This window comes from Providencia sp. PROV209, from assembly GCF_028479485.1.
In the GTDB taxonomy this organism is placed as follows: domain Bacteria; phylum Pseudomonadota; class Gammaproteobacteria; order Enterobacterales; family Enterobacteriaceae; genus Providencia; species Providencia alcalifaciens.
The window spans coordinates 1-57,671 of record NZ_JAMPNR010000026.1 but is presented as its reverse complement, the minus strand read 5'-3'; the positions used below and the strand labels follow the sequence as shown (position 1 = coordinate 57,671).

46 protein-coding genes (1 of these 46 running past the window's edge) are annotated in these 57,671 nt (G+C 40.5%); 26 read left to right on the top strand and 20 right to left on the bottom strand.

All coding sequences use genetic code 11. The features are described from left to right. The 3 genes from aceB to aceK all read left to right on the top strand — a co-directional run. Positions 1-295, top strand: the 3' portion of a protein-coding gene (gene aceB / locus PR795_RS17355; RefSeq protein ID WP_179897539.1) for a malate synthase A. 1,304 nt of this gene lie to the left of the window's left edge; 295 of the gene's 1,599 nt are visible here — the last part of the coding sequence; its start codon lies beyond the left edge, outside the window; the stop codon is at positions 293-295. Between the two features lie 68 nt (positions 296-363). Beyond that, complete coding sequence (gene aceA / locus PR795_RS17350) at positions 364-1,671, top strand: isocitrate lyase (protein WP_006658596.1); 1,308 nt, start codon at positions 364-366, stop codon at positions 1,669-1,671. 105 nt (positions 1,672-1,776) lie between these two features. Further along, complete coding sequence (gene aceK, locus PR795_RS17345; RefSeq protein WP_006658595.1) at positions 1,777-3,519, top strand: bifunctional isocitrate dehydrogenase kinase/phosphatase; 1,743 nt, start codon at positions 1,777-1,779, stop codon at positions 3,517-3,519. A gap of 44 nt (positions 3,520-3,563) precedes the next feature. Here aceK and PR795_RS17340 read toward each other — a convergent pair whose 3' ends face one another. Both PR795_RS17340 and edd read right to left on the bottom strand, forming a co-directional pair. Then, positions 3,564-4,202: a bifunctional 4-hydroxy-2-oxoglutarate aldolase/2-dehydro-3-deoxy-phosphogluconate aldolase gene (locus PR795_RS17340; protein ID WP_006663390.1), complete on the bottom strand. Its 639-nt coding sequence runs from the start codon at positions 4,200-4,202 to the stop codon at positions 3,564-3,566. 25 nt (positions 4,203-4,227) lie between these two features. Next, positions 4,228-6,078 carry a phosphogluconate dehydratase gene (gene edd / locus PR795_RS17335; protein WP_006658593.1) on the bottom strand — a complete coding sequence of 617 codons (1,851 nt, stop codon included), beginning with the start codon at positions 6,076-6,078 and terminating at the stop codon, positions 4,228-4,230. A gap of 372 nt (positions 6,079-6,450) precedes the next feature. On the opposite strand from edd, the gene PR795_RS17330 reads away from it, so the two are divergent. From PR795_RS17330 to PR795_RS17320, 3 genes are all read left to right on the top strand, one after another. Next, positions 6,451-7,107 carry an N-acetylmuramoyl-L-alanine amidase-like domain-containing protein gene (locus tag PR795_RS17330; protein WP_228075622.1) on the top strand — a complete coding sequence of 219 codons (657 nt, stop codon included), beginning with the start codon at positions 6,451-6,453 and terminating at the stop codon, positions 7,105-7,107. Positions 7,108-7,524: 417 nt separating this feature from the next. Beyond that, positions 7,525-7,803, top strand: a complete 279-nt coding sequence (locus PR795_RS17325) for a helix-turn-helix domain-containing protein (protein WP_006663388.1) — start codon at positions 7,525-7,527, stop codon at positions 7,801-7,803. Positions 7,804-8,128: 325 nt separating this feature from the next. Next, positions 8,129-9,016: an N-acetylmuramoyl-L-alanine amidase gene (locus PR795_RS17320; protein WP_036962912.1), complete on the top strand. Its 888-nt coding sequence runs from the start codon at positions 8,129-8,131 to the stop codon at positions 9,014-9,016. A 36-nt stretch (positions 9,017-9,052) separates the two neighbouring features. Here the strand turns inward: PR795_RS17320 and iclR are convergent, their stop codons facing one another. After that, positions 9,053-9,883, bottom strand: a complete 831-nt coding sequence (gene iclR, locus PR795_RS17315; protein ID WP_006658589.1) for a glyoxylate bypass operon transcriptional repressor IclR — start codon at positions 9,881-9,883, stop codon at positions 9,053-9,055. A gap of 256 nt (positions 9,884-10,139) precedes the next feature. Here iclR and metH point away from each other — a divergent pair, with 256 nt between their 5' ends. The 4 genes from metH (at position 10,140) to PR795_RS17295 (ending at position 16,819) form a co-directional block, all read left to right on the top strand. Next, a complete protein-coding gene (metH, locus tag PR795_RS17310) occupies positions 10,140-13,823 on the top strand; it encodes a methionine synthase (protein WP_272516972.1) in 3,684 nt (1,227 codons plus the stop codon). A 54-nt stretch (positions 13,824-13,877) separates the two neighbouring features. Continuing rightward, positions 13,878-14,465 (top strand): hypothetical protein, encoded by a 588-nt coding sequence (locus tag PR795_RS17305; protein WP_006663385.1) that lies wholly within the window; start codon positions 13,878-13,880, stop codon positions 14,463-14,465. Between the two features lie 194 nt (positions 14,466-14,659). Further along, positions 14,660-16,219 (top strand): tetratricopeptide repeat protein, encoded by a 1,560-nt coding sequence (locus PR795_RS17300; protein ID WP_036962916.1) that lies wholly within the window; start codon positions 14,660-14,662, stop codon positions 16,217-16,219. Between the two features lie 354 nt (positions 16,220-16,573). Further along, the gene (locus tag PR795_RS17295) at positions 16,574-16,819 is read left to right on the top strand and encodes a hypothetical protein (protein ID WP_006658584.1); all 246 of its coding nucleotides are present in this window, start codon (positions 16,574-16,576) and stop codon (positions 16,817-16,819) included. A gap of 84 nt (positions 16,820-16,903) precedes the next feature. Here PR795_RS17295 and lysC read toward each other — a convergent pair whose 3' ends face one another. Continuing rightward, positions 16,904-18,271, bottom strand: a complete 1,368-nt coding sequence (lysC, locus tag PR795_RS17290; protein WP_036968598.1) for a lysine-sensitive aspartokinase 3 — start codon at positions 18,269-18,271, stop codon at positions 16,904-16,906. A gap of 360 nt (positions 18,272-18,631) precedes the next feature. Here lysC and pgi point away from each other — a divergent pair, with 360 nt between their 5' ends. The 3 genes from pgi to ubiA all read left to right on the top strand — a co-directional run bounded on the left by pgi (position 18,632) and on the right by ubiA (position 22,001). Further along, a complete protein-coding gene (pgi, locus tag PR795_RS17285; RefSeq protein WP_006663384.1) occupies positions 18,632-20,278 on the top strand; it encodes a glucose-6-phosphate isomerase in 1,647 nt (548 codons plus the stop codon). A gap of 290 nt (positions 20,279-20,568) precedes the next feature. Then, positions 20,569-21,072, top strand: a complete 504-nt coding sequence (ubiC, locus tag PR795_RS17280) for a chorismate lyase (RefSeq protein ID WP_006658581.1) — start codon at positions 20,569-20,571, stop codon at positions 21,070-21,072. 74 nt (positions 21,073-21,146) lie between these two features. After that, complete coding sequence (gene ubiA / locus PR795_RS17275; protein ID WP_181480524.1) at positions 21,147-22,001, top strand: 4-hydroxybenzoate octaprenyltransferase; 855 nt, start codon at positions 21,147-21,149, stop codon at positions 21,999-22,001. A gap of 76 nt (positions 22,002-22,077) precedes the next feature. Here the strand turns inward: ubiA and plsB are convergent, their stop codons facing one another. Continuing rightward, on the bottom strand, positions 22,078-24,582 hold the full coding sequence (gene plsB / locus PR795_RS17270) for a glycerol-3-phosphate 1-O-acyltransferase PlsB (protein WP_006663382.1): 2,505 nt from the start codon (positions 24,580-24,582) through the stop codon (positions 22,078-22,080). A gap of 124 nt (positions 24,583-24,706) precedes the next feature. On the opposite strand from plsB, the gene PR795_RS17265 reads away from it, so the two are divergent. Together PR795_RS17265 and lexA are read left to right on the top strand one after the other, a co-directional pair. Further along, positions 24,707-25,081 (top strand): diacylglycerol kinase, encoded by a 375-nt coding sequence (locus PR795_RS17265; RefSeq protein ID WP_006658578.1) that lies wholly within the window; start codon positions 24,707-24,709, stop codon positions 25,079-25,081. A 138-nt stretch (positions 25,082-25,219) separates the two neighbouring features. Then, a complete protein-coding gene (gene lexA / locus PR795_RS17260; RefSeq protein WP_006658577.1) occupies positions 25,220-25,837 on the top strand; it encodes a transcriptional repressor LexA in 618 nt (205 codons plus the stop codon). Between the two features lie 232 nt (positions 25,838-26,069). On the opposite strand, the gene zur is transcribed toward lexA, so the two are convergent. After that, positions 26,070-26,588, bottom strand: coding sequence for a zinc uptake transcriptional repressor Zur (gene zur / locus PR795_RS17255; protein ID WP_006663380.1), 519 nt, complete (start codon positions 26,586-26,588; stop codon positions 26,070-26,072). Between the two features lie 956 nt (positions 26,589-27,544). On the opposite strand from zur, the gene PR795_RS17250 reads away from it, so the two are divergent. From PR795_RS17250 to PR795_RS17220, 7 genes are all read left to right on the top strand, one after another. Next, the gene (locus PR795_RS17250) at positions 27,545-28,123 is read left to right on the top strand and encodes a fimbrial protein (RefSeq protein ID WP_006658575.1); all 579 of its coding nucleotides are present in this window, start codon (positions 27,545-27,547) and stop codon (positions 28,121-28,123) included. 93 nt (positions 28,124-28,216) lie between these two features. Further along, positions 28,217-30,706 carry a fimbria/pilus outer membrane usher protein gene (locus tag PR795_RS17245; RefSeq protein ID WP_272516971.1) on the top strand — a complete coding sequence of 830 codons (2,490 nt, stop codon included), beginning with the start codon at positions 28,217-28,219 and terminating at the stop codon, positions 30,704-30,706. 34 nt (positions 30,707-30,740) lie between these two features. Next, positions 30,741-31,478, top strand: coding sequence for a fimbria/pilus periplasmic chaperone (locus PR795_RS17240; protein WP_006663378.1), 738 nt, complete (start codon positions 30,741-30,743; stop codon positions 31,476-31,478). An 11-nt stretch (positions 31,479-31,489) separates the two neighbouring features. Beyond that, on the top strand, positions 31,490-31,981 hold the full coding sequence (locus PR795_RS17235) for a fimbrial protein (protein ID WP_006658572.1): 492 nt from the start codon (positions 31,490-31,492) through the stop codon (positions 31,979-31,981). Between the two features lie 11 nt (positions 31,982-31,992). Further along, a complete protein-coding gene (locus PR795_RS17230) occupies positions 31,993-32,487 on the top strand; it encodes a fimbrial protein (RefSeq protein WP_006658571.1) in 495 nt (164 codons plus the stop codon). Next, a complete protein-coding gene (locus PR795_RS17225; RefSeq protein WP_006658570.1) occupies positions 32,487-33,038 on the top strand; it encodes a fimbrial protein in 552 nt (183 codons plus the stop codon). The genes PR795_RS17230 and PR795_RS17225 overlap by 1 nt, the downstream gene beginning before the upstream one ends. Before the next feature lie 65 nt (positions 33,039-33,103). Then, complete coding sequence (locus PR795_RS17220) at positions 33,104-33,958, top strand: MrpH family fimbial adhesin (RefSeq protein ID WP_006663377.1); 855 nt, start codon at positions 33,104-33,106, stop codon at positions 33,956-33,958. Positions 33,959-34,122: 164 nt separating this feature from the next. Here the strand turns inward: PR795_RS17220 and PR795_RS17215 are convergent, their stop codons facing one another. The 8 genes from PR795_RS17215 to PR795_RS17180 all read right to left on the bottom strand — a co-directional run bounded on the left by PR795_RS17215 (position 34,123) and on the right by PR795_RS17180 (position 42,656). Continuing rightward, a complete protein-coding gene (locus PR795_RS17215; protein WP_006663376.1) occupies positions 34,123-34,599 on the bottom strand; it encodes a FidL-like protein in 477 nt (158 codons plus the stop codon). Then, positions 34,600-35,559 (bottom strand): winged helix-turn-helix domain-containing protein, encoded by a 960-nt coding sequence (locus tag PR795_RS17210; protein WP_224050753.1) that lies wholly within the window; start codon positions 35,557-35,559, stop codon positions 34,600-34,602. A 453-nt stretch (positions 35,560-36,012) separates the two neighbouring features. Beyond that, entirely contained in the window at positions 36,013-38,049 is a 2,037-nt protein-coding gene (locus PR795_RS17205) for a TonB-dependent receptor plug domain-containing protein (RefSeq protein ID WP_181480528.1), read from the bottom strand. A 138-nt stretch (positions 38,050-38,187) separates the two neighbouring features. Next, complete coding sequence (modD, locus tag PR795_RS17200; protein ID WP_154600858.1) at positions 38,188-39,033, bottom strand: ModD protein; 846 nt, start codon at positions 39,031-39,033, stop codon at positions 38,188-38,190. Then, positions 39,030-39,848 carry a class I SAM-dependent methyltransferase gene (locus PR795_RS17195; protein ID WP_036968451.1) on the bottom strand — a complete coding sequence of 273 codons (819 nt, stop codon included), beginning with the start codon at positions 39,846-39,848 and terminating at the stop codon, positions 39,030-39,032. The genes modD and PR795_RS17195 overlap by 4 nt, the downstream gene beginning before the upstream one ends. Before the next feature lie 11 nt (positions 39,849-39,859). After that, the gene (locus tag PR795_RS17190) at positions 39,860-40,627 is read right to left on the bottom strand and encodes an ABC transporter ATP-binding protein (RefSeq protein WP_036974441.1); all 768 of its coding nucleotides are present in this window, start codon (positions 40,625-40,627) and stop codon (positions 39,860-39,862) included. Continuing rightward, positions 40,624-41,628: a FecCD family ABC transporter permease gene (locus PR795_RS17185; protein ID WP_006663370.1), complete on the bottom strand. Its 1,005-nt coding sequence runs from the start codon at positions 41,626-41,628 to the stop codon at positions 40,624-40,626. Before PR795_RS17185 ends, PR795_RS17190 begins: the two co-directional genes overlap by 4 nt. Further along, positions 41,625-42,656, bottom strand: a complete 1,032-nt coding sequence (locus PR795_RS17180) for an ABC transporter substrate-binding protein (protein WP_181480531.1) — start codon at positions 42,654-42,656, stop codon at positions 41,625-41,627. Before PR795_RS17180 ends, PR795_RS17185 begins: the two co-directional genes overlap by 4 nt. A 193-nt stretch (positions 42,657-42,849) precedes the next feature. Here PR795_RS17180 and gntR point away from each other — a divergent pair, with 193 nt between their 5' ends. The 3 genes from gntR to gntU all read left to right on the top strand — a co-directional run bounded on the left by gntR (position 42,850) and on the right by gntU (position 45,958). Continuing rightward, positions 42,850-43,845, top strand: a complete 996-nt coding sequence (gene gntR, locus PR795_RS17175; RefSeq protein WP_181480532.1) for a gluconate operon transcriptional repressor GntR — start codon at positions 42,850-42,852, stop codon at positions 43,843-43,845. A gap of 215 nt (positions 43,846-44,060) precedes the next feature. Then, on the top strand, positions 44,061-44,603 hold the full coding sequence (gntK, locus tag PR795_RS17170; protein WP_006658558.1) for a gluconokinase: 543 nt from the start codon (positions 44,061-44,063) through the stop codon (positions 44,601-44,603). After that, a complete protein-coding gene (gntU, locus tag PR795_RS17165; protein WP_006663367.1) occupies positions 44,600-45,958 on the top strand; it encodes a gluconate transporter in 1,359 nt (452 codons plus the stop codon). The genes gntK and gntU overlap by 4 nt, the downstream gene beginning before the upstream one ends. A gap of 61 nt (positions 45,959-46,019) precedes the next feature. Here the strand turns inward: gntU and PR795_RS17160 are convergent, their stop codons facing one another. From PR795_RS17160 to PR795_RS17135, 6 genes are all read right to left on the bottom strand, one after another. Then, complete coding sequence (locus PR795_RS17160) at positions 46,020-48,026, bottom strand: ATP-binding cassette domain-containing protein (protein ID WP_272516970.1); 2,007 nt, start codon at positions 48,024-48,026, stop codon at positions 46,020-46,022. Continuing rightward, positions 48,013-48,459 carry a hypothetical protein gene (locus tag PR795_RS17155; RefSeq protein WP_036974445.1) on the bottom strand — a complete coding sequence of 149 codons (447 nt, stop codon included), beginning with the start codon at positions 48,457-48,459 and terminating at the stop codon, positions 48,013-48,015. Before PR795_RS17155 ends, PR795_RS17160 begins: the two co-directional genes overlap by 14 nt. Before the next feature lie 4 nt (positions 48,460-48,463). Beyond that, entirely contained in the window at positions 48,464-49,714 is a 1,251-nt protein-coding gene (locus PR795_RS17150) for an HlyD family efflux transporter periplasmic adaptor subunit (RefSeq protein WP_154600856.1), read from the bottom strand. Continuing rightward, entirely contained in the window at positions 49,698-50,930 is a 1,233-nt protein-coding gene (locus PR795_RS17145; RefSeq protein WP_272516969.1) for a TolC family protein, read from the bottom strand. The genes PR795_RS17150 and PR795_RS17145 overlap by 17 nt, the downstream gene beginning before the upstream one ends. Before the next feature lie 4 nt (positions 50,931-50,934). Beyond that, complete coding sequence (locus PR795_RS17140; protein ID WP_272516968.1) at positions 50,935-51,720, bottom strand: hypothetical protein; 786 nt, start codon at positions 51,718-51,720, stop codon at positions 50,935-50,937. 72 nt (positions 51,721-51,792) lie between these two features. Beyond that, positions 51,793-52,248, bottom strand: coding sequence for a hypothetical protein (locus PR795_RS17135; RefSeq protein WP_181480533.1), 456 nt, complete (start codon positions 52,246-52,248; stop codon positions 51,793-51,795). Positions 52,249-52,457: 209 nt separating this feature from the next. Between PR795_RS17135 and PR795_RS17130 the strand changes: the two genes are divergently transcribed. Further along, a partial coding sequence (locus tag PR795_RS17130) for an Ig-like domain-containing protein (RefSeq protein ID WP_272516967.1) occupies positions 52,458-57,671 on the top strand: 5,214 nt, incomplete at its 3' end.

Here is a 57,671-nt window from a genome sequence, read left to right as displayed (position 1 = left end):
TGGTTGCGTACCTATCTATGGACTAATGGAAGATGCCGCTACAGCTGAAATTTCGCGTACTTCAATTTGGCAATGGATTCGTCATGGCAAATCGTTATCAAACGGCATGAAGGTGACGAAAGCTCTGTTCGAAGAGATGCTGGATGAAGAGCTACAAGTGATTCAAAAAGAGCTTGGCGATCATCGCTTTCAAAGCGGGCGTTTCCGTGAAGCAAGTGAGCTGATGCGACGGATCACGACCCAAGATGATCTAATCGAGTTTTTAACCATCCCTGGTTACCAACTACTTGATTAATAAGATTTAAAAATAAACACAATATTTCATTACCCTACAAAGACTGACAACAATAAAGGAAGTAAATCATGACAACATCGCGCTTAGAACAGATTGCTCAATTAGAAAATGAATGGAAAAAACCGCGCTGGAAAGGCATCACTCGTCCTTATGCTGCTGAGGAAGTGATTAAGCTACGCGGCTCGGTTAATCCAGAACATACATTGGCTCGTAAAGGTGCAGAGCGCTTTTGGGCGCAACTGAACGGTGGCGCGAAAAAAGGTTATGTGAATGCATTGGGCGCATTAACAGGTGGTCAAGCCTTGCAACAAGCGAAAGCCGGCATTGAAGCAGTTTATTTATCGGGTTGGCAGGTCGCTGCGGATGCAAACTCCGCTTCTAGTATGTATCCAGACCAGTCGTTATACCCTGTGGATTCAGTCCCTAATGTGGTTCAGCGAATCAACAACACATTTCGCCGAGCTGACCAAATTCAATGGGCGAATGGCATCGGTCCTGATAACCAAGAATATATCGATTTCTTTTTACCTATCGTGGCGGATGCGGAAGCGGGTTTCGGTGGAGTCTTGAATGCCTTTGAATTAATGAAACATATGATTGAAGCGGGAGCAGCCGCAGTGCACTTTGAGGATCAATTGGCGGCAGTGAAAAAATGCGGCCATATGGGTGGAAAAGTTTTGGTTCCGACTCAAGAAGCTATTCAGAAGTTAGTTGCAGCTCGTTTGGCGGCGGATGTATCTGGCGTACCAACCATCTTAATCGCGAGAACAGATGCGGATGCAGCCGATTTATTAACTTCAGATTGCGATCCTTATGATGAGCCTTTTATTACTGGTGAGCGCACTGCTGAAGGCTTCTTCCGCACAACGGCAGGAATTGAGCAAGCAATCAGTCGTGGTCTCGCTTATGCCCCTTATGCAGATTTAGTGTGGTGTGAAACGTCTAAACCGGACTTGGAAGCCGCGCGTCAATTTGCGGATGCCATTCATGCCAAGTTTCCAGGTAAATTGCTGGCATATAACTGTTCACCATCATTTAATTGGAAGAAAAATTTAGACGACAGCACGATTGCACGTTTTCAACAAGAACTCTCAGATATGGGGTATCGCTTCCAGTTTATTACTCTAGCTGGGATCCACAGCATGTGGTTCAACATGTTTGACCTTGCTCATGCCTATGCTCAAGGTGAAGGCATGAAACACTATGTTGATAAGGTTCAAGAGTGTGAATTTGCCGCGATTAATAAAGGTTATACCTTCTCTTCGCATCAGCAAGAGGTGGGAACGGGCTACTTTGATAAAGTGACCACAGTTATTCAGGGGGGAAGTTCTTCAGTCACGGCGTTAACGGGGTCAACTGAAGAAGAGCAATTTTAAACAGGGAGAGACAGACGGTTCCTATTGGTCGGTGTGTTGTTGACATTGGTGTATCTATCTACTTTTCAGGCACGCAAGTGCCTGTTTTTTATTGGGAGAGTAAAGATGACCTTCGAAAATGAACAGATCATTGCCCAAACCATTTTACAAGGCTTTGATGCACAATATGGGCGATTCCTTGAAATTACCTCCGGTGCACAGGAACGCTTTGAGCGTGGCGACTGGCATGCTGTTCAACATGCCATGAAACAAAGGATCAAACTGTATGACCACCATGTGGGGCTCGTTGTTGCTCAACTGCAATGTATGGGGCTAATACAAACGCTGAGTCCACATAATTTGGCTCGGATCAAACAGGTTTACGCAACATTATTGCCGGAATACCCTCGTTTTGAAATTGCAGAAAGCTTTTTTAATTCCGTTTATTGTCGGTTGTTTCAGCATCGACAACTCACTCAGGAAAACCTGTTCATCTTCACTTCGCAACCCGCGAGGCGCTTTTGTACCTTACCGAGACCATTAGCGCGTGAGTATAACCTTGATGGAAATATGGAAAATGTTTTACGAGGAATACTAAGTGGCTTACCTCTTCGCTTGATGTGGAGAGATTTAACCTTTGATATTCAATGTATTATAAAAATATTGAGGTTACGTTTCCCTGAAATTGTCGAACAAGGCGCTCAGCTGCATGTTGCCAATGAACTGTTTTATCGTAATAAAGCCGCATGGTTAGTTGGAAAACTGTATATCAATCAGCAGGTACACCCATTTTTGTTGCCAATTCATCATGATGAGCAAGGGTTAATGTACATAGATACCTGTTTAACAGGGTTTGATGACGCGAGCATTGTGTTTGGTTTTGCACGTTCTTATTTTATGGTGTATGCGCCATTTCCGGCTGGATTAGTGTTCTGGTTACGTGAGATTTTACCCAGTAAGTCTATTGCTGAGCTGTATATGGCGATTGGTTGTCAAAAGCATGGAAAAACTGAATATTACCGAGAGTATTTGGCTTATTTAAATTTCTCAAAAGAGCAATTTACTTTAGCGCCAGGGGTGAAAGGGATGGTCATGCTCGTGTTTACGGCTCCCTCATTTGATCGCGTATTTAAGATCATTAAAGATCAATTTGCGCCACAAAAAGAAGTCACTAAAGCACGGGTGCTTGAGTGTTATCGGATGGTCAAAGAGCATGACCGAGTGGGCAGGATGGCAGATACGCAAGAGTTTGAGAATTTTATCATCGAAAAGCGTTTTGTGAGCGATGAGCTGATGACGGAATTATTGGTAGAAGCACCATCCCAAGTTGAAGATCTGGGAGATAAAATCTTAATTCGCCATTTATACATGGAGCGTAAGATGATCCCATTGAATATTTTTATGGATGAAGCTTCGGATGAGCAGCTGTATCACGCTATTGAAGAGTATGGCTGTGCTATCAAGCAATTAGCTGCTGCCAATATTTTTCCTGGCGACATGTTATTTAAAAATTTTGGTGTGACACGCCATGGTCGCGTGGTGTTTTATGATTATGATGAAATTTGCTATATGACCGAGGTTAATTTTCGTCGTATCCCTGAACCGCTTTACCCTGAACAAGAGCTATCTGGCGAGCCTTGGTATAGCATACGAGAGCAGGATGTTTTTCCAGAAGAGTTTGCTCAATTCTTATGCCAAGATCCAAAAATTCGGGATTATTTGCTGGAACATCATCGGGATCTGTTTAGCGCGGATTATTGGCAAAAATTACAACAGCGTATTCTGGATGGGTATGTAGAAGATGTTTTTGCTTACTCAGAAGAGAAACGTTTTTGCCGTCGATTTAAGCAAACTATTTCAGCAGCTTAGTAGATAGAAAGTGGGCCACAATGACCCACTGTATGGCGAGCAATTTATTGAGCACCTTGGACAGCTTGTTGTGCCAGTTCGGTAATTTTCTCGTAGTTACCACTTTCAAGTGCATCTTCAGGAACCAACCACGAACCGCCAATGCACAGCACACTTTCTAGTGCGAGATAGTCGCGGTAATTAGCAAGAGAAATGCCGCCTGTTGGGCAGAAGCGAACTTGAGAGAATGGACCCGCAATAGCTTTCAAGGCTTTTACACCACCGTTGGCTTCAGCTGGGAAAAATTTGAATTCTTTGAGCCCGTAGTTCATACCTGCCATCAATTCAGATACGGTTGAAATACCGGGAATTAATGGAATGCTACCTTGGCTCGCAGCCATTAGTAACTCATCGGTTAATCCTGGGCTGATAGCAAATTGAGCACCTGCTTGGGTGACTTCAGCGAGTTGTTTTGCATTAATGACTGTTCCTGCACCCACAATGGCTTCAGGGACTTCTTCTGCAATTAATCGGATAGCTTCCATAGCACACTCTGTTCTCAGGGTGACTTCCAATACATTGATACCGCCTTTTAGTAACGCTTTTGCTAAAGGAACGGCTTGCTCAAGTTTTTTGATCACGATGACAGGAACGACAGGACCTTGTTTTAGAACTTGTTCAGCGGTCATTTTCCAATTATTCATAATTAATCCTATTAAGCGGTATAAGCTAAAAATTAATACTACAAGCGCCTTCTTCGGCACCGGATAAATGTTGTCTTAATGCACCAAATAGCTCTCTGCCACAGCCAATTCGTTCTGCACATAGGTCGGCTTGGTAAGGTTGGCGAGCGGATAGTGTTGCTTTATCGACAAGGAGCTCGATTTCTCCAGTCAATGCATTCACGCGAATTAAGTCGCCATCTTGAACTTTAGCAAGCAACCCGCCATTGTAAGCTTCTGGCGTCACATGAATGGCAGAAGGGACTTTACCAGATGCCCCTGATAATCGACCATCAGTGACTAATGCGACTTTATAGCCTTTATCCAATAATACCCCGAGCGGTGGCATTAATTTATGTAATTCTGGCATACCATTCGCAGAAGGTCCTTGGAAGCGAACCACAATCACACAATCCCGATCTAGCTCTCCTGCTTCGAAACGCGGTGCTATGTCATTTTGGTTATTGAATACGATAGCGGGTGCTTCAATGACTTGATTTTCAACAGGCACGGCAGAAGTTTTCATCACCGCACGCCCTAAATTGCCAGACAATAGCTTCGTCCCACCGTGATGAGAAAAAGGGTGTTCAATGTCAGCGATCACTTCAAGATCATAAGAGCTTTTTGCGCCTTCCCGCCATGCTAATTGACCGTTATCTAACCAAGGTTCGAGAGTATAGCGTGATAACCCGAATCCTGCGATGGTGTGAACATCATCATGGAGTAAGCCCTTGGCAAGTAATTGTCGGATCAATAACGAAACGCCGCCAGCGGCTTGGAATTGGTTTATATCCGCTTGACCATTAGGGTAAATTCGGCAAATAAGGGGAACAATTGCAGAAAGATCAGAAAAATCATCCCAATTGATAATGATCCCCGCTGCACGGGCAATTGCCACAAGGTGCATTGTGAGATTAGTGGAGCCTCCTGTCGCCAGTAGAGCCACAATACCATTTACAATCACTTTTTCATCGACGAGCTTACCAATGGGTAAATAGTTTCCAGATTGTTCGGTCAACCGCGTAATTTGACGCGCGGCGGCGCGAGTCAGTTCATCACGCAATGGTGAATCAGGGGGAACAAAAGAAGCGCCCGGTAAATGCAGCCCCATGACCTCCATGACCATCTGATTAGAGTTGGCGGTACCGTAAAATGTGCAGGTACCAATGCTGTGATATGAAGCCGCTTCAGCCTCCAATAACGCGTTACGATCGACTTTTCCTTCGACATATAGCTGGCGAACTTTGACTTTTTCTTTGTTTGGTAAGCCCGTACTCATAGGACCTGCTGGCACAAAAACAGCGGGTAAATGCCCAAAGGAGAGGGCTCCCATCATTAATCCCGGAACGATTTTATCGCAGATACCTAAGTAGAGTGCGCCATCAAACATATTATGTGAAAGCCCGATGGCAGTGGACATTGCAATAACATCGCGACTCAGTAAGGAAAGCTCCATGCCATCTTGACCCTGAGTGACGCCATCGCACATGGCAGGAACACCTGCGGCGACTTGGCCAATTGCGCCATTTTCCAAGAGAGCCTGCTTAAGTTGATCAGGATATCGGTCATAGGGACGATGTGCTGAAAGCATATCGTTATAGGAATTGATGATGGCAATATCAGAGCGGGTCATGCTTTTGAGAATACTTTTTTCTTCATTTTGGCAAGCCGCAAAACCATGAGCCAGATTTCCACACGCTAATTCAGCGCGATGTACCGTATTGCTACGGGCACGCTCAATTTTGGCGAGATAGGCTTCTCGGGTGTCTTTAGAGCGCGCAATAATGCGTTTGGTGATCTGTAAAAGGGTGTCATTAACCTTTGTTGAAGAAGTGACTCCAGAAATATTTTTGCTCATGATAATGGCTCCATTATACAAACAGTACTCTTTATGTTACCGGTAACATTGTTCAATGAAAACACAATGGTTGCAATGATCAAAATGAAGATTTCGACATATCTGTGATCTGAATCAATAAGAGGGTTATCGATATTTTGGGAATAATCGTGGCTTTTTCAGCCTAACAGAATGATAAATAATAACTATAATGAGTTGGTTAATAGCGGTTATATAAACATAAAGTGGGAAAATATGGCGGGGTTGAGAAGGCTGAAGAAACTTGGGTGGCTGTTGGGCGTATTGTGGTCGTATACCCACGTTGTTCACGCCACGGAAGTGCCAGACGTGGTATTAACCATAGGATCTTATAGCGTCTTAGAGAAGGCCATTTTGTCCAGCCAACAGGGGCATGAAGAGCAAAAAATAGTCAATGCGACCACCACTTTATTAGGAACACCCTATAACAATCAAACTCTTAATATGAATGCACTCTCTACTGAACGACTGATTATTGATTTAACTGCGGTGGATTGCATGACATTCATCGAGTATAGCGAAGCTTTTAAGCATGCAGATGATGCAGAACAGTTTGTATCCAATTTAGAAAAAATTCGTTATGTGGATGCTCATGTGGCATTTAATCAGCGTCGCCATTTCTTTTCGGATTGGGCACAAGGTGATTCTAAAATTGCCACTGATATTACGACACAGCTGAGCCCTCATACAATTTCGGTAAATAAACAGCTCAATAAAAAAAGTAACGGTGAACTGATTATTCCGACAATTAAAATAAAGCCGAGAGTTATTCGATATATTCCGACTCAATTTATTGATAAAAATGTGCTGCAACTATTAAAAACAGGGGATTACGTAGGTATTTATTCTCCCACATCAGGATTAGATGTTAGCCATGTAGGCATTGTTATTAGAAGTGGAGATAAGGTTATATTTCGTCACGCTTCTTCACAACGAAAAAATTTACGTGTCATGGATGTGGAGTTATTTTCTTATCTTCAGGGGAAAAGCGGGATGATAGTATTTAGATAAAATCAGCACGAAAAGCTAAGTAATGTAATTATCGATTATCGCTATTTAGTTTTAGATGATTATTATTTTAAATAAAGTTTAATTTTTAAAATAAAATGTAATCGTAAAGACAAGTGATTTTTAGTTACCAATTATTGCCATAACTATTTAAATTGTAAAATATTATGAAAATAAAGGCATTTTAATAATTTTTTTGAATAAAATAAATAATATAGCTAAGTTGAAAAATATTTTATAAAGCAATGAATTACAACCTAGAGTTGTAAAATGATAGATTTAATTACAGACTACCCCATCCGAATTCCTATCAATTAGCATTAATTCAATTGTTTATATCTATTTTAAAAAAAATAGATTGTTTTTATAATGCCCGTTAATGTTTGATGGAGTTTTATTTAGAGTGAGGTGAGTGTGTACATGTCAGAAAAACAAAATATTTATGCTTTACTTGGCAATCATCTTCGTAAGGCAAGGGTTCGTAAGGGATTATCAGGGCAGGAATTAGCGACTATTATCCAACTTAGCCAGCAGCAAGTATCTCGATATGAACTTGGCGTTAATAAGCTTAGTTTAGATAAATTAATCGAGATTGCTATTTTACTTGAAATGGATATTCATGAAATTACAACGATGATCGCTCGACAATTTGAAAAAGAAAAAAATAACTCTGAAGACGTCATGTTAGCAAGTTTTTAATTTATTTAAATGGGAAGACTATCCTATAGTTTAAAAAACTATAATGATTAAATGATTTTAATTATTAATTCTTTATTATTATTAAGTAATGAATTATCACGTTCTGACGATTCTGCTTTTAAATGATAAAAGCAGATAACGATAAAATTAGATTAATATTTTTTATAAAAATATTCTTACTTTGCCTTTATTGATACATTTAATTCGTTTTTTTCACCGTGTTAGTTCATATTTAAGCTAAATTTAGTGAAAAGTTCTCATGGTTTTATCGAGGGCGGTGTGCTTAAATGTGCGGCAATTCAACATGGAAAAAGGGCTGTTTTAAATGGTTAGGGCAATATGGATATTTGTCATATTCCTACTCGTCGGTTGTTCAACGACACCTTCAAAAACGGGTTACTATCTCGACCAGAGTTACCCGTCACAGAATACCAGCGAACGTATTCAGTTCATTGTTCTACATTACACTGTTTCTGATGATGCTCATTCAATCAAAACTTTGACGAAAGGAAAGGTAAGCTCTCACTACCTCATTCCGAGCCAACCTGCGCAAAAAAATGGTCAACCGGTAATTTTGCAGCTTGTTCCTGAACGTTTAAAAGCGTGGCATGCAGGCGATAGCCGTTGGCAGTATCATCATGGTCTTAATGATAGCTCGATAGGTATTGAGATTGTTAATGAAGGTTTTGTGAGAAAAAATGGTCAAGATATATGGCCACCTTTTAATGATTCACAGATTGATGCATTAATTCCATTACTGAAAGATATTATGCAACGCTATGATATCCCACCTGAAAATGTCATTGGCCACAGTGATATTGCACCATTACGTAAGCAAGACCCTGGTCGCGCATTTCCGTGGCAATCATTAGCGCTACATGGAATAGGAGCTTGGCCAGATCCTCAAACAGTCACTAAATATTTGGCAGAACGGCAAGTTAATGCGCCTGTGAATGTGCTAAATCTACAAAAAGCCTTGAAATTTTATGGTTATGCGGGGATCCCACTGACAGGTAAGCTGGATAAAGAAACTAAGCAGACACTCCGGGCATTCCAAATGCATTACCGCCCGCGGGATATTGATGGGCGACCTGATGCTGAAACAGAAGCCATCGCTTTAGCATTGATTGAAAAATATCGTAATATGCCGAAATTTAAACAATCTTTGAAATCGAACAAGTCAGAAGCCTCGTCTAATCAGCAGGGTGATTAGATAAGCAAGTGCGGGATTTTCCCGCACTTTTGCGTTTTAGCGATTGGCACCATATTCATGGCTGATCTCTTTAGCAGCTTTGATCACCATCGCGCCAAGCTCAGTCACACGATCATCCGTGATCCGCGAAAGTGGACCTGAAATAGAGATCGCCGCAAATGCCTCTTTATGTTCATCATAAATACAAGCACCTATGCACCTTAATCCGAGGGCATGTTCCTCATCATCATAAGAAAATCCTTGTTTTTTAGCCTGTTGCAGATTGTCTTTCAATGCTGATGGGTTAGTCAAAGTATGTGGTGTATAGGCATGTAAGCCTTTTTTACTGAGTAAAGGAATCAACTGCTCTTCGGGTAAGTTGGCAATGAAGGCTTTTCCCGCGCCGGAGGCATGTAGAGGCAGCTTTCCGCCAATAGGGGCTGACATGCGCATTAATGCGTTACATTGCACTTGGTCAACAATCACCGCGTCATACTCAGTGTGATCCAAAATCGCTAAATTGACCGTTTCACCAGATTCTTCCATCAAACGACGTAATATAGGATGCACAAGGGCTAATAAATTACGACTTTCAAGGAAGCTACTGCCGATGATAAAGGCATGAGAAGCTATCACCCATAATCCGAGATCCCCTGTTTGACGCACGAAACCATGTTGTTCGAGGGTCATTAATAAACGGTGGGTGGTGGAATTAGGTAAACCTGCTTGAAGGGCTAAATCAGTGAGAGCGATCCCACCGGTTGATTCGGAAATGTATTCCAAAAGCGTCAGTCCACGACTTAAGGATTGAACTTGTCCGGCAGCAGTTGCCCCACTTGCAGGTCCCTTTGCCTTCTTTATTTTTTTAGTAATTGGTGAAGCCGCCATCAAGTGTCTCCTGACAGGAATGAATATTCGTTTCTATTATGAATGATTTCACCCAAAAATACTCATCGGATCAGCAAAAAGTCGATCTTTGGCAACCTGAGAAACTCTCATCATGACGAATAATTTTCCAATCTTAAGTTGTGATAGGATGTGATTTATACAAATTTAGTTTATTTTCAATTTATTGATGGTTTAGCAATATCGTTATGTGGGGCTGATGGGGCCGAAGGATTATCATTTTCAGGAGGACAGTGCAGTGTCCAGTAAGAAAAACCAATTAGAACAACAATTAAAAAATAGAATTTTAGTCCTTGATGGTGCGATGGGAACGATGATCCAGCGCCATAAACTCTCCGAAGAGCAGTTCCGAGGAGAGCGCTTTGCCGATTGGTCCAGTGATCTTAAAGGCAACAATGATCTGCTTGTCCTCACTCAGCCTGACATTATTCGTGATATTCATAACCAATATTTCGCCGCAGGGGCGGATATTATTGAAACCAATACGTTTAACTCCACCATCATCGCGATGGCGGATTATAAAATGGAAGCCCTTTCTGCTGAAATTAACGAGACCGCAGCTCGTCTTGCTCGTGGATGTGCTGATGAATGGACACGTAAAACGCCGGAAAAACCGCGTTATGTTGCTGGCGTTCTTGGACCCACAAACCGCACTGCCTCCATTTCTCCGGATGTGAATGATCCGGCATTTCGTAATGTCACGTTTGATCAGCTGGTGGAAGCTTATCGGGAGTCCACGCGATCGCTGATTAAAGGTGGTGCAGATCTGATCATGATCGAAACTATTTTTGATACGTTGAATGCCAAGGCCGCGATTTTTGCAGTTGAAACGGAGTTTGAAGCGTTAGGGATCCATTTGCCGGTGATGATCTCTGGCACAATTACGGATGCCTCGGGGCGGACGTTATCAGGGCAAACGACGGAAGCATTTTATAATTCTCTGCGCCATTCTCAGCCTATTTCTTTTGGGCTTAATTGTGCCTTAGGTCCTGATGAACTTCGTCAATATATCGCTGAATTATCTCGTATTTCAGAATGCTATGTAAGCGCCCATCCAAATGCGGGATTGCCAAACGCGTTTGGTGAATATGATCTTGATGCCCAAAATATGGCTCAGCAAATCCGTGAATGGGCAGAGGCCGGATTTTTAAATATTGTTGGTGGATGTTGCGGAACAACGCCGCTTCATATTCAAAAAATGGCACAAGCTGTTGAGGGAGTAAAACCTCGGCAGTTGCCAACGCTTCCTGTTGAATGTCGGTTATCCGGTCTAGAACCGTTGAATATCGGTGCACAGTCTTTGTTTGTGAACGTAGGGGAACGAACTAACGTTACCGGCTCAGCGAAATTTAAGCGCTTAATCAAAGAAGAAAATTACCAAGAAGCGCTTGATATCGCCCGCCAACAAGTGGAAAACGGCGCGCAGATTATCGACATTAATATGGATGAGGGAATGCTAGATTCACATGCTGCGATGGTACGTTTTCTGAATTTGATTGCGGGTGAACCGGATATTGCTCGTGTGCCAATTATGATCGACTCCTCGAAATGGGATGTGATCGAAAAAGGGCTCAAATGCATTCAAGGCAAAGGGATTGTGAACTCTATTTCGATGAAAGAGGGAATCGATGCGTTTATTGATCATGCAAAACTCGTTCGTAAATACGGCGCTGCTATGGTTGTCATGGCGTTCGATGAAGTGGGGCAAGCAGATACGAGAGCACGTAAAATTGAGATTTGCCGGCGCGCCTACCAAATTTTAACCGAAACCGTCGGCTTTCCACCGGAAGATATTATTTTCGACCCGAACATTTTTGCAGTAGCAACAGGAATCGAAGAGCACAATAACTATGCGGTTGATTTTATTGAAGTCTGCAAAGATATTAAAGATCAATTACCTCATGCTTTGATCTCTGGTGGGGTCTCAAACGTCTCTTTTTCATTCCGCGGTAATGATCCTGTGCGTGAGGCGATCCACGCTGTATTTTTGTATCACGCAATCCGAAACGGTATGGATATGGGGATCGTCAATGCGGGGCAATTGGCGATTTATGATGATCTTCCTATTGAACTCAAAGATGCTGTGGAAGATGTGATTCTGAATCGTCGCGACGATGGGACTGAAAGGCTGTTAGAGCTGGCGGAAAAATACCGTGGGAGCGGTGGACAAGAGCAACAAATTCAACAAGCGGAGTGGCGTAGTTGGGAAGTTGAAAAGCGTCTTGAGTATTCGTTAGTTAAAGGAATTACCGAATTTATTATTCAAGATACGGAAGAGACGCGGCAGCGAGCCGCAAGCCCGATTGAAGTGATTGAAGGTCCCTTGATGAATGGGATGAACGTGGTCGGGGATCTCTTTGGTGAAGGCAAAATGTTCCTGCCACAGGTGGTAAAATCAGCCCGTGTGATGAAACAAGCTGTCGCGTATTTAGAGCCGTATATTCAAGAATTAAAACAGTCTGGAAGTAGCGCAGGTAAAATTTTATTAGCCACCGTTAAAGGTGATGTACACGATATAGGGAAAAATATCGTGGGAGTCGTTTTACAATGTAATAACTATGAAATCATTGATTTAGGTGTCATGGTTTCATGTGAAACTATCCTGAAAACGGCTCGTGAGAAAAACGTGGATGTGATTGGGTTATCGGGACTCATCACGCCATCGTTGGATGAGATGGTGCATGTGGCAAAAGAAATGGAACGTCAAGGATTTACATTGCCACTGCTGATTGGTGGGGCGACAACCTCGAAAGCACATACCGCGGTGAAAATTGAACAAAACTATTCCGGACCAACTGTGTACGTGCAAAATGCGTCTCGCACAGTCGGTGTTGTCGCCGCGTTACTTTCAGACACTCAAAAGAATGACTTTGTTGCACGAACGCGCCGTGAATATGACACCGTACGCCAGCAACATGGACGCAAAAAGCCAAGAACACCGCCCGTTCCATTAGAGGTTGCGCGTGCAAATGCAGTGAAGATTGATTGGCAACATTATCAGCCGCCGGTCCCTAAATTCTTAGGCGTTCAGGAAGTGACTGCATCGATTAAGATATTGCGTGATTATATCGATTGGACGCCATTCTTTATGACGTGGTCATTGGCAGGCAAATACCCTCGTATTTTAGAAGATGAAGTTGTAGGGGAAGAGGCGCGTAAATTATTGGCGGATGCGAATGCGATGCTCGATAAGCTAGATAGCCAAAATTTACTCACACCCAAAGGAATTTTCGGGATTTTTCCTGCAAATCGTGTTGTTGATGATGTGGAGATCTATCGCTCTTCCGAACGGGATCAGGTGCAAGCGGTGTCACTTAATTTACGCCAACAGACACTGAAAACGGATTTTCCAAATTACTGTTTATCTGATTTTGTGGCGCCGAAAGAGAGCGGTAAAGCGGATTATATTGGTGCGTTTGCCGTCACAGGCGGGTTAGAGGAAGATACGCTAGCGGAACAATATGAAAATGCCCACGATGATTATAATAAAATTATGGTTAAAGCATTGGCAGATCGCTTAGCAGAAGCCTTTGCTGAGTATTTGCACCAACAGGTGAGAACGCAATATTGGGGTTATGCACCCGATGAAAGCCTGAGTAACGAAGAACTCATCCGTGAAAATTATCAAGGGATCCGTCCTGCTCCTGGCTATGCAGCTTGTCCTGAACACACGGAAAAAGAAAAAATCTGGCAGCTTCTGAATGTCGAAGACAAAATTGGAATGCAATTAACTAGCTCATATGCAATGTGGCCGGGGGCATCCGTATCAGGTTGGTACTTTAGTCATCCTGACAGTAAGTATTTTGCAGTGGCGCAGGTGCAAAAAGATCAGATTGAAGATTATGCCAAACGTAAAGGCATGACCGTAGCGGAATTAGAGCGCTGGTTAGCCCCGAACTTAGGGTATGATCCAGAGGATTGATTTTTCAGTTATTCGCCTCCATCTTATAGGTAAGAAATCTATTGGGAGCAAATGATGAGCTATGAATTTATAATTGAAGGAAAATTGCCGTCTTCGGCAGTTTATCCTTATCAGATCCAAAATAGTGCAGCACCAGACACATTTTTCATGAGTGAAAGTGCGGTGAGTGCCATGATGAGCATTTTGCAAATTATGGATAAGCTGGATACTGAAGATTCATTGACGGAACATTGCTTTAACCAAATTTGGTTAAGAAGTGAGTTAACGCCAGCGAGAGCGGAAGAAATTTATCTGTTCTTAGAAAACCAAGAGCGAGTTGAGCCGCTTCCTTCGCAAGAGGAGATTGATGCATTCTATCAAGCTCAGCAAGCGGAAGAGAAGTTACTCTCTAAAGAAAGCCCAAAAGAAGGTATGGTTCCGGTTCATAAATTCGCGACTAATGATGGCTGGTTAATTACAGCAAAAGAAAGCGAATTAATTGCTGAGGTATTTTCTGCAGAATTAGTGAGTGAAAACCATTTTGTGGTTTCTCAAATATCGACGCTATGTAAAATTAGCCACCAACAATTGGAATTGATTTTAATTGAATGGGGTAAATTTAATTTATTTGCGAGTAAACATGGCGGGTATCGCGTTAATTAATTCCCATCATTAAACCCTTCAATGAATAATAAGAGGGTGATTAGCTCGTTTTGTGACCAATTACGATAATCACCCAAATTATTTTCTTAAATATTCACTTCATTTGCTTATTTTCGACTTATAGTCCTTATGATTTTTGTATGGGAATGATATCTTATATAGCAGTGGTCAATGCCAAGCTGTGAGTATATGTCATGAAATTACCCTCTCTCTTATTTAGTTTCTGCATTATCTGTGCCCCTTATGTGCAAGCAGAGCCAATAGAGTCGGGTGAATTTCATCATCAATCTTCAAAAGTGGTCGATAACCCGTCTTCAACCCCGAATATTACCCCTGTGGTTTTAGCGCCTCAGGCGGATTCAGCATTAGTGGAACCTTTTCCTAAAGCGCTTGAAGTGACTGAGCCAACCCATCTGCCAACCGATTTTCAAAGTCGCATTAAAGACGCAAATGCGGGCAAAGTAGATGCCATGATTGATGTTGGCGTTGCTTATTTAGATGGTACTGATTTTCTCGATGCTGATGAAAATAAAGCGTATTACTGGTTTAAAAAAGCCTCTGATTTAAATAGTAATGATGGCGATTATTATATTGGTATGCTGGCACAGCGGAAAAACGATTATGTGCAAGCGGAGAGCTGGTATCGCAAGTGCGCCGAAAAAGGTGATGCATATTGCCAATACGCCATGGGCTATTTATTTGAGCGCGGCTTAGGCGTCGAAAAAGACTATAAACAAGCCCGTGCTTGGTATTATGAAGCGGCTGAGCAAGAGCAAGAATATGCACAGTTTGCGATTGGTCTTTTTTACCACGATGGGCTCGGTGGTGATATTGATTATGATAAAGCGCTGACATGGTATGAGCGCAGTGCAAGTAATGGTGTGGCTTCCGCAGTCAATAACTTAGCCGTAATGTATGAAAACGGCGAAGGGATGGAAAAGGATGAAAGTACGGCAATTTATCTGTATCGCCAAGCAGCGAATATGGGCTCACCAGTTGCACAAAAAAATATGGGTGATTTTTATCATAAAGGTCATCCGCCGTTAGTTGAACAAAATAGCTACCAAGCCGTTTATTGGTATAAACGTGCCGCGACGCAAGGTGAATTAGCTGCGCAATATGCGTTAGCGCAAGCCTATGAACAAGGTGACGGCGTTGGGCAAGATTTGAGTGAAGCATTCAAATGGTATCAAATGGCGGCAGATAATGAATCCGCTGAAGGTGCCATGAAAGTGGCGGAGTATTATGAAAAAGGACTGGGTGGTATTAAGCCCGATATGGTCAAAGCGATTCAATGGTATATGGAGCTTGCGGATTCAGACATTGTTGAAGCTCAATTAAAACTCGCCAATTTATACCTAGCCGGTCAGATTAAGGACGTCGATATCCAGCAAATTGTTAAGTGGCTGCAAGCCACTGAGAAAGACAATATGGATGCCAAAAACCAGTTAGCAATTTTTTACCTGACAGGAACTGGCGTTCAACAAGATAGCCAAAAAGCACGATCGCTCTTAGAGTCTGCCGCTTTCAATGAAAACAGTGATGCGCAAAATAACCTCGGTGTGATGTATGCGAGAGGGGAAGGCGGGAGCAAGAATATCTTTCGTGCCATTATGTGGTTTGAGCGAGCAGATAAATTAGGGAATGTGACCGCAAAAAATAACTTAGCATTATTGGAAAAAAACCAAGATGCGAAAGCCAACATGCTGGAATACACGGAAAGTGTAAATAATTCATTACCTTCTAAAAAATGAATGAACAACATCCTTGATCCATTGACTTCTGTAAGCCAATCGCTTTATTGATGTTATTGGCTTCTTAATCATTAATATACATTTTACTGTATTACCATATTTTCAAAATATCATTCTGATATTATTGATAATTATTTTAACTGCACTTTTTCTGATGTCTTTTTTAAAAGACATTACCGATTTACAACACCATAAAAATTATCAATCTTTGTGAATTAGGATGGTATTTTTATTTACCTAAATAATGAAGTATAGTTTTATTAACTGGTTCTTTGTTGAGTATTTGTTGTGAATATCTCTATTAGAGTAGAACGAGTTTAGTTGTTTTTTGAGTATGAAAAAATGAGGTGTCAAATGAGCACTTATTGTTTTTTTATTAAATCCGACGAAGTGGTTGCGTTGGAGATGACGGAAAGCCAAGCAGCGGCAGAGTTGCTGAATGCGGGTTACCAAAAGCAGTTTGAAGAGATAGATGCGAATACCAAAGAATTAGCGCTAGCACGCTTTGCTGATATTCGTGGAGAAGAGTTGAAAAGTACCTATGCTTTTGCGGGAGAGTCAACTTTTAGCGGGCTAATTACGTCTTTCCTTAGCCGCTAGCTTTATTTCTTTATCATCAAGTCAAACGGGCAATCAAAAGATTGCCCGTTATCGTTTTTATCTCACTGTGATTCAAACAGACGCTTACTCAAAAAGATTGCTGTGCAAAGTACGCACAATTTCTTCCACATCGTTACCGGGGACAAGCAAGCAGATATTATGGCTGCTCGCACCGTAACTGATCATGCGAATGTTGAATGACTCCAGCACCCCAAAAATTTGTTTACCGAGCCCGTTGACTTGTGACAGCTGGTTACCGATGATTGCGACGAGCGCAAGGTCTTCTTCAACCTCCACACGACACAGAGCCGATAACTCCGTCATTAAGGCATTGGTCAGTAAACTGCCATTCGTGCCGGTGGAGCCCGTTGTATCTAAAGTGAGCGCCACACTGACTTCCGAGGTGGTTATCAAATCGACTGAAATATTATGGCGCAGTAAGATAGTAAATATTTCAGCAAGAAAACCGCGAGCATGCAGCATTTTCAAACTGTGCAATGTCAGTAATGTTTGTTTGCGACGTAGTGCTAACGCCCTAAATTGTGGTGGGTTTTCCGTTTTATCGCTCACAATGGTGCCGCCAGCTTCTGGCGCTTTACTTGACCCGACAAAAACAGGGATCCCCGCACGTACGGCTGGCAATAATGTCGCTGGGTGCAGAATTTTTGCCCCGAAAGTTGCCATTTCGGCGGCTTCGTCAAAAGCGATTTCATCGATTTTCTGAGCATTTGGGACTACACGAGGATCGGTCGTGTAAATTCCCGGAACATCAGTCCAAATATCCACACGAGACAGATTCAATACTTCAGCGAGAAGCGCCGCGGTGTAATCACTGCCTCCGCGACCTAATGTAGTTGTGCGTCCTTTGGCATCACGACCAATAAATCCTTGGGTGATAATAATGGAATTGTCTAAACGGGGTAGCAAGTGCTGCTGAGCAAGTACGTGTAGCTGCTCAAGATCCGGTTCAGCACGACCAAATTGTTCGTTGGTTCTCATTACTTTTCGGACATCGAACCACTGCGAAGATGCCCCACGTTGGCGTAATACTTCGACAAACAATAAGGTCGACATAATTTCGCCGTGGCTGACCATTTCATCCGTTAAGGCATCGGAGGTGGCAAGTGAGGCTGAATCAGCTAAATGGGCAATATTTTCAAGTAAGCGGTCAATTTCTTCGCGAATGACATCCGCCGTTTGCAGATGTTCAATAATGTCATATTGAGTCTGTTTAACTTGTTGCAGTAGCTCGTTACGTTTATCAGTGTCACAACCTTCGGCAAGTTCAATGAGCAAATTGGTGATCCCCGCACTAGCAGAGAGTACAACCACTCGCACATGGTTATTTGCCAGTACGATATCCGCACTTTTATTCATGGCATCGAAGTTAGCGACGCTAGTGCCGCCGAATTTTGCGATAACAAACTGATTACTGCCAGCTACTGTATTCATTTTCTCAATCCCTTTAATTAAACCGCCTATCTTTAAATAGTGCATAAATCCAAAATAATTCGTGTGGTGCTGGCTGAATCAGGTAAGACATCAACAGCTTGAAATACGTTGGAGTAATAGATTTATCGACTTTGGCACGTATCGTCAATGATGAATCAAGGTAAATCAGTAATTCTAATGATGGATAAAAGATTATCGGTTTTCTCAATACCTTTTCGGGTATGAGATGACAGTTGGTGTTAGGTTTGGGAGAATAGACTTAATGACAGCAAATTATGAGAACGCAGAAAACCGATAAGCTTCGTCTTCTCTGCGAGTTACAATCTATTTTTATTTGAAATTGTTTTGGGAGTGTTATCCATGAAAAGTATCAATCCAAGCCAAACGGCGGCATGGCGAGCGCTAGAGCAGCATTATGCAGAAATGAAAAATGTGCATATGCGTGACTTATTTGCACAAGATGCACAGCGCTTTACGAAGTTTTCTGCCACTTTTGATGATCAAATCTTAGTGGATTTCTCCAAAAACCGTATTACGCAAGACACATTAGACAAACTTTTGGCATTAGCCAAAGAGACGCAACTGGAAGATGCTATCAAAAGTATGTTTAGTGGTGAAAAAATCAACCGCACCGAAGACCGTGCGGTACTGCACACGGCATTGCGTAATCGCGACAATACACCGGTGCTGGTGGATGGCAAAGATGTTATGCCAGACGTGAATGCCGTACTGGAAAAGATGCAACAGTTCAGTGCGCGTATTATTAGTGGTGAGTGGAAAGGGTACACTGGTAAAGCAATTACGGATGTTGTGAACATTGGTATTGGTGGCTCAGATCTGGGTCCATTCATGGTGACTGAGGCGCTACGTCCTTATAAAAACCATTTGAATATGCATTTTGTTTCTAACGTCGATGGCACTCAAATTGCGGAAACGCTGAAAGATCTCAATCCAGAAACGACGCTCTTCCTCATCGCATCCAAAACCTTTACGACTCAAGAAACCATGACCAATGCGCACTCTGCTCGTGAGTGGTTATTGACGTTCGCTAAAGATGAAAAGCATATTGCGAAGCATTTTGTTGCGTTATCAACCAACAGTGAACAAGTTGCAAAATTTGGTATTGATACCAATAACATGTTCGAATTTTGGGATTGGGTTGGTGGTCGTTACTCTCTGTGGTCAGCGATTGGTTTATCAATTGTTTTATCCGTGGGATATGATAATTTCGTTCAATTATTGAGCGGCGCTCATGCGATGGATAAACACTTCACGCAAACCCCTCTAGAAAGTAATATCCCCGTATTGTTAGCGCTGATCGGCATCTGGTATAACAACTTTTTTGGTTCAGAAACTGAAGCGATTCTTCCATACGATCAATACATGCATCGTTTCGCTGCTTATTTCCAACAAGGCAATATGGAGTCGAATGGGAAATACATCGACCGAAATGGTCATGCCGTATCCTACCAAACGGGTCCGATTATTTGGGGTGAGCCAGGGACTAATGGTCAGCACGCATTCTACCAGCTGATCCACCAAGGAACTAAAATGATCCCATGTGATTTTATTGCACCAGCGGTGACTCACAACCCATTAGGCGATCATCACGATAAACTGCTTTCTAATTTCTTTGCACAAACTGAAGCGTTAGCATTCGGTAAAACCCGCGAAGTGGTTGATGCGGAATTTGCAGCACAAGGTAAAACGGTAGCAGAGATGGAGTATGTTGCACCTTACAAAGTATTTGAAGGTAACCGCCCAACTAACTCTATTTTGCTGAAAGAGATTACCCCGTACTCATTAGGTGCGCTGATTGCGATGTATGAGCATAAAATTTTCACCCAAGGCGCAATTTTGAATATTTTCACCTTTGACCAATGGGGTGTGGAATTAGGTAAGCAACTGGCGAGCCGAATTCTACCAGAGTTGGAAAATAGTCAGGCTGTTGCCAGCCATGACAGCTCAACGAATGGCTTGATTAATTGCTATAAAAACTGGCGTTAATGACGTTTTTTTAAGCGACTAATAGCCTGTAATTGGCAGGCTATTAGTATCCTAATAAAATATGGTATCTGAGCTAACTCATTATAAATCAAATATTTTTTACAAAATTTTCACAATTTGTGTTGAATTAGTGACTTTTTATATAAATTGTTATCTATCTTTAACCTTGCACTATCACAACGTGCTATTCTATCGCCCAATAATTTAGATGAACGATGCTGGTTGTGGCTTTAACACGCTAGAGTAGCAATCAGGGGATAACCATAATTTCTATGGTGGAATTTGATTGAATGCATGAAACGATTTTTACCTCTCATCCTATAAGCTGGTTCGTAGAAGGCGAAGAGAGTGTTCCTGAAAATGTATTAGGTTGGTTGCAAGAGCAAAGGTCGATGACCAAACGGTTTGAGCAGCATTGTCAGAAAGTGACGGTGATACCTTATTTAGAACGCTATATCTCACTGGATATGCTCACCACCGACGAACAAAAATGCTTACCAATTAGTGAGCGTTATTGGCTACGGGAAGTGATTATGTATGGGGATAATATCCCTTGGTTGATTGGCAGAACGCTGATCCCAGAAGAGACGCTCACCGATAATGACAAAAAATTAGTCGAGCTTGGGCGAGTCCCATTAGGGCGCTATCTCTTTAGTCATGAACACCTAACCCGAGATTATATTGAAATGGGCACCAGTGCTGACCGCTGGGTTCGCCGTTCCTTACTTAGACTGTCCCAAAAACCATTATTATTAACCGAAATATTTTTACCTGAATCACCTGCATATAGATAACTATCTAACATAATTCAAATGACGTTTATGGGTAAAATAGAAGCATAAAGGAGCACGACAACGTGGAGGGAAGTATGGCGCTAAGTAAATGGCATGCATACAGCCGTTTAATGCGTATTGATAGACCTATTGGTTCACTCTTATTGCTGTGGCCAACCTATTGGGCGCTGTGGATTGCGGCCCAAGGCTCGCCAAGTTTGCATATCCTGATTGTCTTTACGGCGGGTGTATTTTTTATGCGTGCCGCAGGCTGTGTTATCAACGATTTTGCTGATCGTCATTTTGATGGACATGTGGAAAGAACCAAGCATCGCCCATTACCGAGCGGCGATGTCACTGAAAAAGAAGCGAAAATTTTATTCGCTGTGTTGGTGGGACTCTCCTTCTTGTTGGTTTTGACCTTAAATACCATGACCATTTGGTTATCGGTCGCGGGGTTAGCGTTAGCGTGGATTTACCCGTTTGTGAAACGCGTAAGTCATTTACCTCAAGTGGTCTTGGGTGCTGCATTTGGCTGGTCAATTCCAATGGGGTTCTCCGCAGTTAGTGAGTCTTTACCTTTAGTGTGTTGGTTACTGTTTTTGGTCAACATTATCTGGTCAGTGATTTATGACACACAATATGCCATGGTTGACCGTAATGACGATTTAAAAATTGGTGTGAAGTCGACAGCCATTTTATTTGGTCAATATGACAAACGTATCATTGGGCTGTTGCAGGTTGTGATGATAGGACTACTGGTTGTGATAGGTGTCTTAGCCAACTTAGGTCTTGTCTATTATGGTTCATTGGTGCTTGCCGCTGCGTTGTTTGTTTATCAGCAGCAATTGATGATAAACCGTGAACGAGCTCCCTGCTTTAAAGCGTTTATGAATAATAACTATGTCGGTTTAATTCTGTTTTTCGGTATGGTTGTCAGCTATTTCTAATCAGTGAAATGGATAAAAAAAGGGTAATGCAAATGCATTACCCTTTTTTGTTGGTGCGTCTCGCTGATTTGTGAGATTACTCTTTCGGTACTTCTGAGCTTGATTCGGTCGTTTCCGGTGTGCTTATTGGTGCCGGTTTCGGTGCTGAAAGCTCTTCAGTTTGGCTCACGCTTTCAATGGTCAAACGGATTTCCGGTGACATTAAGCGGGCAAGCACTGCATACAGTTTTTTCGCATTGGTAGAGAAAATATCGTTCTCGTTATTATCGATGTACCCTTCATCTTTGAGTGTATCGACCAATGTCGAGAACACGGCCTTATCAAAGAATTCAGGGGCATTAATACCGTGTAGAACAGACAGACGCTGCGCGAGCATGCGGCTTTCTTTTTCCAATGTATTGCGGCTGACTTCTGGGCTTGCATTGAGTAATGATAGCGTGATGGCATAACGTTGCAGTGTTTCACGAACACCTGCTGCCAGCAGCTGTAAAGGACGAATACGGCGAGGATTTAATACCACCATATTATCGTCTTTCAGGCAGATCAACTTTTGGCTGTTCAGCTCATCAATCAATGTATCCACAGTGCTGACGAGTGCGTTAGTGTCATAACGCATAAAGAGTTCAGCTTTCAGGAATGGGTAAATCAGCCCAACTTGCTGGTGGATTTCTTCACGACTAATACGTTCATGGTGTAGCACCATGCTGGCTATCAGTGATGGCAGAACCAGTAAATGATGGATATTGTTACGGTAGTAAGTCATTAAGACGGCATTTTCGCGAGGCAGGATAATGATATCCCCCATGCTATCTTTTTCGACTTCAAACTTATTCATCTGCAATGCGTGTTCGAGAAGCTCTTCTGCCGTTTTGTTCGGCGTCGTTGCATCTGCGGTATAAGGTACATTACGCAGTAGTTGCAGATAGCATTCGATTTGCTCAATCAGTTGTTCGCGGGTCAGTGAACGTTGACGCGACGCTAACAGTGCTGTTGAACATAAGTTAATCGCGTTAGCGGCTGCCGCATTATTGATATTCACCATAATGTTATCAGCCAGACTACTGACCGTTGGGTTCAACCAAGTTGGGCGCTGAGGCTCAATAGGGTCAATGGATTCACGCCAATTAGGTACGCGATTATTTAAGTATTGGGTGAGCGAAATTGGCTGACCAAAATTCACATAGCCCTGACCTAAATTACGTAACTTACGTAAACCACGTACCATCGAGAAGAAGCCTTCTTTCTCTTTTTCCGCACCACGTAATTCTTTCGCGTAAGTTCCCACTTCCATCACATGCTCGTATCCAATATAGATAGGGACGATAGTGATAGGGCGAGAGTCTCCACGTAACATGGCCTGCAAGGTCATCGACAAGGTACCGGTTTTAGGTTCCAGCAAGCGACCTGTACGTGAGCGTCCACCTTCCACAAAGTACTCAATCGAATAGCCGCGAGCAAAGAGCTCACTGAGGTATTCGCGGAATACGGTAGAATAGAGTTTATTGCCTTTAAACGTACGACGAATAAAGAATGCCCCTAAACGGCGGAAAATGGGACCTGCTGGCCAGAAATTGAGGTTAATACCAGCTGCAATGTGCGGTGGTACCAGCCCTTGATGATAGAGAACATATGAAAGCAGCAAGTAGTCCATGTGGCTACGATGGGACGGCACATAGACAATTTCATGACCATCTTGAGCCAATTGACGAACACGTTCAGCATGCTGAACGTTAATCCCTTGATACAAGCGGTTCCATGTCCAACCTAAAACTCGGTCAGTGAGTCGTACTGCTTCATATGAGAAGTTAGCGGCGATCTCTTCCATCATCGCCACGGCATTTTGCTGGGCTTTTTGTAATGGAATTTTTTTGCTGCGAGCTTCATCTTCGACGGCTTTTTCAATCGCTTTAGAAGAAAGCAATTTATTAAAAAGCTCATAGCGTGCAGGCAGTTTTGGACCGACAGCCGCCAAACGTTGGCGAGAGTAATGAATACGCGCCACACGAGCGAGTTTATTGGCAATAATTGTGTCGGTACCATGCTCTTGCGCCATTTGACCCAGTGAAATGCTGGGTGAAAAACGCACAAAGCTATCGCGCCCTAACCAAAGGACGGCGAAGAATTTTTGCACACCGTTTAGTAATTTCAGGGGTGCAGGCTTATGGCCTTCGCGTCCAGGCGCTCGCCCGAACATGACCGATGCTGGCAGCATTTGAATATCTAGATTTGGATTATTTTTATGCAAATCAAGATACGCATGGAATATTTTGACTGACTCTTTACGTGGATCTGGAGAGTAGTAACGGAATACACGCGGACCATCATCAATGAACACATAGGCAGGGAGCTGGGTGCCATTGATGTCGTTATCCACGAGAGGATCAGGTAAACCAATCGCTAAGCATTGTTGGCGAAGCGTGAGAAGGTCGGACTTTGAGTGATATGGCAAAACGTACAGCGTTGGCTTGTTTGGATCAAGCTGCAACTCTGTTATCGGGTCCGTTGGAATTAGTTTACTTTTTACCAATAATTTCAGTGGTAAATTCAACGTGTTGTAATATATTTTACGCCATAGTGACATAAACGATTATAGCCTCTTGTTAGTAATGCTGCGCAATCATATCAGAAAGCAGTGTTTAGATCTGTTATCGATAATTCACTTTGACTGCAAAAGTTGATTATTGTTTAAAAATTAAGGAAAAAATATGGCAAGTCAAACTAAGGGACTCACGCGAGTTATCAAAGCAGCTGGGTACTCCCTTAAGGGTTTAAAAGCAGCATGGGTGAATGAAGCCGCATTTAGGCAGGAAGCGGTTGCTGCTATCATTGCGATAATTATAGCTTTTTACTTGGACATTAGCCAAATTGATAGAATTTTACTGATCGGTTCAGTGGTTTTAGTCGCGATCGTCGAGTTAATAAACAGCGCTATTGAAGCCGTTGTTGACCGTGTTGGCACGGAATATCATGAATTATCGGGCCGAGCAAAAGATATTGGCTCCGCCGCGGTCTTTGTCACCATTGGATTGGCGTTATTTATTTGGGCTACCGTTCTCTGGGAACGTTATTTCGCACTTTAATAGTCTAAAAATAACAAAAGAGAGAAAAAGCAAAGAATTCAGCAATAAATTACAGATTTTGGCTAATTTAACAGTTCCCAATCCCCATTTACCTGTATATACTCACAGTTTGACTGTATAAACAAACAGGGGAACGGGATGAAAGCACTGACAGCTCGACAGCAGCAAGTTTACGATCTGGTGCGTGACCACATTTCGCAGACGGGCATGCCACCAACACGCGCTGAAATAGCAGCAAGTTTGGGATTTCGTTCGCCTAATGCGGCAGAAGAACATTTAAAAGCCTTAGCTCGTAAAGGGGTTATTGAAATTGTTTCTGGAGCTTCCAGAGGCATTCGTCTGTTGTTAGAAGAAGAAACCGAAGATTTAGGGCTTCCTCTGATTGGGCGTGTCGCCGCCGGCGAACCATTGCTTGCACAAGAACATATTGAAAGTCACTACCAAGTTGACCCAGAGTTATTTAAACCTCATGCGGATTTTTTATTGCGTGTGAATGGTATGTCGATGAAGGATATCGGCATCATGGATGGTGATTTACTCGCGGTGCATAAAACTCAGAATGTCCATAATGGACAAATAGTTGTGGCTCGTATCGAGGATGAAGTCACCGTTAAGCGCTTTAAACAACAAGGCAATCGCGTTGAGTTGATTGCTGAAAACCCTGAGTTTGCGCCAATCGTTGTTGATTTACGCGAACAGAATTTTACTATTGAAGGGTTAGCTGTTGGGGTTATCCGTAATAGTGACTGGCATTGATGATGAGTGATTGAGTCTGGTAGCAGACTCAATATCTCTTTTTATCGGGTGTTTTTTCTTTATATTGTTCTTCCGTTTATATAGGCTTTTCTTTTTATATAGCCATATAACTCTTATTCACTTCACTTCACTTCACTTCACTCTATCTATCTATTGCCTCTGCCATTAGGTTGTTATCTATTATAGCTATGGCGCGAGACGTTAATCTTATTAACCTTTGCTGATAGGTTTTTTACGGTTTTTTCTTTGGATTAGATGGGGGCTGATGGTCATGATCGCAATGTTCATGATCTTGGCAACTGGTGATTTCAACGCATTTTTGGCATAAACCATGGTTTTCTACAACGGTATGCCTGAGATGAAAATGATTTTCTTCAGCAAGTGTACTAATTGCCTTTTCTATGGTTGTACAATCACTTTCCGTCACATTCCCACAATTATCACAAATCAACATCACTGAGATATGGCTTGGATTATCCACATGGTGGCAGACCACATAACTGTTTGTGGATTCAATTTTATGGATAAACCCTTGTTCCATTAGGAACTCTAAGCCGCGGTAAACAGTAGGGGGTTTAGCTTGAGGTTCTATTTCACGCAGCAAATCAAGAAGGTCGTAGGCACTAATCGCCCCATGTTGCTGTGCAATTAGTCGTAAAACCGTTTCTCTTTGTGGAGTTAAACGAACACCTCGAGACTGGCAAATACGTTCGGCCGTCGTAAGCAGCATATCTTCACTGATTATTGTCATCTTGTCTGGCCCCACCTAAATAGCGCTTCAAATGTTTATTACTGTTTAGTTTATCATAACTTCGGCTCCTGTTGCGTTTGAAATGATGTTTATGGAATAAACAATTTTCCCTACAATTAATACAGAGTTTTAACTTTAATAAACGTATGGTTAATAAATAACAGATACCTTATTTAAATGGTCAGATTTTTTATTTTAAATAAAACTCTAATTGCTACATTTTGGTTAATAAATTGACGATTTATTTAACCAAATAAAAACAAATATTGAAATTTATGGTTACTGCTTGATGCATATTTTAATTAAAACTTATCTTAACGTCTGTTTTTTATATAGCAATTACTTGTGTAAAAATGACTATTTTTGGGTGTTAAATCTAATAAATTTTCCTTTTATTGGGATATTGGTTTGTAAATAAATATAAATATAGATTTTTATAATTATAGGGTTTTTGCAATATTTTTAAATTTTTATAAATACAAAATGAAGTCTTCATATAAATCTTTCTAAGTAATTTATTATTTCTTCAAGTTTGATTACTCATTTAATGCTTAAAGCTTGTTTATGTCGATTTTTCGATATAAAAAACCAAGCGAACTCTCTATTTGGGTGTTTTTTGACAACATATATCACATATGTAGAATTGACATCAGAAAATATCACAAGGTAGTCATCAGAATTCATTTAGTGTTCTATATCAATTTTAATTAATTAATGAATGAATCAATAATTAATTTGGAAGTGAGAATGTTGGCTCAATGATTTCTGTTTTTTAAATCACATAGATGAGATGGATCTTGTTTATATAAAAAAATCTCTAACCTGAATGAAATTCATCAAGTAGGAAAGCTAGAGGAATCTTCAAGGGCGCACTACTTAAGTAAAGAAACTTAATTCTGCATCGTAGAAACAGGAAAGAGAAATAGCAGTTCCTACTCATTCAAAGGAAAACTTTTATGAAACTGAATAAATTAGCATTAACTCTAGCTTTAGGTTTAGGTGTTGGCGTTTCTGGTGCTGCTTTAGCTGCTGACCCAGTAGAAAGTTCACAAGGTGAAATTCGTTTTACTGGTTTCATCAATGATGTTCCATGTTCAATCGACGCTGACAACCTGAAGCAATTAGTTGAATTCGGCGAAATCGCATTGCACGAACTGACTTCAAACCAATTCCGTTCAGATAGCAAAACGTTCGATATCGTTCTGAAAAACTGCTCAACTGAAACTTATAAAAACGCAAAAATCACCTTTACTGGTTCAACAGTAAACGGTTTCCAAGGCTTCACTGGTGACTTACTGGGCTTAGGCGGTAAAGTTCAAAACGCAGGTATCGTAATCACTAACGGTGCTGACAAAGTTGTTGAATTTGGTAAAGCATTCCCAGGTACTGGTGACGGTTATGCGTTAAACAATGGTGACGGTTCAGAAACTACTCTGCACTTCGCTGCATACGTTAAAGGTAACGAAGACCCAACTAAGAAAGCAACAACAGGTCGTTTTGACACTGTCGCTAACTTCAAAATTGTTTACCAATAACAGTAAGTTTCTATAGAGAATAAATATGGCGTAGTCATACGCCATATTTTTCAAACTATTTTCATTGTCTTTGTTTTTATAGGTGCGCAGTTAATGAAAAGCATGAAACTAAATCTAATTACAAAATTAATGCTTTTAATGTTAACGCCAATGGTTGCACTCTCTGAAGAAGCCGTTGATTTTAACACCGACTTCATTGATTCTGACGGTAAAGAAAACGTCGATTTCAGTAAATTTTCTCACGCCAATTATGTCCCACCTGGAGACTACTCTTTAGCGATTGAAGTCAACCGCGCTAAAGTTTCTATGGAACAACCTATCACATTTTTTAATCCTAATTACGACGATAAAATTTCATTGGCATGTGTTACCCCTGAAATTTATGCGCTATTGGGATTAAAAAAGGAATGGGATAGCCAAGTCAAATGGCTAGATGATGGAAAATGTTTGGATATTCGTTCTGTTCCCGATATGACAATTCAAGGGGATTTGGCGAAGAACGTTGTAGAGTTCAATATTCCTCAGGCCTACATGGAGTATTCAGACCCTGATTGGGACCCACCATCACGTTGGGATGACGGGATTATGGGCGCATTTATTGACTATAACGCGACAGGACGCGTTGTTAATAAACAAACCGGCGATAAAGGAACGAAATCAGGTCTGACGGCCACGGGGACTATGGGGGCAAACATCGGAGCATGGCGTTTGCGTGCTGACTGGCAGACACAAAATGGTGAGCTGAATAAAGGCAGTAAATCATGGTCTTGGAACCAGTTATATGCGTATAGAGCCATTCGCTCGATGAGTGCTCGCCTGACATTAGGTGAACAATATTTAACATCAAATCTGTTTGATAGTATTCGTTTTATTGGTGTAACTCTCGAAACCAATGAAGCTATGCTACCACCTCGTTTACAAGGCTATGCTCCTGAAATTTCTGGTGTTGCAAAAACGAATGCGACAGTCATAGTTAAACAGGATGGTCGTATTATTTATCAAACAGAAGTCAGTCCTGGTCCATTCCGTATTCAAGATGTGAACTCATTCGGTGGCGGTACACTGGACGTGTCTATCCAAGAACAAGATGGCACGACAACAAATTACCGTGTTGAAACTTCTCGACTGGGTACGTTAACTCGTCCGGGACAGTTGATTTACCAATTTGTGATGGGTAAACCAACGAAAGATGACCATAACACTCAAGGCCCTGCATTCAGTATGGGGTCGCTGTCTTGGGGGGCGACGAATAACACCACTGTTTATGGCGGTTTGTTGGCATCATCCGAATATCAAAACGTCGCATTTGGTTTGGGACGTGACTTTGCGCCATTTGGTGTGTTATCTGGAAACATCAATATTTCACACGCGCAAATGGGTCGATTGGATGACAATGAAACGTTGACGGGGAATTCCTATAACCTGACGTATTCAAAACAATTCGACGAAATTAATAGTCAGATTACCTTCGCGGGTTATCGATTCTCTGAAAGAAACTATATGTCGATGAGTCAATTTGTTGACCGTCGTTATAAAGGGGATAAGGTCGATAGCGGTAAAGAGCTTTATACCATTATTTTTGGTACCGCATTCCCTGATTACAACGCGAATATGTATTTGAACTATTCACACCAAACTTATTGGAATAGAGCGTCTACAAACCAGTACAACTTTACGCTATCGAACTATTTTGATATTGGCAAAATTAAAAATGTCAGCCTGAGTGTGACGGCATATAAAACGAAATCACGCGATAGCGATGATGACGGTATTTATTTAAATCTGATGATCCCATTGGATAAAAATGAATCAAGTATTAGCTATTCCGGCTCGTATGCAGGGGGTAATAATACCAATAACGTTAACTACTATAGTCGAATTGATAATCGCTCTTCTTACTCGGTTTCTGCGGGTAACTGGGATAAAGACAAGTTAACGACAGCTGGTACCTATAGTTATGATGGTGATAGAAGCCAATTAAACCTCAGCGGAACTTATATTCAAGATAATCAAACAACCGTCTCGATGCAGTTAAAAGGCGGAATGACCATGACAGGCGAAGGCGGGGCATTACACCGTAATAATTCAATTAAAGGCGGATCAAGAATATTAGTCGATACTAATGGTGTCGCGGATGTACCCATCTTAAATGGTGTTACACCCGTCGGGACTAACCGCTACGGTAAAGCGGTGATCACGAGTGTGATGGACTATAACCGTAATAACTTAAATATCGATCTGAAAAATGTGCCAGATAATGCCGAAGCATTGCAATCGACACAATATGCAACGTTGACTGAAGGTGCGATTGGATATCGTAAGTTTAATGTCATTACGGGGCAAAAAGTAATGGGAATTATCAGCTTAGCTGATGGGGGCTACCCACCGTTTGGGGCTTCAGTCAAAAATGCGAAAAAAATAGAAGTGGGAATTATTTCTGATAAAGGTTTTGTTTATTTAGCGGGTGTTAATCCATCAGAGTCTCTTGATGTGGTATGGGGTGATGATGCTTCATGTCATATTCAATTGCCTGAAAAATTAGATAACAACATGGAACATAATGTTTTATTACCATGTAAATAATTATAAATAAATTTTTAACGTCAACGGTGAAAATATGAATTTATTAAATAAACGTAATGCGGTAGCAGTGTTAAGTGCCTCATTACTCGCTCAGTCAGCCTATGCGGCAATTGCAATTGATAGAACTCGTGTCATTTATAACGAGGGCGATAAGTCGGTGAGCGTAGGTTTAAGTAATGAACATAAAACCAGCCCATATTTGGCACAAGCATGGATAGAAAACGATAAAGATGAAAAAGTCAATTCACCGTTTATTGTGACTCCGCCAGTGCAGCGACTTGAAGCGGATACAAAAAGCCAAATCAAAATTCAATCGGTTCCGGCTATCGCTAAATTACCTAAAGATCAGGAAAGTGTTTATTACCTGAACGTGAGAGAAATTCCACCTCGTAGCGAAAAAGCCAACGTATTACAAATTGCATTACAGACAAAAATTAAATTGTTCTATCGTCCTGCTGCAATTGCAACTAAAGAAAGAATGGATTCAATTCCTCAGGAAAATGATATCAAACTGGTCAAGCAGGGTAGTGGATATATCGTTAAAAATCCAAGCCCTTATTTCTTATCCATAACTCAATTGAAAAAAGGCAATACGGACGTTAGTAATTTTGAGCCAATTATGGTTCCACCGCGTGGTGAAGCTGGTTTAGGCAAAAACACAGGAGATATCGGGGCATCACCAACCTTAGTTTATCTCAACGATTTTGGCGGTACGATTGACTTGAAATTTAACTGCAGCGCGGTTGAGTGTTCTGTCGTACCTAGAAAATAAGGTCTGCCGCTATGATGTCTATTAAAAATTTAGCCAAGGTATTATTGATATCATCGACTCTTTATACGTCAGGTACCTTTGGATTCTCAGGTTACCTGTATGTGGAAATTAAAGGTGTCGTCTTATCCAAGCCCTGCCAGATTAATAATGGACAAGCCATAGAAGTCGATTTTGGCGATGTCATGACTACGCGTGTTGAAGGTGAAGTGTATAAGCAGCCAATGGACTACACGATTACTTGCAAAGACGGTGTTCAGCCAAAATTGAATATGTATATTGACGGCGTGCCCGCGGTGTTTGACCAACGGGCGCTTAAAACGAGTGTTGATAATCTTGGAGTACTTTTTAAAGCGGATACCAGTGATTTCCCATTAAAAAGTAAGCGCACGGTTAATTTTGCATCACCCACTAAATTATTTGCGGTATTAGTGAAGAAAAGTGGTGCAGATCTCCCAGCGAAAGCCTTTACCGCCAACGCAACACTCAAAGTCGAATATCAATAAGGGTGATAAACATGCGGGACATTTATAAGCTCATTGGGATGTTTTTACTGTTTATCATCTTCCCTTTCTCTTCAGTGGCGAAAGACAATGAAACAGACATTCTGATTAAAGGTAATTTAGTTACCCCTCCACCGTGCCATATTGATAACGGCAAAGATATTGAAGTGGATTTTGGTAACGTCTCCATTAAGTCTATTCAAGGTAATGCTCAAAAAAGGCAAGTAAATTACCAAATTCAATGTGAAGAAAATAAGAATAACTGGGCCATGTATTTAATGTTGAATGGCGCCAAAAGTACATTTGATATCAATGGATTAAATGCAGGAATTCCTAACCTTGCTGTTAAGTTTCAGCTGGGCGATCAAACATTAGATTTAGGTAAAAAATATTTAATCAACCCAAGTAACCCTGGTGTACTTTGGGCGGTATTGGTCCGAGATGGCAATAAGGAACTCAAAACAGGTGACTTTATTGCAAACGGAACCTTGCTTGTGGAGTACCAATAATGAATAAAAAAATACGTTTTGGAATTTTATTTGTCTTACTGGGAAACCTTGTTGCGATGGGAACGTATCCTGTGCAGGCTGCACAGAATAATATGAAAATTAAAGGGACGTTAGTGAATTCTCCTTGCGTAGTCTTACCTGAAAATTCAAAGGTTGAAGTCGACTATGGGGATATCCGACTTTTGGACATCTACGAGCCTGGATTTCAATTTCCCAATGAGCAATTCACGTTAGTACTGTCTGATTGTGATCTGACGATTGCACAAAAAATGAAAGTGAAATTTTCAGGAACTGAAAACTTACAGTTACCCGGTTCTCTCGCGTTGACAGGCAGTGATTTAAATCCAGGCTTAGGGATTTTTATCGAGCTATCGGATGGCACTCCGATGAAAATTAACCAATTTTCATCGCTAATGCCAATCAGTAAAGCGGGGAAAAATGAATTACAGTTTAATTCATTTATTAAAGCAACATCTGATGTTGTGAATAATAAGCAAGTGAAGGTGGGTAAAATCTCCGCCACTGCAACATTTATATTTGAATACGAATAATTTTATTATCAAAGTGTATTGCTTTGATTTATTTTGGTTTTATTAAATATATAAAGAGAGCTGAAATGGGAAAACGAATTCAAAGGTTATTATTAATACCGTTGCTTTTTATAAGTTCGCTTGGCTATGGATCGACTTATTTTTCGTATGTTGAAGATATTGTTAATTCAGGTAGTAGCCACACTTATTATTACCAATTTGATTATTGGAAAGCGAATTCTCCTACGGAACCAAATCCGTGTGTTGCTGTTTTAGGCTCCGCAGGTTCTCGAAATTGTTATTTTACGATTAACCATCTACATAAAGCACCGAATATTGGGGGGGCTGGGTCTCGTAAGGACTGGGAATGCGCTATAAATTTTGCGACTTACCCGACGATGGCATCGATTATCGATGCTGCGCAAAACCAATGTGGTCTGAGTTTTCCTAAAAAAGGAGAAACCCGTCACTCAGGTTCTATTACCGCAGATGAGTGTGTTGGGATCTTTTTAGACACAAACCGCACCAGTAGCTCAGCAAAAATGTTACCCGGTGGAATTTGTGGCATTGCACCGCCACCAGCAGGTAAATGTTATTTCAACTATGTTGCCAATAACCGGCTCGAATTAGACCATGGATCGTTAAATGCAGGTGATCTGAATGGGAATACTCAACGCGGGTTCTTCTCTATTGTTTGCAACCAAAACATGCGAGTAAAAGTGTCTTCAAATATGTTGCAGGAATATGTGCCTTTACGTTCGAATGGCGAATTAATGTCGCGAGTGACATTGAACGATCAGCCTGCATGGTTTGGTACTATTATCAATGCAAGAGCAAACACGAATGAACTTGTAACTGTGGAATCAGTGTTGAAAACAAATGGTACGGTTGCACCAGGGAATTTTAGTGGTGTGTTGACTCTGGTTATGACTATTCCATGATGTAAAGAAACAAGAATTTTGTATTCGTCATTTTCCCATGTTGACGGTTTTGCCTACTTAAACGTAATTGTTGGTAGGCTTTTTTTATTCTATTTTTTATTTATTAGAAATAGTGGTTATTCAATATAATACTTATTAGGTATTTTGATTGTCTAATTCTATTCTTACTCTGCAGAGCAAGTAAAAGCGGAATAAGCTTCATCTTTTAAAATATAAATATTATCTTCCATTTTATTAACATTTACATAATATTTTATTTTATCTTTTTCTAATTGTATAAAATTAGAAAATACGTCATTAGGGGTGTTATCAGAATTTGTAACAGATGAGGAATTCATTATCACTGCATAATTACCCTTTTTATCTACAGGGGTATAAGAGAAATAAACAGCACGATCTAGTCGATAAATAGTTTCTTGATTTTTTATATAACCATAAAAATTCATTCTCCCATTATGATTGTCTGAAATCTGTAGAGACATTTTAGATTTGAGAATAATACCTTCAGGAGTACTATTTTCTTTTATCCATACTATTTCAGAATGGCAAAGTTTTATATCTTCTTTCTCTTTTTCGAATGTTAAATATGAGATAGGGGCAATAACTGCAGCTAAAGCCGCAGTAATAAGATACTTTTTCATTTAAATTCTCTGATCGTTAATAGAAACACAGTCAAAATGATTATTTTTTTCTTTGCAGATACTTATTGCTGCATTCTTATCAAATGAATAAGATGCATTTACGTCAGATAGAACAATAATTCTTTTGGGCTCATCACAAGAGATATTATATTTATCTAGCTTTTTATTAATAAACTCTAGATTAGTTTTAATAGCTTGTTCATTCAGGTTTATAGGTGATTGAAATACACAGCTATCTCGAACTCCGAAAGTTGTATAACTATTTTTAACTGCTCCTTGGTTGGTTAACTTATTGATAAATAAATAAAATAATGATATCACTACTAGTGGTAATATCATAAAAAATAATATTTTTTTCTTTTTATGACTGTTTTTTACAGTATTCTCTTCTAAAGAATCAATAGGTTTTATATTTAAATCATTAGTAATATTACTGAATGGAGTTTGAAATGACATTGTTCCATGAATATTATCAGAAATAGGAATATCTATAGCTTCATCGGGTTGATGGGCTAATAATTTCTTAGATGGTGTAGTGAGCATTTCTGTAATCTGATAATTATCAGAGGTGATAATTTCATTAGATACAATTAGCTTATTGTCATTATCCATTGCAATACTGGAAAGGTGGCTATCAATTCTAAATCCTTTTTTGGGAACTGTTACAATTATTTTTGGATCAATACCAACCAGCTCAAGCTTTTTTCTGATTTCACTGATATAAGTATTTAAATTATTATTAGAGCCAACAAGACCATATTCTTCCCAAACATTTGTAAGAAGTTCATCACGAGTTGCAATTCCTTTTTTTAGATTTAATAAAAGGATTTCACCAAATAAACGAGCAGCGGGTTTAGATAATTCAATATGTTGATCTGGATCATCTTTTAGAAAAATACGGCTTGTTCTTTGCTCAAAAATAAATTTGTTATCGATTGTATAATCATGTTTTTCAATCATAGTTACCATCAGCTCTCTGAAATTCAAATAATTCAATAGCTAAGCCACTCATTAATTATTAGCTTAATGTAATTTAAGTGAAATTTATATTGGGGATTTATAGATTTTATTAATTTAATTATGAGTATAGTCTAAATAGGGATTTGAATAACTTCAAGTATTCGGTGATGAGCTTTTTTGCAATAAATTAGCAAAAATATTGATTTGAATATGAAGATGGAGCTATTAACTAAATTAAACAATAATCCTAGATTATTATTATAAATAAATTCATTTTTTGTGTTACATCGACAGATAAAACTAAATTTTTTAGAAAGTTAGGCAGGGTAATTTATAAGAATAATCCTAAGTGATTTCGCTTAATTTTATTTATAAATTAGTTTAATGAATAAAACAATTTATTTTTTTGATTATAAGGCAAGAAAGTAAATTCTTGCCTTATATAATTAAGTACTAGTATTTGTATTCAATTCCTAACCAATAGTTACGACCTTCCTCTATATAGCCATCGGTATATTCATAGGATTTGTCGAACAGATTGTTGATTGAGCTATTCACTGAGAGCCCATGCCCTAAGTCATAGTCTACGCGCAGATCTGTTTTGGCAAACCCGCGCACTTTGTCTTCACTATCTACATAGTTGAATGCCCAGCTTCTAGCTTCTTCTGTAATGGTGATGCTCATTGGTTGATAAGGTGTAAATTTTACCCATGCAAAGGCTTTATGGGTTGGCAATTCAGCCACATGGCGGACGCTGTAATGCTGAGGATCAGCATGGATGTAACTGTAGTTTATGCCCGCCTCCATCCAATCCGTAATTTGCCCAGTAGTGCCTATATCTGCGCCGACATAATTCACTTTACCGCTGTTACGGTTTTGCAGCAGTGTGCCGCCTTTTTTATTCTCGCCCACATGGTGCGCCATAATGGCATCCGAAACGTGGTTATAGTAGGTACTCGCCGTGTAGCTCCACACAGGAGTGAAATGCCCTTTATAGGTTAAATCAAAGGTGAGTGCGCGCTCTGCATCCAAATGTGGGTTAATGAGGAATGAATCGTCATTCTTCATTTTGTTTTCGGTGTAGCGTTCTTTTTGTGTCGGGAAACGACTTCGTTCTGATATGGAGAACTGAACGGTATCTTCATTTTCGAGATGGTAACGCGCCATCATTTCCCAATTAAAGGCATGCTGGTTATTATTGTCATAGTGCTGAACACCTTCCATTGCCCCTGTTTTTTTGTTGTAGATGTAGCGCTTACCATCATCACTATCACGCCAGTCATAACCAATACCACCGATAATATCGAGCTTATCCGTAGCAACCCATTGATATTCGGTAGAAACTGACCAAGTTTGGTCTTTATAACGGTCAAAAGGATTGGTTTTATTGCTACGAGAGCGGTGAACATCTTCTTTCCAGTGAGCGGCAAATGACAGCATATCTAATTCGCGTACAGTAAAGTCAGCGCGTAAATCGGCACCATTGCTGTAGTCATCATAGCGGCTATAGTTGTAATTGCCTTTTTGATAATCTTTTACGGATTTATATTGGTGCAGTGTATTTTTGAATGAGTCGTGGTAAATACGGCTTTGTAGTGCAATATTATCGGTGACCTGTGTGGTGCCATTAAAGTAGATGCTCTCTTTATCATAGGCTGGCCATTGCCAGATTTGTTGTTTATCTGAGTTGGCATTTGGCGCGCTATTTTTGTCGCCATCTTGTTTAATGTAAGTGACGACATACTCATCGGCTTCGCGTGGTGTCCAACCCATTTTCAGCATTAAACGCTTATCATCAGTAGCCGAGTTAGTACGGCGCCCATGAGTACCGGCATAAGGGTTATTATCATCAGAACTTGGTAACCCCATAAAGCGTTGCTTATATTGACTACCACTAACTTGAATAAAGCCTAAGTCATTACGAGCACCAAGACGAGCACTGACGTTATGAGCATTGTCCGCACCTCGAGCAAAACCTTGATTAAAGCTTAAGTTAGCTTCAAACGGCTTTTTCGGAGTTGCGGTCGTTAAGTTGATTGCGCCGCCCATTAAGTTAGGACCTTGCAGTAGGGATGTATAGCCAGTAGAGAGTTCTACACTGGCGAGTTCGCTGGTCATAAAGCGCCCAAGATCGAGCGTACCATCATAAGGCACATAGGTTGGAATACCATCGAAGAAAACGGGGACTTGGCGGCTGTCAAAACCGCGTACATTCACTTGGGTTTCATTACGGTTACCGGATTTTTGAATGGCTACACCAGGGAGCGTACTGAGTGCTTGTGCGACGTTAGTTTTATTAAGCTGCTTCATTTGTGATTCAGTGATCACATTAGCATCTGCGGCAAGTGGGGTACTCCACACTGACATAACGTCATGGCTGGTTTCAGTTTGCGATTTTTTAGGTGCACTTTCGGTGTTGTTTACTGCTGCTTGCCCGTGTGCTGCGAATAATGCCATTCCTATTAAATAGGTAATTTGTTTTATTTTCATTATTGGTTTCCAGTTAGTTTTTATTGCGATGAATTTCGATATATATAAATATATATAGCGATAGGCGTCGCATTTGCCATAAAACAGCATCCCGCGGCTAACCGCAGGACAAGGTTTTAAGTCTGTTATTCAGTACGTTTAAGATTTAAATATCTGTACTTTGATATCTCTCGGGTTTGCGTAGTAGGGCGCTGAGGTGACTAATAAAGGGACACCTGTTTGGGCAAAACGCTCGATAGTTTGTAGGTTAACGCCTCCGGCAATGGATAAGCGGCTATGGGATTGGGTATCAACCACTTTGCGCTGTAATTGCTGTATCTGTTCTACCGGTAGCTTATCAAGCTGCACAATATCGGCTTTGGCATCAATGGCGAGTAAGGCTTGGTCATAGTCATCGGCTTCGACGATAATCTGTTTTTCAGGTGCAGCGGTTCGCAGTGTATGAATATGAGCTTGCCAATCATGAGGATCAGCTAAGCAATTGCGATGGTTGGTGAACAGTAAAACAGTTTCAGCGCTTCCTGCACGATGGATGATCCCGCCACCAGCAAGAATGGCCGTCAGAGCGAGTGGCTTCGTATTGGGAATAGTTTTCCGCGTGCAAGCCAGTTGCCCATTGGGCTGATATTTTTTTAATAGGGTAACCATCTGGTAGGTGTAGTGACTGACACCGCCACACCATTCCAACACATTCTGTACAGCTTTCCAGCCTTGATGCAATGCCTCTACTGAGCCTGAGGCGCTTATTACGCAGCTTTGTGGCTTCACGATATCTCCATCACGACAGTGACATTCGCTGGTAATGCCTAATTTACTTAGCATGCGTTGAGCGATAGCCAATCCACTGATACAGCCTCCTAATTTGGAGGTGAATGTCATGGAACCTTGCTGATGATCAAGTCCGAGAGCACGGCTGGTTAAATCCCCGTACTGAATATCATCGAGGAGCAGCTGGTCAATAAGGGCATCAGGTATATAGATCATAATGTGAGGTCCGCTTCATCCACGACATCCCATGACACCATTGCCCAGCTTCGGGATGGGAATGGCAGTGTTTTGCCCTCTGCGGTTTGTTTATTGTAATAGGCGTGCAGTTTTTCTTTTTCTTCGGCAGTGAGATCTTTGAGTGACCAGTTTATGCTATCAATGAATGCTTCTGCGCTGTCAAATCCGCCAGCGTTATGACTGTTAATAAAGTCGACACGAGCATGAATTCCCATTTGATGAAGGATATTGACCGCATAGATATACGTTGGCAGGCTAACAACCTCACGCCCAATTTCACGGATAATTTTTTCATCTATAAAGGTTGGGTTTACGGTATGAGTGGTATAGACGCGTAAGTTAGTCTGGCGATTCAGCTTTAAGAGCGCCGCTTTTAAATCATCTACAAGGGTAGAACGGGATGCGACGGAGATATCGGCTTTTGGTAATTCGTCCCAGCTATCCTCCCATGCTAGTGGTTTAAATTGGGCATTGGTGATGTTCATTTCTTTGGCTCGGATATTCGCCATCTCTAGCATGCCGGAACTGTAATCGATACCTGTAACGGATTGAAATTGGTTTGCGAGATATAGGCTAATGGAACCCGGTCCACACCCGACATCCAGCAATGTATTGGCGCCCGTAAAATCCATTAATTGGCGAAAGCGAATTAAGTATGGATCATTCGGGTTGGCACAGTTTTGTGCCATTTGTTGGGCTTTTTTATCCCAATGTTCAGGTTCTTTACGTGAACGTTGAGCCTGTTGCATGTGCTGCTGGTACATCTGTGCAAAATCGAGTTGGTGAATAAGCATAATCCCTGACCTTAACAAGTAAAATTGTGTGGAAGCTGAAAATGAGCCGTAATGCTCGGCGCATCAATATTATAGAGTTCTGCCAAGTTAGTGAGCGTTAACATACTTTGAGTAGAGCCTTGCCGCGCTTGATGGTGCTTATCTAACAAAATGACATGGTCGGCAATGGCAGCCGCATGCTGGGGATGGTGGGTGGACATCAATACGGTGATGCCATGCTGCTTCAACCCTTGGACATGCTGTAACAAGCGGATTTGGTTACCAAAATCGAGACTAGCGGCGGGTTCATCCATAATCAATAACTGCGGTTTTTGGATTAAGGCTCTGGCAATGAGCACGAGCTGTTTTTCTCCGCCACTGAGCGTGCTGTACAAGCGAGTGGCAAGGTGGGCGATACCCAATTTTTGTAATTGCTCGAGAGCATCGGTTTGCTCTTTCTCGCTCGGGACTGAGAATAAGGACAAATGCGGTGTAAGCCCCATCATGACCATATCGACAACAGAAAATGTAAATGGCGTATCGTGTGCTTGTGGTACGTAAGCAATCACTTTCGCTATATCCCGTGGTTTTAACAGGCTGATAGATTTGCCTTGTAAGTGAACATCTCCATGAATCGCAGGAAGCAGCCCTAATAATGTTTTTATTAGGGTGGTTTTACCACAACCATTCGCCCCAAGCAGGCAGGTCATTTCCCCTTCAGGTAAATGCAGATTGATACCTTCGATGATGGCTTGGCGATGATAACCAATCGCGACATTATTTAGGGTTAACATACTCATTTTACTCGCCTTGTTTGCAGCAAAATGGCTAAGAAAAATGGCGCGCCTACCGCCGAGGTTAAAATACCCAAAGGTAGCTCAATGGCTGCTATCGTTCGTGCGAGGGTATCGGTGATGAGGAGTAATATCGCTCCGATCGCCATTGCCGCAGGAAGTTGATAGCGAAAGTTAGCACCCACTATCATTCGAGTAATATGAGGCACTATTAGTCCTACCCATCCAATAATCCCTGCAATTGACACGGTACTGGCCGTGATCAGTGTTGCGCTGATAATTAAAATGGTTCGATTTAAGGTGACGTTGACCCCTAAACTTTTGGCTTCTTCGTCGGACAAACTGAGCAAATTCATACGCCAGCGCAGCATCAATAAGGGAATAAAACCCACCATCATGACAGGAAGCACGGACCATAAATCTTGTTGAGTAATGGAGGATAACCCACCTAATAACCAGAATGTAATAGACGGGAGTTGAGTGTAGGGATCAGCTAAAATTTTCATTAATGAAATCGCTGAGCCACACATAGCGCTGATCGCGACGCCAACCAGTACCAGAGACAAGATAGGGTCATGCTGGCGCGCTAGACGGGCAATCAGATACACCACGGCTACCGTGATGAGCCCACCTATGAAAGCGAACAGCTGAATAGAAACGAGGGATTGCCCTAAAAAAATTCCCAAAACCGCGCCAACACCGGCACCCGCTGAGACCCCTAGAATATCAGGAGACACGAGTGGGTTACGAAACATGCCTTGATATGCTGCGCCTGCAATCGCAAGTCCTCCACCAATAATGATTGCTGCGAAGACACGAGGAAATCGAATTTGCCAAAATACAGTGCTACTGCGTGGGTTATCCACCGGTGATTGAATGAATAGGCGATACAGTTCTTCCAAGGTTAGTGAGTATTTACCATTGGTTAATGCTATCAACGCACAGAGCAGTAAAATGACCAGCAGCAGCAAAGGCTTAGTTTTCGTGTTCAGCCAGCCCGTAGTCATGACATTTCCATCAGCAAATCAACCTGTGGTGAGGTTAATGATGAATGATAAAACAGCTCAAAAAATTGCCTGAGGTCGTGAGCCATGGTTTCTTCAACGGCATTGTCGAAGTGGCTCTGTAAGCGTCTCATACCCAGTAAACGATTGATGCCCGGTGGTCCGTCTAACCAACCAAATGGCATGCCAGTGAATACCAATAGGTTGTTTGATTTTATGGCACTGAGCCCTGCCCACAGAGGGGAATGAGTAAGGAGTTCAACGGCTTCATCATATTGGGTAATGATAATGTCAGGCTCCCATTGGTACAGTTGTTCCATGGAAACATCGGTTAAACCGTAGAATCCTTCGATATCCACGACATTACGAAAACCCAACATTTCAATCGCTTCGGTATGAATCGAGCCCTTTGTACCTGTTTGTAATCCTTTCGCACCTCTTGCGAGGTAAAAACTGCGGGGGTTTTGTTGTTGGGTCAGTGCAAATTGTTGCGCATTGCTAAGATAGCGTTCTGCGATCATACTCAGTTTTTCAGCCTGTTGATTTACATTCAATAGGCGACCGAGTTGGCGCAGTTGTTGTGGCGCATCAAGAAGCTTGCCATCCATCAGTAGATAAGGGATCCCCGTTTGTTTGGCGACTTTTTCTGCTTGAGAACGGTAAGTATCATCCAGATTGCCTGTATCGAGGATCAAATTAGGATGAAAAGCCAATAACTGCTCAAGGGACAATGTGCTACCCCGCCCAGCAAGGCGTCCATAAACGGGTAAGTTCATCCATTGGGGAGCAAACAAATCGCTATTGCCTTTTTTTAGCGAAATCGAGGCGAAACCCACCATTTTTTCAGGGGCAAGGGCAAACATCAGTAAATCTGCGGGCGGTCCCGCCGTGATCACTTTTTGAATATTTTCATGGGAAGGTAAATGACCAAATAATGCCTCTGCGACAGGGCTACGGCTAAATGCAGGTAAACTATAGAATGCCGTGAGGACCGCGCAGGATTGGAGAAAATGTCGTCTATTCATTGCCATAATTAGTATCGTTATACTTATATTTATATAGCGCGAAAATTAGCGAAGTCAGGCAAGAGAGTCAACAGTAAAAATGCGATACGGCTGAAAAGTCGACGTTTCTGTGATTTAAAGCAATAACAAGGATTGCTATCCATAGGCAGATCGCAGAACATAATGAAATATAAAGGCGTATTATAGATATATGGGATATATGAAGAATAAAAGACCCTCTTTGCAAGATGTAGCCGACCGCGTCGGTATCACGAAAATGACGGTGAGTCGCTTTCTACGTAATCCTGAGCAAGTTTCAGAGTCGTTGCGTGGGAAAATTGCGAATGCAGTTGAGGAGTTAGGCTATATTCCAAATAAAGCACCAGACATTTTATCGAACGCCACAAGCCATGCCATTGGTGTCCTACTTCCATCTTTAACTAACCAAGTTTTTGCTGAAGTGATTCGCGGTATTGAAACTGTGACGGATCGCTATGGTTATCAAACCATGTTGGCGCACTATGGCTATCGGGCGGAAAAAGAGGAAGAGCGTTTAACATCTCTACTTTCTTATAATATTGACGGCGTTATTCTTGCCGAACGTACTCATACTGCCCGTACTCAACGCATGCTAAAAACAGCAGGTATCCCCGTTGTTGAAATCATGGACAGTATTTCGCCTTGTTTTGATATTGCGGTGGGAATCGACAACTTTGAAGCTTCTCGTCAAATGACCGAAGCAATGATTGCACGCGGTTGCCGTAAAGTCGTTTATTTAGGCGCTCGGCAGGATGAGCGAACAATTATCCGTTTGCAAGGCTATGAAAAAGCGATGCTTGATGCCAAGCTTACCCCGCGTAATTTGATGACCCAAGAAAGCTCCTCATATTCCCTTGGTGCACAATTGCTTCAAGAGTGCCGCGTGAAATATCCTGATGCGGATGGCTTATTCTGTACCAATGATGACTTAGCGATCGGTGCCATTTTTGAATGCCAGCGTTTAGGGATCAACGTTCCTACCGATTTAGCAATATCGGGTTTCCACGGACATGATGTGGGGCAGGTGATGACCCCTAAACTGGCGAGTATTTTAACACCCCGAGAGCTGATGGGGCGCAAGGCTGCGGAAGTGTTGTTATCCAGAATGCGTGGAGAGAAATTACCGCAGAAAAAATTCGATGTTGGTTTTAAGTTACTAACTGGTGAAAGTATCTAGTAAGGTTGCATCGAGTCAGCAAAATATTATTGCGATTATCATCACAGTTCCGTCGTTTTCTTCGCCTATCTAATTGCTAAATAAATATCCACTGGCAATAATGTTACCCGTAACCTGTTACCGGTAACATACTTGGTAACCCAAGGCTGGGAGCCTAAATTAAATTTAAAATCTAGAATTAAGTCACCTTTTTTTCAACACCCGAGGAGTTTCCTATGAGTGATACCCAAAATCAAAACTACTCATTTGTCTTAATGGGGGTATCGGGTAGCGGCAAATCAGCAGTAGCGAGTGGCGTTGCTCAGCAGTTAAACGCGGCTTTTTTAGACGGGGACTTTTTGCACCCGAAATCCAATATCATGAAAATGGCATCAGGACAGGCTTTGAATGATGATGACCGTCGTCCTTGGTTAGAAGCTCTTAACAGTGCTATTTTTGCAATGCAAAGAACGAATCAAGTCTCGTTAGTTGTTTGCTCAGCATTGAAAAAAAGTTATCGCGATATTCTGCGCCAAGATAATAAAAATCTATATTTTATTTATCTAAAAGGAGATGCAGTCGTTATTGAAGAACGTTTAAAAGCACGTCGTGGTCATTTCTTTAAACCTGAAATGTTGAAATCACAATTTGAAACGTTACAAGAACCTGACGCGCAAGAAACTGATGCTTATGCTGTCGATATTCGTCCTGCCCTCGATGTGGTTATCGATAATACCTGTGCCACTATTCGTCAAATTATGACGGGAGATAAAGCATGAACGCACCTGTAGAAACATTAAGTACCTTAACATTGGTACTGACTGCCGTTGGCTCGGTGGTGTTATTGCTATTTTTAGTCATGTACGCGCGTTTACATGCATTTGTTGCTTTGATGATTGTCTCGATTGGCGCAGGGTTATTCTCTGGAATGCCAGTTCAAGATATTACCGCAACCATGCAAAAAGGAATGGCAGGAACGCTTGGATTTCTCGCAATAGTGGTTGCTCTGGGCGCTATGTTCGGAAAAATTCTGCATGAAACTGGGGCATTAGACCAAGTTGCTCATAAGCTGCTGGATTTATTCGGTGAAAAACGCGCGCACTATGCTGTTGGGATTGCCGGATTAATTTGTGCATTACCGCTATTTTTTGATGTTGCGATCGTTTTATTAATCGGTGTGGTATTTGCCGTCGCAAACCGCACAGGCCATAACGTTGTGCGCTTAGCCATTCCTCTGTTTGCAGGGGTTGCCGCTGCGGCCGCCTTCTTGTTACCGGGACCTACTCCTATGCTGGTGGCTTCGCAAATGGGGGCGGATTACGGTTGGATGATCTTAATCGGTTTATGTGCTGCTATCCCTAGCATGATTTTAGCCGGTCCACTGTTCGGAAGTTTTATTAGCAAGTTTGTTCACATTGATATTCCTGCTGATTACCAAGCGCCAAAAGCAGTTGACGGTAAAATGCCAAGCTTTGGATTCAGCTTAAGCCTCGTGTTGTTCCCACTGTTACTGGTTGGATTAAAAACGATTGGTACGCACTTTGTTGAAAAAGGATCTAACTTAGAAAACTGGTTAGAGTTTATTGGTCACCCATTTACTGCCTTATTACTGGCGTGCTTATTGGCAATCTATGGTCTGGGTTTCCGTTACGGTATGGACAAAGAGCGTGTGATGGCAGTGTGTTCTGCGGCAATTCAACCTGCAGGTATCATTCTGTTAGTCACAGGTGCTGGTGGCGTATTTAAACAAGTGCTGGTGGATTCTGGTGTGGGTCCAGCTCTCGGTGATTCACTGATTGGTGCAGGCTTACCTATTGCTGTTGCGTGTTTCGTGTTAGCGGGTGCCGTGCGTGTTATCCAAGGTTCTGCGACAGTCGCGTGTTTAACGACCGTAGGTTTGGTATTACCGGTTATCGGTGAGTTAGGTTATTCCGGTGCTCAACTTGCTGCACTAGCAATTTGTATCTCAGGTGGTTCATTAATCCTGAGCCATGTGAACGACTCTGGTTTCTGGTTATTCGGTAAATTTACGGGAGCGACTGAAGCACAAACCTTGAAAACGTGGACTCTGATGGAAACTATTCTGGGTACCACAGGGGCCGTTGTTGGAATGATTTTCTTCACGTTCTTGTAAGACTCTTTTGGGTAGACAAGATGGAAAGCCCACTTCAAATTCTGAAGTGGGCTTTTTTACGTTATAACACTGTTTTATTTAATGATATTTTAGGCAAAATGACGTCGTTAATTTTACTTGAGGGTACCGATGTTCTATGAGCCTGAGAGGCTTGAGTCGTTAAGGAAATATGCTGAGTAAACAGTGAAGAGAGACCTAAATCATGGGTTGCACAGAAAATAATTGAGTCTTCTAACTTAAGTTCTTTTCTAATGAGATGCATAAAGTTGAGTGCATCTTTTGATGCCATAAAAGCCGTAGCTTCATCTAAAAATATGATCTCTGGTTGCTTGAATAAGGAACTCACTAACATGAGTTTCTGTTTTTCCCCTGTAGAAATAGGAAGATCTGCGATAAGTATATCTTCTAGGGTTTCTTGGCTGATTTTTAATTGGGGGCAGCAAAGCATAATGAGGCGAGCCATAGTTGCATCATCGAAAATTCCATTAAGATTAAAATTATCTCTCAAGGAACCATTAAAATAGGCAGCAACACCCGAGTAGTATGCGATTTTTTGTTGAAAATAGGGTCCGGAAATTTCATTCAATTTAATATTGTTAATCGAGATATCGCCAGAGTAATTTTGAGAAATACCACAAAGCACGTTTATCAGAGATGTTTTCCCGGACCCCGATATACCAGTAATACCAATAAACTCCCCTGCTTTAACTGTCATGTTGAGATTATCAACTCGTTTTTTTTCATCAATATTGAGTGTTAAATTTGTTGTTTGAAAAATATGTGACTTACTGATTTTCAAACCATTTTCTTTAAACCTAGGTGTTAGGTTATTGATGAGTTGATTAATACTGGATCTGATGTGAAATAAATGTGTTTTAACAACAAAACTGCGGTTAATTGCGCCTGTGATGGCTGCTGAAAGTCGTCCATTGATAATTAAAACGGCGATAATGGACGCCAAGCTGAGCATTCCATTTCCTACGGCTAGGTAGCAAGTGATATACATGACCATCATAGACAGAAATGAATTGGTTCTGATGATCTCTGCCCAATGATGATTCGCATCATTTAATTTTAATTTAACGTTCTCATCTTCATGGTTCTTGGTATCGACATATTGATGAAAATTATTTTCATCAAGGAAGCGAAGCTCCTGCTTTTTTTGCTCTAATGAGTAGTACAGAGCTGATTTTTCATAGTTAATGCTATTGGTTCGCAACATGTTTTGATAAGAGCGGAAGCGAACCTGCACACAGATAAACGCAAGGGCAGCATAATATAAAAATAACAAAATAGAATAAAAACCCAGCATACTGATAATGCATAATGAAAATAAAATCGTTAATCCAATATCATAGATAATTTGTGGCTTAAGCTCCCAGACTTGTAGAATAGAAGATTCCGCTGTTCTGACTTTAATTGAAGCACTTTTGCAATTAGAACGCTGCAGCAAATCCAGAAAATAGCGGTTGAAAATACCAATATTAATTTTTATTTCTTGGAGATTTTGTTCATGAATGAAATGTTTAATGAAAAACTCAATTCCAATAATAAAAACAAAAATAAAGCTAATATATAATAATGAGCTAATGGATTCGCTATAAACTAATCGAGAATTAAATAAGTTTGAATATAAAGGGAGTAGTAAAGCGAATAAAATTAAAGGCAAAGAAAATAGGGCAGATTTTGGTGTGAGCTTAACTAATGAGTTAAACATTGAATCTTCAGCTAAATCTTTTGGTATACTGCGAAAGAAAAATAAGTTTTTACTTTCAAGTAATTCTTTCGTGACAATGACATTGTTGGTTAGGTTAGAGAGTATTCCAACCTGATTCTTAATGAGAATGTACTCGCTATCTTTTAGCTCCATGATGAAAAGCTGAGGTAAATTTTCATTTTTTGAGTAAATAATGGATGAATACTGATAAGTAAAAAAATCATTATCAATAAAGTTGTTAATATTCTTTAGAATATTGGATTGCTCATAAGGTTTATTTTTTAAATTTATTTTTTCTCCAAGTTCATTGAAGTATATAAAAATGATATTGTTTAGATTATTTTTTTTCACTTTCTTTCTCTTTTCCCTTGAGGAAACAACTGTTTAATCCATTCTTATCTTCAGCGGGCTTGAGTGCCTTTATGCTTACTTGAGGAATGTTCTTTTTTAGATAAACAGTATTGTAAACCGTATAAGTTAGTGCAGTATCAAGTGTTAGGTTATTCCCATAGCTACAATAAATTTCAATGCTTTTAATTTTATTATAATCAATCGTATTGAGTATTTCGTAATTGAAAGTTAATGATTTCATTGTGTTGTGAATGTTTTTATTTTTATTTTTATCTTTTATTTCACCACCATTATCTTCAATGCCCAATATTTTTGCTTTATGTTTATTTTCTTCCATATCCATAGCACTAGACATGACATTCGCTAAAAGAACAGCCATTAATAAAATCATGACGGAAACTGACGCGGAAAGCGCGGAGACAAAACCTAACATATCGTTACCAAACGTTAAATGAAATATTATCGCCAATGAGTGCCGTTAGATAATTTAATACTGAAATTTTCTTACTAGAAATATATATCATTACGGGTAACCCATCATGTTCCGGTTCAATGACCGAATCTTGATTTGGCGTGATTTGTACAGAATAAAAGCGCTCTTGAGTCATTCTATCTTTATCAGAAAATGAGTCGGCACTAATTTTTGACACTTTCCCATGAATTATTTTTTTAAATCCAGGAGAGTTAACGACAATTTTTACCGGTAATTCAACCGCAATAAAAGGGCGATATTTTGCATATACTTTAGCGTCGATAACCCGCGTATCTTGTTGTTTTTTTATGACCATAACTAGGTTAGAAGCTTCAACGTATGAACCTTGTTCTAACTCTTTTTCTATACTCAGAATAATGCCATCAGTGGGTGAAACAACACTGTTTGCCCTGATTTTATTTCTTAGTAATTCAATTTGACCACTATTTTCTAATTTTTCTTTTTTCAAGCGATTGAGTTGCTCTTCATTTTCTTGTATTTCACTAATTAATCGTGTTTTGTGCTTTTTTTCCAATAAAGAAATTTCACGTATTAATTTTTGAGCGGTTAATTCACCTGAATTGATCAGTGCTAATGTCCGGCTAACTTCCGTATTGTTATTCAATTTTTCAAGCTCGGGTGCTCTCGCATTATTTAAAAGCACCTCCTTTCTTTTTAGAATTTTTATTTGATTTTGAAGCTCAGTAAGCTCTTTGTTCTGCGCTAAATATTGTGCTTGTAAGTTATTGGTTTCCATGATTAAAAGCATATGCTCAGATAACTCTTTATACGCGCTGAGGGTCTTGCTTCTGTCATTTTTTGCCGTAGACTGAAATTCATCTTCATTATTGATTAGACCATTAATAAGCCCATTTAATAACTTTTTGTTCTCCTCTAAATCATCAATGCGTTCATTAGCAAAATTGACTAAGTTAGACAGCGTTTTTTCTTGATGAAAAACATCTAAGTTTGTATAAGAAAATAGAATTTGATTTTTTTCTATATGGTCACCGGTTTTAATCTTAAATTGGTTGATAAATCCTGATGCTGGACTGATTATCTCTAGCTTGTTAGATAAGCCTGAAATGACGCCATCACCTGGGGATGAAACATCAATTTCAGCAAGAAAAATATATCCCCAAAAAATGATGGTAAGGGCAAAGACAATTTTTATCTTTTTAGGAATTTTTTTCAGATAGTTAAGATGGATTTTCAATTTCAGCGAGCTTCCCTGTTAATTGGATGTATTCCATTTTATTTTTCATATCAGCGATCATTGATTCAGTGATTCTTCTTTCAATGGTCAACATGTCAAATAAAGTGTTAACCATTTCATAGAATGAAGATTGAGAGATATCATACTCACGTTCTTGACTTTTTATCATAGAAGATAATGTATCTCTCTGATTTTTTAAGTTATTTATCTCAATTTCATTCGACGTCGCAATGATGTTTAAATTTTTGACTTTGGCTGTCATTTCACTGTGTTTATAATCGACTTTCCCCTTTGCGGCCTCATAGAGTTTCAATTGGGATAACTCATTCAATTTTTTATCAATATCAAAAATATTTAACTTTAGCTCGACGCCGACATATGATTCGCTATGGTTTCTACTTTGATTTAAATATCGTTCTTCAGCTATTAAATTCACATTAAAAAAAGGATCTTGCTGTTGAGCGTTTTCCTTGATTATATTTGCTTGTATTTTCAATATATTATATTCAATGTTATTTTGAATACTTTGGTCATTTTGAATTTTAATGTTATGTATATTTTTAATAAAATTTTTGGGTAAGCTAACGCCATTGACTGGATAATCTAATCCGGAAATGAGTTCAATATTGGATTTATATTGCATTATCTCTTTTTCAATATTTTTTTGCTCAATATCTATGCGTTGCATTAGTAGCATTGCTTGCTCTAAGTCACTGGATTTAGCAACACCATTTTTGTAACGACGATCAATTAAATCAAAAATTTCTTTTGAGTTTTTGTTTAAATTAGCCGTTTTTTTAGTTAATTCGTTAAGAAAATGAATGCTAAGAAGATTATTTGTAATCGATGCATATAAATCGTCTTTCTCTTTATTTAAATTCAATTGTGAAACTTTTAGTTTCAGCTCTTTTTCATTAAATCGATGATTTAACGCACTATCATAAATAAGAGATGTTGCCGTCAAGCTACTGTTTACATTAGCATCGCCATGTTTCAACTTGCTTGTCGCACTCACTTTAGGTAAATAAAAGTAATCGGTCTGCTTTGCTTTATACCCTTCAGATTCTAGTTCTAACATTTTTATTTTAATAGGATTAGAATTATCTAGTACTCGATTCATAAATGATTCGAAACCATCTTCTTTTTTATTCGCTAAACAGGTGTTGATTAAAATCAATCCAAGTGATAAGCCTAAGACAATATAAGATATACGCATGTAACTATTCCACTGATAATAATGATATTAATTTTTTCTTGCTTTCTAAGGCTTTGGATTTTATCCATTGAATAGAATTTTTTACTTCTAAAATTTCTTTCTCTATTTTTTCATTATTCAACAGTCTGCTTTTTTTCTCTTCTAATAAATGCATGTCATATTTTATATACCAATCATTTTGTGCATCTTTCATCGTAACCAATGTTTGTAAGTTCGCTGTTGTTATTTTTGTTAGTTCTTTGAGTGTATTAGAAATTTCTGTCGCTAATTGGTTATCTTCTGAGACTGATACGAACTTTTGGGCAATGCCTACATTTACGGCTTGCAGAGCAAACAGGGTTTTATGAATATCATTGAGTTCTTCAAAATTAGGCTGTGAATTTTTGCTTTGATCTTTAATGTAAAAGAATTGGAAGAAATTTAAGCTAACTAACAGTAAAACAGAAATTGAGACACCTAAAATAGAGGTCAAAAAGGCAAATGACATAGAGTCTAAAGCCATGGAAATTGATGAAATCATCGCATTCATTTTTTCTGCTACATCACCTTCTCCAGCAAGAGATGCCGATATTGCCGTTATCATTCCAGTTAAACCAATAAATGTTCCGACTAAACCTAAGGATACGGTTACCGAGGCTGATAATTTTGTTTGATTAGTGAGAAAAATATAATTTTTTTGTGATTTCTTTTTAAGGATCTTGTGGCATAAGAAAATAGCCAATGGATAAATATAAATACCAATCATGGTATAGCTTATTTCAGGAGCAAGTAGGATACATTGCTGTATCATGTCTTTTATTCCAGTGATTAGCCAGCATGCAAGAAAGGTAATAAGGTAAAGAAATAGTCCGATATAGTACATTTATTTGTATTCCCAATAGATACATGAATTCCATCCTGGGCAAATTTCATTCGTTCCTTTTTTTAGAATGACTTTTTTATTGCGACCAAGATTTTTAATGATTGATGCTACATAAAGTAAGTTATAGGTGTTTTTTTCTTGACGGTTCTTGATGTTTTTATCTATATAACCATGTAAAATGATGCTGTTTTTATCATTCTCATTGAATTCTTTTGCTAATAAATCGATCTTTTCATCAGAAAGGTTTATTCCGCCTTTGAAATAAAGAACTCGGTTTGATATATCGATCTCTACATGTTCAAACTTCAACTCCCCATAATTAATATACGTGCTTGCAGTTTTTAAACCACTGAAAATAAATACCATTGATACTAAGATAATAATACAAAGTGTTCCGCTTAATCCATCCACCATAGGTGCTAGCTCTTCATCTGAGCCATCATAGTCTTCTTCCATTTTTTGTTTTCTTTAAAATAAATTCATGTCAGGTATTATAATTATAATTAATTTTGACACATCTGGTTTTAAGTTCATAAATATAGGTTCTGAGTTCACGATATGCTTTGCATGATTTAATTAGGTTTAAAATAGATATAATGCGATTTATGAAAATTGCTAATTGGCATCTAATTAATAACATTAATATCTTTTAAATGGCTAGCTCAATGAATTCAAATAACATAAATACGATTCAAGTAAAAAACTTTAAGGTTCAAGGATTAGACCTTATTATTACAACCCCCGATGGAAAAACAGAAATATTAAAAAATGGTTTATCAGATGTCATTTTAGGTGATGTCGTTTTATCCACAGAGCAGGGGGTTGTGCTTACCCAAGATGAGATTTTGTCATCAATATCGATGAATGTGGGAGCCGATGCTGTTTATATTAAGGAACAATTTGTCAGCGACACGGTGGAGGTCGACGCGGTAGAACAAAAAAAACAGAACAATGAAGAAGGCGATGCCGAGCTGCGATTCGAAGAGACACTTGCCGAATTACAACAAAAAAATAAGGCTCTCTCTGAAACTGTTCGCACGTTAGAATCGTCAAATGAAGAAAAAAAAGAGCAATTAAGTTCATCGTTAACAAAGTTAAATCAAGCAAAAAATGAATTAAATCAAAAAACTAAAGCTGAAGATACTAAAATAGATATCACAAAAAATGATTTGTCCTCTCCAGCCTCTTCAACCATTCCCTCACCGTCAACACCATCATCAACACCATCATTCGTCAATAAGGCTAAGGATGTGGTTACGCCTTTAAAAACCAATATCTTTATTCAAGGTCGGCTCGATGACACAACGAATTCTGATATTTCGAGCGTTCAGATAACCAAAGTAAATACCCCGACGTTTATTGGGAAAGTGTCACTTGATGCAACGGCATATCTAGAAATTGCAGGCAAAAAATATCCGATTAACGCAGATCAAGAAGGGAATTGGTCGTTATCAATCAATACGGCATTACCCGATGATGCTTATGAGTATCAGTTAGTGGCATCTCGTGCTGACGATAAGCCTGTGATTGTGGAAGGAAATATAATCATTGATACCACGCTACCTGAGGTGACTGTTCATTTAGCAAGCTATTCAGATAGTGGGGTGGATAATGATGCTATCACTCATCAAACACTGCCCACATTCATGGGGAAAACTGAGCCCAAGAGTGTGATTACATTAGTGATCGCCGGACAACATTTATCTACAGCCGCGAACGAGCAGGGGGAATGGCGGATTACGGTAGCGCAAGCATTGCCTGAAGGCGAGTTAACCTATCAAGTGACAGCGGTAGATAAAGCCGATAACAGCCAAACAATCCATGGCGTGGTTACGATCAAAACGACGTTACCAGATGCCACAACATATTTAGAAAATACGGATAATTTTATCACTAATAAGGCTATGCCTGTGCTGTTAGGGCAAACAGACGCACAAGCCGTTGTCACCATTAATCTTGCTGGGCAAATTTATACGACAAAAGCGGATGATCAAGGTCATTGGTCATTTGCGGTGCCTGAAGCATTACATGATGGGCATCATTTATTCTTGGTTACGGTAACGGATATTGCCGGCAATCAAGCTTCATTCACTGAAAACATGCATATTGATACTGCGCACCCTTCTAGCCATGCAACGCTCAGTACTGCTACAGATAGTGGGCTAATAGGCGATCAGCTAACGAATCATACGAAACCGACTCTAATAGGAAAAACCAAGCCTCATGCAACGGTAACAATTCACTTTGAAAATCAAGATTATCCAGTAACCGCAGATACCGCAGGTGAGTGGACATGGTCGATACCACAGGTATTAGCCAATGGTATTTATGATTATCAGATTACAGTTAACGATCTGGCGGGAAATACATCGACAGATAAAGGATCATTGACCGTTGATACCCAAGTTGAGTTAACGGCGAAGCTAGATACGACGAGCCAAAGTGAACATGCGGTTGATGGCATAACAACAAATTTAATCCGCCCCCAAATCAGCGGCACCTCTGAACCAAAAAGTAAAATAACGGCTGAATTCAAAGGAACCACAAAAACAGCCTATACCGATGAAAATGGACATTGGTCCTTGACCTTTGACACCAACGCTGCTGTCGGGAAAGAGAATAATTATCGGATTATTGCTGAGGATCTTGCCGGAAATAAAACGACAATCGAACAACAGTTTACCTTCGTTCCACTAGGAAACGGTGCATCAGAAGCGCCACTTCCAACATTATCAGTGATGTTAGATGAACGTAGTGATAGTGGCGTAAAAGAAGATTACATTACGAACATTAACACCTTGAGTTTTAAAGGGCTGGCGACTAAAGGGGCGAAAGTCAGTTTTGATATTGGAGGGAAAAGGTATGAAACCACCGCCGACCACACTACTGGAAAGTGGGAAATCAAGACCGAAACACTACAGGATGGAAATAATCGCTATATCGTGACCGCAACCCATCCTATCAATGGGAGAAGCTTGGATGTACAAGGCAGTGTTTTCATTGACTCGATGCTACCAATATCAACGATTGAGCTCACTTCAGAAACTGACACTGGCACGAAAGGTAATTTTATTACGAGCCACCATAAACCCGTCTTTACTGGACAAGGTGAAGTGGGCTGCCAAGTCACACTGACATTGAATAATGAAACCATAAAAACCACAACGGATAAGCATGGTCAATGGTCACTACAGCTATCCAAAGAATTGCCAAAGGATTTTATTGGAAATTATCAAATCATTATCACGGATGCCGCAGGGAATGTTTATGAAAAAACATCACAATTAGTGATTGAAAGCCACGCGCCTTATTTATCAGAGATTAGCTTAGACGTATCTTGGAAAGCGGGTAAGTTTGATGGTGCGAAATCAACCAATGACTTAACCCCCGATTTCTCAGGTGAAGCCTCTCCAAACTCAATGCTTAAATTTGAATTCGAACGGGTACATGGAGGAAAGAGCCATAAGTTTTCCTTTCCAATCACTAACATTGATGAGAAAGGTCATTGGACTTTTAGTATTCCAGAAGGAACGCTCCTGAAGGACTCAGGCTACCTTCTCAACAATATTACCGTCATTGCAACATCGCCAGCAGGTCACGTTTCACAAAAAGTATTTGATAAGGTGGGTATGCAGGTTAAAGACAGCGTATTGCATGTTACTAGCCAAGTTGCTGCCATATCGAGTTCCACAGGCATGGATGATAACTATCTCAGTGTCTCTCGCTCCCCTAAATTAAAAGGAACAATTTCGGGAAGTGCTGACCGCGATGAACTAAGAGGCGTGATTAAAATAGCGGGTAAAAGTTATGGATTAACACTGTCAAATGGGCGTAAAAATTGGGAGGTGCAGCTACCTGATACACTTCAATTACCAAAAGGGGATACTCCATTTACCCTTGAATTTACTGATGTTTACGGTTCCACTCGAACGTATTCTTCTTATGTTACGGTATCAGACTTTAAAATTTGGTTAGACCCGGATACTGATACTGGTACTACCGGTAATCATTACACGAGCCATCAAAAACCCGCTTATAAAGGTAAAGTTGAGCCAGGGGCAATGCTGTACGCAAAAATAGATGGGAAATCTTATCCTGTTGATATGAATGCTAATGGAGAATGGCGCTTTGAAGTCCCGATTCATGGTGAAGGTGCTTATCCTGTGGCATTTATGGAAGAGAACAGTGGGTTAACCATTGGGCAGGTCACGCTAAATATCTTAACAACAGCACCGCAATTCTATGATTTTTATATAAAATCCAGTGAATTACATAGTGGTACGAAGGTTGCCAATAACAGTAATGCCGGATTACGTATTACGTACACGGGTAATATTGATTATTACATGATCGAAGTGAATGGAAAAATTTATAAACATACGACAAAGCTAAAAGAATTTAATGGTAAAGAGACCATGATTGGGGAAAGTATCCGTTTACCGAATGGTATCTATCCTGCGAAAATTACGGCTTTTGATATGGCAGGAAATAAGACGGAACATGAATTAGAACTGAAAGTGCTCAGTGGTGCAGAGCGAGATATTCCGCCTAAGGTTGAATTTGAACTCAATGGAAAACAGTTCACCTCCGCAGAAAACAGTAAGCTAATGTTTAATAGCGATGCTCTCAGCTTGACGGGGAAAACGACATCTGCCAGTCACATTGAAGTCAAAGACGCCAATGGAAAAGTGATTGGTTCAACTCAAGCAGATAATGGCGGTAACTGGCGTATTTCACTGCCTAAAACAAGTATTCCGTTTAATCTTAAACAAGATGAAGAAATTAAATTCACGGTGACCGCACAAGACCTCATCGGTCGAGAAACTCACCTGAACTTCAATTTGGTTTACGATATCCAACCCCCAGAGATAACGGCTGAATTAGAAGACGTTTTATCTTTAGGTCATCAAACGAATGATAATACACCGACCTTGAGTGGACAAACGAAAGCGAATGCCACTGTGACGATCATCATCGATGGGAAAACATACCAAGTGACCGCTGATACAGCCGGTCATTGGTTATTTACATTGCCGGATAAGAATGCGTTGACAGATGGTCATTACGATTACCAGATAACAGCGACTGATGTTTTAGGACAGGTGAGTACACAAAGTCTCAGCGGCAGTGTTCAGATCAAAACAGCACCTTTAGTTGAAGTTGGGTTGGATAGTGACTCGGACTCCGGAGTGCAAAATGACAATATTACCAATACTCAGAAACCTAAATTAAGAGGGATGACTGAGCCAAATGCGGATGTGCGGGTAATTTTTGATAACCAATTGGCTCAACCCTACCAAACAAAATCAGACCAAAATGGTCATTGGTTTATCGAGGTTACTTCCGAACTGGCAGAGGGGCATCATGACTATATTGTTACAGTGAATGACGTTAAGCAAGGTATCCGTGGTGAGATGGCTGGTGAGTTCACTATTGATTTAACGGCACCAACTGAGCTGACTGCAGGAGTTTGGCATGAATCAGAACAAGTCATTAAAAATACGGTATTAACAAACTCTGCGATACCCACTTTTAAAGGTCAAAGCGAACCTTTTGCATTGGTAATATTAAGTATTAGCAAGGTAGGATCTCACACGATAGATATAAGCCAAACCGTAAGAACGGATGAGAATGGTAGCTGGGTTTTGACACTACCTATTTCTAGCGCATTAGGGGATGGACAATATGTTTATCGTGTAGCGGTGGAGGATAGCGCGGGTAATTTAGGGGAAGCGAATACCGAACAAACTGGTGTTATCACCGTTGATACCCAAGCACCGACTTTAGCGGAAGACATGCCACTGACACTCACTAATCAGGATCAGCCAAGGTTCAGCGGGGAGACCGAAGCAGGGTTGAAGGTGACGCTGGAGATTGAG

Bases quoted from the DNA above. Each gene is read 5' to 3' on its own strand.
- aceA (WP_006658596.1), top strand. From the start codon at position 364: ATGACAACATCGCGCTTAGAACAGATTGCTCAATTAGAAAATGAATGG.
- aceK (WP_006658595.1), top strand. From the start codon at position 1,777: ATGACCTTCGAAAATGAACAGATCATTGCCCAAACCATTTTACAAGGC.
- PR795_RS17340 (WP_006663390.1), bottom strand. From the start codon at position 4,202: ATGAATAATTGGAAAATGACCGCTGAACAAGTTCTAAAACAAGGTCCT.
- edd (WP_006658593.1), bottom strand. From the start codon at position 6,078: ATGAGCAAAAATATTTCTGGAGTCACTTCTTCAACAAAGGTTAATGAC.
- PR795_RS17325 (WP_006663388.1), top strand. From the start codon at position 7,525: ATGTCAGAAAAACAAAATATTTATGCTTTACTTGGCAATCATCTTCGT.
- PR795_RS17320 (WP_036962912.1), top strand. From the start codon at position 8,129: ATGGTTAGGGCAATATGGATATTTGTCATATTCCTACTCGTCGGTTGT.
- iclR (WP_006658589.1), bottom strand. From the start codon at position 9,883: ATGGCGGCTTCACCAATTACTAAAAAAATAAAGAAGGCAAAGGGACCT.
- PR795_RS17305 (WP_006663385.1), top strand. From the start codon at position 13,878: ATGAGCTATGAATTTATAATTGAAGGAAAATTGCCGTCTTCGGCAGTT.
- PR795_RS17300 (WP_036962916.1), top strand. From the start codon at position 14,660: ATGAAATTACCCTCTCTCTTATTTAGTTTCTGCATTATCTGTGCCCCT.
- PR795_RS17295 (WP_006658584.1), top strand. From the start codon at position 16,574: ATGAGCACTTATTGTTTTTTTATTAAATCCGACGAAGTGGTTGCGTTG.
- lysC (WP_036968598.1), bottom strand. From the start codon at position 18,271: ATGAATACAGTAGCTGGCAGTAATCAGTTTGTTATCGCAAAATTCGGC.
- pgi (WP_006663384.1), top strand. From the start codon at position 18,632: ATGAAAAGTATCAATCCAAGCCAAACGGCGGCATGGCGAGCGCTAGAG.
- ubiC (WP_006658581.1), top strand. From the start codon at position 20,569: ATGCATGAAACGATTTTTACCTCTCATCCTATAAGCTGGTTCGTAGAA.
- ubiA (WP_181480524.1), top strand. From the start codon at position 21,147: ATGGCGCTAAGTAAATGGCATGCATACAGCCGTTTAATGCGTATTGAT.
- plsB (WP_006663382.1), bottom strand. From the start codon at position 24,582: ATGTCACTATGGCGTAAAATATATTACAACACGTTGAATTTACCACTG.
- PR795_RS17265 (WP_006658578.1), top strand. From the start codon at position 24,707: ATGGCAAGTCAAACTAAGGGACTCACGCGAGTTATCAAAGCAGCTGGG.
- lexA (WP_006658577.1), top strand. From the start codon at position 25,220: ATGAAAGCACTGACAGCTCGACAGCAGCAAGTTTACGATCTGGTGCGT.
- zur (WP_006663380.1), bottom strand. From the start codon at position 26,588: ATGACAATAATCAGTGAAGATATGCTGCTTACGACGGCCGAACGTATT.
- PR795_RS17250 (WP_006658575.1), top strand. From the start codon at position 27,545: ATGAAACTGAATAAATTAGCATTAACTCTAGCTTTAGGTTTAGGTGTT.
- PR795_RS17245 (WP_272516971.1), top strand. From the start codon at position 28,217: ATGAAAAGCATGAAACTAAATCTAATTACAAAATTAATGCTTTTAATG.
- PR795_RS17240 (WP_006663378.1), top strand. From the start codon at position 30,741: ATGAATTTATTAAATAAACGTAATGCGGTAGCAGTGTTAAGTGCCTCA.
- PR795_RS17235 (WP_006658572.1), top strand. From the start codon at position 31,490: ATGATGTCTATTAAAAATTTAGCCAAGGTATTATTGATATCATCGACT.
- PR795_RS17230 (WP_006658571.1), top strand. From the start codon at position 31,993: ATGCGGGACATTTATAAGCTCATTGGGATGTTTTTACTGTTTATCATC.
- PR795_RS17225 (WP_006658570.1), top strand. From the start codon at position 32,487: ATGAATAAAAAAATACGTTTTGGAATTTTATTTGTCTTACTGGGAAAC.
- PR795_RS17220 (WP_006663377.1), top strand. From the start codon at position 33,104: ATGGGAAAACGAATTCAAAGGTTATTATTAATACCGTTGCTTTTTATA.
- PR795_RS17215 (WP_006663376.1), bottom strand. From the start codon at position 34,599: ATGAAAAAGTATCTTATTACTGCGGCTTTAGCTGCAGTTATTGCCCCT.
- PR795_RS17210 (WP_224050753.1), bottom strand. From the start codon at position 35,559: ATGATTGAAAAACATGATTATACAATCGATAACAAATTTATTTTTGAG.
- PR795_RS17205 (WP_181480528.1), bottom strand. From the start codon at position 38,049: ATGAAAATAAAACAAATTACCTATTTAATAGGAATGGCATTATTCGCA.
- modD (WP_154600858.1), bottom strand. From the start codon at position 39,033: ATGATCTATATACCTGATGCCCTTATTGACCAGCTGCTCCTCGATGAT.
- PR795_RS17195 (WP_036968451.1), bottom strand. From the start codon at position 39,848: ATGCTTATTCACCAACTCGATTTTGCACAGATGTACCAGCAGCACATG.
- PR795_RS17190 (WP_036974441.1), bottom strand. From the start codon at position 40,627: ATGAGTATGTTAACCCTAAATAATGTCGCGATTGGTTATCATCGCCAA.
- PR795_RS17185 (WP_006663370.1), bottom strand. From the start codon at position 41,628: ATGACTACGGGCTGGCTGAACACGAAAACTAAGCCTTTGCTGCTGCTG.
- PR795_RS17180 (WP_181480531.1), bottom strand. From the start codon at position 42,656: ATGGCAATGAATAGACGACATTTTCTCCAATCCTGCGCGGTCCTCACG.
- gntR (WP_181480532.1), top strand. From the start codon at position 42,850: ATGAAGAATAAAAGACCCTCTTTGCAAGATGTAGCCGACCGCGTCGGT.
- gntK (WP_006658558.1), top strand. From the start codon at position 44,061: ATGAGTGATACCCAAAATCAAAACTACTCATTTGTCTTAATGGGGGTA.
- gntU (WP_006663367.1), top strand. From the start codon at position 44,600: ATGAACGCACCTGTAGAAACATTAAGTACCTTAACATTGGTACTGACT.
- PR795_RS17155 (WP_036974445.1), bottom strand. From the start codon at position 48,459: ATGTTAGGTTTTGTCTCCGCGCTTTCCGCGTCAGTTTCCGTCATGATT.
- PR795_RS17145 (WP_272516969.1), bottom strand. From the start codon at position 50,930: ATGCGTATATCTTATATTGTCTTAGGCTTATCACTTGGATTGATTTTA.
- PR795_RS17140 (WP_272516968.1), bottom strand. From the start codon at position 51,720: ATGATACAGCAATGTATCCTACTTGCTCCTGAAATAAGCTATACCATG.
- PR795_RS17135 (WP_181480533.1), bottom strand. From the start codon at position 52,248: ATGGAAGAAGACTATGATGGCTCAGATGAAGAGCTAGCACCTATGGTG.